This is a genomic window from Streptosporangium sp. H13245, from assembly GCF_055690525.1.
In genome coordinates this window covers 1-57671 of record NZ_JBSZKT010000001.1, presented here as the reverse complement: position 1 = coordinate 57671, position 57671 = coordinate 1, and the positions used below count along the sequence as shown (strand labels likewise).

Here is a 57671-nt window from a genome sequence, read left to right as displayed (position 1 = left end):
CAACACCCTGCTCAACCACTGCGGCATCCGGCCCGACCTGCTCCCCTTCACGGTCGACCGCAACCCGTACAAGCACGGCAGGTTCACCCCGGGCACGCGTGTGCCGATCCTGCCGCCCGAGCGGCTCGCCGAGGAGCGGCCCGACTACGTGCTGGTCCTCCCGTGGAACCTCCGCGAGGAACTCGTCGGCCAGCTGTCCTTCGTACACGCCTGGGGAGGCCGGTTGGTCTTCCCCATCCCCAACCTGGAGATCGTCGAGGTGAACCCGTGAAGGTCGTCCTCTTCTGCGGCGGATACGGCACCAGGATGCGCACCGGCACCCCCGGTGACGCGCCCAAGCCCATGCAGCTCGTGGGCCCCCGGCCGCTCATCTGGCATGTGATGCGCTACTACGCGCACTTCGGGCACACGGAGTTCGTCCTCTGCCTGGGGTACGGCGCGCACCACATCAAGGACTTCTTCCTGAACTACCAGGAGACGACGTCCAACGACTTCGTCCTGCGCGGAGGCCGGGTCGAGCTGCTGTCCACCGACATCTCCGACTGGTCGATCTCGTTCGTGCAGACCGGGATCGCGTCGCCGATCGGCGAGCGGCTGCGCCGGGTCCGCGACCATCTGGACGGCGAGGAGATGTTCCTGGCCAACTACGCCGACGTGCTCACCGACGCGCCGCTGCCGGAGATCGTCGACCGCTTCACCCGGTCGGGCGCGGGCGCGTCGATGATGGTGGTGCCGCCCTCGGACACCTTCCACTGCATCGAGCTGGGGGAGCGCGGCACGGTCGGCGGGATCACGCCGGTCAGCGAGATGCCGCTCTGGGTCAACGGCGGGTACTTCGTGCTCCGTCAGGAGATCTTCGACCACATCCCGGTGGGCGGCGACCTGGTCGCGGACGGCTGCGCCGAGCTGGCCAAGCGCGGCAGGCTGCTCGCCTACCCGCACCGCGGCTACTGGCGGCCCACCGACACGGTCAAGGAGCGGGTCGCCCTCGACGAGGCGTACTCGCGCGGCGACCGCCCCTGGGCGCTGTGGGAGGGCGAGCGGGTGCCGGCGCCCGAGGGTGGGGCGGCGGTGACGGTCCCGTGATCCGGTTCCGGACGGCCGGAACGGGCCGGATCGCGCTGCTCGCCGCGCACTGCGACGACCTCGCCATCGGGGCGGGCGGCAGCCTGCTCACCCTCTGCGCCGCGCGCCCCGGCATCCGGGTGGACGCCCTGGTGCTCTCCGGCGGCGGGACCGAGCGGGAGGACGAGGAACACGCCGCGCTGACCGCCTTCTGCCCCGGCGCCGACCTGCGGCTCACCGTGCTCAAGCTGCCCGACGGGCGGTTGCCCGCGCGCTGGGAGGAGGCGAAGGAGGCGGTGGAGGAGCTGCGGGCGCGTACCGACCCCGACCTGCTGTTCGCGCCGAACCCCGCCGACGCCCACCAGGACCACCGGGGCCTGGCCAGGCTGGTGCCCACGGCCTTCCGCGACCACCAGGTGCTCGGCTACGAGATCGTCAAGTGGGACGGCGACCTGGGACGGCCCACGGCCTACCAGCCGCTCACGCCCGAGGTCGCCGAGGTGAAGGTGGACCTGCTCCACCGCCACTACCCCTCGCAGCGCCACCGCTCCTGGTACGACCGCGAGGCGTTCCTGGGCCTGGCCCGCATCCGCGGGATCGAGTGCCACGCCCGCTACGCCGAGGCTTTCCACGTCAACAAGCTGACCTTCGATCTGGCTGGAGGCTGAACCGGATGCGCGTGCTGCTGACCGGGCACCAGGGCTACCTGGGGAGTGTGATGGCCCCGGTGCTCACCGCCGCGGGCCACGAGGTGACCGGGCTCGACTCCGGGCTCTTCGCCGGATGCCTGCTGGGCCCCGCGCCCGACGACCCGCCAGGACACGCCGTCGACCTGCGGGACGTCACCCCCGGGATGCTGGCGGGGGTGGACGCGGTGGTGCACCTCGCCGCGCTGTCCAACGACCCGCTGGGCGCGCTGGCGCCCGAGCTGACCTACGACATCAACCACCGCGCCGCGGTGCGGCTGGCCAGGCTGGCCCGCGACGCGGGCGTGCGCCGGTTCCTGTACGCCTCCACCTGCTCGGTCTACGGCGCCTCCGGCCCGGACCTGGTCGACGAGGACGCGCCGCTGCGCCCGGTCACCCCGTACGCCGACTCCAAGGTCCGGGTGGAGAACGACCTGCTCACGCTGGCCGACGACGACTTCAGCCCGGTGTTCCTGCGCAACGCCACCGCGTTCGGGTTCTCGCCCAGGCTGCGCGCGGACATCGTGCTGAACAACCTCGTCGGGCACGCGCTGCTGTCCGGGGAGGTCAGGGTGCTGTCCGACGGCACCCCGTGGCGTCCGCTGGTGCACGCCGCCGACATCGCGAACGTCTTCGCCCTGACGCTGACCGCCCCGCGCGAGGCCGTCCACGCGAGGGCGTTCAACGTCGGCGCGGAGGAGAACAACGTGACGGTGGCGGAGATCGCCGCCGAGGTCGCCGAGGCGGTTCCCGGCTCCAAGGTCGTGATCACCGGGGAGGCCGGGGCCGACCCGCGCTCCTACCGGGTCGACTTCTCCCGCATCCGCGACGCGCTCCCCGGCTACCGGGCGCTGTGGACGGTCAGGGCGGGCGCGAGCCAGCTGGTCGAGGCGTACCGGCGGTTCGGCCTGACCGAGGAGGGCTTCCAGCGTCGGTTCACCAGGCTGGCGTGGCTGTCGTCCCGGCGCGAGGCCGGAACCGTCGACGGCGCGCTGCGCCCGCGCGGGCCGGTCCCCCCGGTTCCGGGAGAGGTGAGCGGAGCGGGCGGCGGGGCACCGGTGGGCGCGCGGGGCGGTGAACGGTGACCGCTCCCGGCGACGGCGAGGCGTACGAGCGGAGCGCCGAGGGTGAGAGGAGCGAGGCCGAGGGGCGCGAGATGCGGGACCTCGTGGAGCGGCTCTACCCGCTGTGCAGGAGCATCACCGGCGACGGCGTGCGCCGCACCCTGGAGATCATCGGGGAGTCCATCCGCCTGCGGGTCCGCGAGGTGCCGACGGGCACCCAGGTCCTCGACTGGACGGTGCCCAGGGAGTGGAACATCCGCGACGCCTACGTCAAGGACGCCTCGGGCGCCAGGGTCGTCGACTTCGGCGCGTCGAACCTGCACGTGGTCGGCTACAGCGTCCCGGTGTCGGCCACCATGTCCCTGGACGAGCTGCGCGGGCACCTGCACACGCTCCCCGAGCAGCCCGCCCTGATCCCGTACCGCACGAGCTACTACGCCGAGACCTGGGGCTTCTGCCTGCCCCACGACACCCTGGAGGGTCTCGGGGACGGGCCGTACGAGGTCATGATCGACTCCACGCTCGCCGACGGGCACCTGACCTACGGCGAGCACGTGGTGCCCGGCAGGGTCGCCGAGGAGGTGCTCGTCTCCTGCCACGTGTGCCACCCCTCGCTGGCGAACGACAACCTCGCGGGGATCGCGGTGGCGGTCCGGCTCGCGCGGTGGCTGGCCGGGACCGACCCGTGGTACACCTACCGCTTCCTGTTCGCGCCGGGCACCATCGGCGCGATCACCTGGCTGGCGCGCAACCGGGAGCGCGCCGGGCGGATCAGGCACGGCCTGGTGCTGGCCTGCGCGGGGGACCGAGGCCCGCTGACGTACAAGCGCAGCAGGCGGGGCGACGCCGAGATCGACAGGGCCGTGCGGCACGTCCTGCGCAGCTCGGGACGGCCTCACACCGTCGTGGACTTCTCCCCGTACGGCTACGACGAGCGGCAGTTCTGCTCGCCCGGCTTCGACCTGCCCGTCGGCTCGCTCACCAGGACCCCGTACGCGGGCTACCCCGAGTACCACACCTCCGCCGACAACCCGGACTTCGTCTCGCCCGGGGCGATGGTCGACACCCTGGAGACCTGCTGGGAGGTCACCCGGGTGCTTGAGGGCAACCGCTCCTACCTCAACCTCAGCCCGTACGGGGAACCGCAGCTGGGCAGGCGGGGCCTGTACGGGTCGCTGGGCGGGCGCAGCGACACCAAGGAGGCCCAGATGGCGATGTTGTGGGTGCTGAACCTCTCCGACGGGAGGCACAGCCTCCTGGACATCGCGGAACGATCCGATCTTCCCTTCGGTGCCGTGGCGGAGGCGGCACGGGCCCTTCGCGGCTCGGGACTTCTCAAGGAGTGTTCGCTGTGACGCGGTTCCAGGTCGTGACGGGCTCCCGGGGGAGCGAGGCGCTCAACCTCCGGGTGGGCGAGACGGTGGAGGTGCTGAGCGAGGCCGAGATCATGGCCACGCTGGACGGGAGGGGAGAGCTGGACGAACTGCCCTTCATGCCGGAGATGCTGGCCTTCTGCGGGCGGCGGCTCACCGTGCACAAGGTGGCGCACAAGCTCTGCGACACGATCAGCAGCAGCGGCATGCGGCGGATGGAGCGTGCCGTCCACCTGACCGGGGCCCGCTGCGACGGGCAGGCGCACGGCGGCTGCCAGACGGCCTGCCAGTTCTACTGGAAGGAAGCCTGGCTCAAGCGGGTGGACCCGTCCGCTCCCGCCACGGCGAACGGTCTCGCCAACGGAAGGCCCCTGCTGCCGATCCTGCGGGCCGCGACCAGGAAGGAGCCCGGCCCCGACGGGGAGGAGCGCTTCTCCTGCCAGGCGACCGAGCTGCTGCGCGCCGCGCCCACCTGCCTGCCGTTCAAGGACGTCGGGCAGTACGTCGCCGACGTGCGTACCGGGAACGTGGGCGTGCCCTGGATGCTGCGCTCGTTCCTCGTCGGGCTGTTCAACCGCTTCCAGCAGGCCAGCAAGCGCGTCCTGCCCAGGTGGCTGTTGATCAGGGGTGGGATGCGCTGGGGGTTCGTCAGGGGTGAGGCGGGATCCACCACCCCGACGCTCACCCTGGACCTGCGGCCGGGAGAGCTCGTCCGGGTCAGGTCCAAGGAGGAGATCCTCAAGACGCTCAACGACGGCCTGCTCAACCGCGGCATGGGGTTCGAGGAGGAGATGTCGCGCTACTGCGGCCACGTCGCGCGGGTGAGCGCCCGCGTCGAGAGGTGCCTGGACGAGAAGACCGGCCGGATGCTGCGGATGAAGAACCCCTGCATCATCCTGGAGGGCGTCATCTGCGCGGGCGCGTACAACGTCAGCTGCCCGCGCGAGTTCGTGCCGTTCTGGCGGGAGATCTGGCTCGAACGCGTCGAGGAGCCCCGTTGAGCGGGTCGTCCCCCGAGCCTGGCGCGGTTGACACGGCCGGTGAACCAGGCACGGCCGGTGAGCAGGTCGGGACGATCGGCAGGAAGGCCGGTCGCGGGCTGCGCTGGAGTCTCCTGGGCAACCTGGGGACGAAGGCGACCACCTTCGTCATGGGACTGGTGCTCGCCCGGCTGCTCGTACCGGAGGACTTCGGCCTCTACGCCATCGCGCTCGCCGCGACCACCTTCGTCATGCACGTCAACGACGTCGGCATCATCGCGGCCACCGTGCAGTGGCGGGGCCGGGTCGAGGACATGGCGCCGACGGCGACGGTCATGGCCGTGGCGTTCAGCACCGGGATGTACGGGATCTTCTGGGTGGTGGCCCCGTACTTCGCGGAGCTGGCGGGCAGCGCGGAGGCCACCCCGGTGGTCCGGCTGCTCACCGCGGTCATCCTCATCGACGGCGTCACCGCCGTGCGGGCGGGCTCGCTGATGCGCGGGTTCGGGCACGACAGGCTGACCAAGGCCAACATCGCGGGCTCGCTGGTCAACGCCGGGGTGGCCGTCACGCTCGCCGCGAACGGCGCCGGTGCCTACAGCTTCGCCGTCGGGCAGGTGGCGGCCAACACGGTCACCGGCGCGCTGGTGTTCGCCTGGGCCGGGCTGCCGTTCCGCCTCGGCTTCGACCGGGAGGTGGCGGTCAGGCTCCTGCGGTTTGGGGCGCCGCTGGCCCTGGGACTCGGCATCGAGGCGGTGCTGATGAACGCCGACTACGTCATCGTCGGCGCGGTGCTCGGCCCCGTCGCCCTCGGGTTCTACCTGCTGGCGTTCAACGTCTCCAGCTGGGTGCCCAGCGTGATCGGGACGGCCCTGCGGTACGTCACCGTGCCCAGCTTCTCGCGGCTCGCCGAACAGCGGCCGGAGTCGCTGTCGCTGGGGGTGCAGCGCTCGGTGCCGCTGCTCGTCGCGTTCGTGCTGCCGGTCGCCGTGGTGACGGCCACGCTGGCCCCGGCGATCGTGGCGTTCCTCTACGGCGAGAAGTGGGCTCCGGCCGCCGGGGTCCTGGCGCTGCTGGCGGTCCTGATGGTCGTGCGGATGCTCACCTCCCTCGCCTTCGACATCCTCACCTCGGCGGGCGCCACCAGGGCCACCGTGTGGATGAACCTCGGCTGGGCCGTGGCGCTGGTGCCCGCGCTGTGGGCGGGCACGCACTGGTACGGCATCCGCGGCGCGGCGATCGGGCACGCGCTCGCCGGTGTCCTGGTCGCCCTGCCGGTGGCGGCCCTGGTGCTGAGCCGCGCGGGGGTGCGCCTGGCACCCGTCCTCCCTGCCCTCGTACGCCCGCTGCTGGGCGCCTCGGTCGCGGCGGCCGTCACGGTGACGCTCGCCGGTCTGACGAGCGGGGAGACCGTTGGTTCGGCTTTTGTCCAGCTCTGCGTGGCCGGTGGCGGGGGACTGCTCGCGTACGTCCTGGTCGTCGTGCCCGTGACGCGGCTCAGACGGTTCGGCGCGCGGGTGGTCCCCGCCCGCGCCCGCTGACCATCTACGAGACCTACGAGACCTACGAGACTCACGAGAGGAGAGATCGGATGGAGAACTCCGACACCCTGGTGTCCATCATTCTCCCCGTGCGCAACGGGGCCGGGCGGATCGAGGGCGCGGTCCGCTCGGTGCTCGGCCAGGACCACGAGCACCTCCAGCTGGTGATCTCCGACAACGCGTCCACGGACGGCACCGAGGAGATCTGCCGCGACCTGGCCGCGACCGACCGCCGGATCGTCTACCGCAGGCACCCGGAGAACATGGGCCTGTTCGACAACTTCGTCCGGACGACCGAGCTGGTCGAGGGCACGTTCTTCCGCTGGGTCGGCGACGACGACCGGCTGGAGCCCGCGTGCGTCTCCCGGTCGCTCCAGGCGTTCGCGGAGGACGACCGGCTCGTCCTGGTCACCACGCAGGTCGCCTACACCGGGCCCGACGGGACCGTCACCACCGCCCCCCTCGACCGCTCCGGGCTGGCCTCGGACGACCCGGTCGAGCGGTTCGCCGAGATGCTGCGGCTGCTCAACGAGAGCCACCTGCTCGTCGACCCGCTGTACGGCACGCTGCGGCGCGACCCCCTGGCGAGGATCCCCCGGCGCAACATGCTCCGCGAGGACGAGGTGTTCGCGGCGAAGCTCGCGCTGGCCGGGCCGTGGGGGCACGTCCCCGAGGTCCTCGCCCACCGCAACTGGAAGCACGACACCCTGTCCGCGATCGCCCGCCGCCTCGACGTGCCGCCCTGGCGGGCCCGCTGCTCCACCCTCCTGCAGTGCGGGGAGCTGTTCCGCTGGCTGCGGGAGGCCGGTCTCACCGCCGACCAGCACCGCCGCGCCCGCGCGGCCGTCCTCGGCATGTACGCGCGCCGCCAGCGGCTCACCGCGGCCCGCCGGGGCCGCAGGCTCGCGCTGATCGCCTCGGGGCTCGTCCCCGGCGGGCGGTGAGAGATGTCCCTCCCCAAGGGCCGCGCCGCCGTCCGCCACCGCCGTAATCCGGAACCACAGGACCGGAATTCCTGGACCCCGGGACCGAAACCTCGGACACCGGGAGCGCCGGAATTTCGGTGATCTCCCCCGCTCGACCGACTTCAGAAAGGAAAACCCGGTGACCACCGTCTTCTCCAACAGCGTGGCGGATGACGACACGCGCAGGGAACTGCTCTACCAGGGGCAGGTCTTCGTCTACTCGGCGACGCCCGCCTCCACCCTGCTGGCCGCCTTCGCCAGGGAGTTGATCGCCGAGGCGTTCGGTGAGCGCGACCCGGAGACCGCCCAGTTCGACATGCCGGTCGAGGAGTTCGCCGGCCTGCTCGCCCGGCTCAAGCCCCGGTTCATCCATCACCCCCGGTGCAAGGAACTGCTGCCCGCGGTGCTGGAGGAGCTGGGCTGCGACCTGGACAGCACCTACTTCGACGTGCCCCGGCTGCGCACCTCCACCTCCCACGACTACCTCACCTCCGGCATCTCCTACGCCTTCCACCCCCATCGCGACTGCTGGTACTCGGCCCCGTTCAACCAGCTCAACTGGTGGATCCCCGTCTACGAGGTGGTCCCGGAGAACGTGATGGCCTTCCACCCGCAGTACTTCGGCAGCCCGGTGCGCAACGGCAGCGCGCGCTACGACTACGCGGAGTGGAACAGGACCAGCCGGGTCACCGCCGCCCAGCACGTGCGCGGGGACACCAGGGACCAGCCCCGTCCCGAGGAGACCGTCGTGCTCGACCCGCAGGTGCGGGTGGTGCCGGAGCCGGGCGGCGTCATGGTGTTCTCCGGCGCCCAGCTGCACTCCACGGTGCCCAACACCTCGGGCAGGACCCGCTTCAGCATCGACTTCCGCACGGTGCACATCGACGACGTGCGCACCCGCCGGGGCGCCCGCAACGTGGACGCGGAGTGCACCGGTACCACCCTGCGTGACTTCGTACGCTCCTCCGACCTCGACCCGATGCCGGAGGAGCTGGCGCTGGAGTACGAGGCGGAGGCCCTGACCAGGGTCGGGTGAGCGGCCACACCACCCACACCGCCGCCACACCGTCGTGACGCCCACCGTGACGCCCGTCGCGACACCCGTAGTACGCCCGTAGTGACAAGGAGTTCGTGTGCTGCGACCAATACGCATCGTGTCCTGGGCGTCTGGGGCGCTCGGGGGAGCGGGGACGACGTAGTGGAGTTCTGGAAGACCATCCTCGACCTCGCCAGGAGGAAGCGGGTCGGGTTTCCGCTGGTCGGCCTGGCGCTCCTCGCCGCCGTGGCCGTCTTCTTCCTGGTGCCCCCGCGCTACGTGTCGAGCGCCTCCATGGTGCTGACCACGCCCCCCGCCGGGGGGACGACGGACCCGGCCAAGCCGCTGGGGCGGAGCAACCCGCTGCTGCAGTTCAGCGACGGCCTCAGAACCACGGCGGGCATCCTCATCCTGTCCATGAACACCGAGGCGGTCATGACGGAACTGGGCATCGTGAAGGACGGCCCCGTCACGGTCACGATCAACGACGGGCGCACCAACCCCAACATGCTGGGCATCCTCATGAACGGCCCGTTCGTGTACGTGGAGGTGGAGAGCGACTCCGCCGACGTCACCCGTACCGTCATGGCCAGGACCCAGTTCCGCCTCAGGACCGAGCTGGTCCGCAGGCAGGAGGTGCTCGGCGCCCCCCGCCCCACCTTCATCGGGTTCGTCGAGGTGGTACCGGCCGGTTATCCCGCGATGGACCGGAGCGGCACGTGGCAGGCCGCGGGCGGGGCGGCGTTCGTCGTCGTCCTCCTCGGCCTCGGCGCCGCGTACGCCGTGGAGCGCCGGAGGGTGTTCCGGCGGAGGTCCGACGCCGAGCGGCCCGGCGAGCCCCGCCCTGACCCGGACGCGTCCTCGGACCGGGACGCGGACGCAGCCTCGGACCTGGACCCGGTGGACCAGGTCGATGAGGCGCGTCCCGGTGACCTCCCGGAAGAGGACGGGGAGCCCGAGAACGGCAAGAGCGCTCCCGGACCGCCCGTCACCGTGTACCCGGCGGAGGCGATACCCCACGTGGGCGACAGCGGCAGATAGACGACGGCGCAGACAGACGACGGCGACGAACAGGCGACCGCGACAGGCAGACGAAGGGAAACGCGTGGACTTCTGGGGGACCGTACTCATCGTGTTACGGCGCTGGTACGTCGCCCTACCGGCGTTCCTGCTGTCCATCGGCGCCGCGCTGGGCGTCTACTCGTCGATCCCGACGCTCTACGTCTCGAACGCCGTGCTCGTCCTGACCATCCCGCCCACCGGCGGAAGCCTGCCGAGTGACCCCGAGCGTCCCAACGGGCTCACCAATCCCCTGCTGAACTTCGACTGGGGCCTGAGCATGTCCGCCTCGATCCTCATCCAGGTGATCAGCGCGCCGGAGACGGCGGAGTCGCTCGGCGTGCGGCCCGAGGGCGACACCACCTTCACGGCCACCAACGGCAGCACCAACCCGGAGGCGCTGGACGGCGGGCCGTTCGTGTACATCGAGGGCACGAGCATGTCGCCCGCCGGGGCGCGGGACATCGTGACGCGGGTCAGGGACCGGGCGAGGACCGAGCTGGCCGGTCGCCAGCGGCAGCTCAACGCGCCCCCGGCGACCTACATCACGATGAACGAGATGGTGCCGCCGACGGAGCCGCAACCCCAGCGCGGGGGGAAGACGCGCGGGGCCGCCGCCGCACTGCTGCTCGGGGTGCTCGCCAGCCTCGCCTCGGTGTTCTCCCTGGAGAGCTTCCTCGACGCCCGGAGGCGGAGACGCGGGGTGCCCGTGGCGGCGTCCGTGCCCGCCGAACCCTCCCTCCTGAGGCGGTGAGGGCTCCGGTGGCCCGCACGCTCCCCCCGGCCCCGGCCTCGGCTCCCGCGTCCGTTCCCAGGGCCACGGCCCCGGTCCCGGCCCCCGTGTCCGTCGCCTCCCTCGACCGTCCCGGCCTCCGCAGCGCCGACGGGGCCACCCTGGCCGCCGCGTTCGCGGTGGTCCTGATGCTGTCTCCGGCGCGATTGGTCTTCCGCGGCCTGCCCTTCTCGCTCACACCCGCCGACGCGGTCGGCCTCTTCGCCGCGCTGTGGTGGTTCTGCGCGCACCTCACCACCACGCTCGGCGCGGCCAAGGGCTCCAATCCGGTACGTACCGCGCTGTTCGCGTACACCACGGCGATGCTGGCCACCTACGGGTACGCCAGCGCCGCCTACCTGCCGCCCGACGAGCTCGACATGGCCGACCACAGCATCGTCCTCGTCGTGGCGACCGTGGGCATCGGCCTCGGGGCGTGCGACGGCATCCGGGGCCGGGAACGGCTGGACTTCGTCCTGAGATGTCTCGTGATCTCCGGTGCGGCCGTCGGGGTCATCGCGGCACTCCAGTTCGTCCTCGAATTCGACCTGACGAAGTACCTGGCCTTTCCCGGTTTCCGGTTCACCTCGGAGCTACCGGCGATCCTCGAACGGAACACCCTGCGCCGGGTCGCGGCCACCACGGGACACCCCATCGAGCTCGGTGTCGTCTGCGCGATGATCATCCCTCTCGCGCTGCACTACGCGTTCGGCGCCCGCGACCGGGGTGAGCCCGCCCTGCGCTGGTGGGCCTGCTGCGCGCTGATCGGCACCGGGCTGATGTTCTCCGTGTCGCGGTCGGCGGTCCTCGGGCTCGCCGTCGTCAGCGTGGTGCTGGTCGCCGGGTGGCCCGCGCGCAGGAGGATGTGGGCGGCGATCGGCGGCGCGGGCTTCCTGGTCGCGATGAAGGTGGCGGTGCCCGGGTTGATGAGCGTCTTCCTGGGGCTGTTCACCAGCCTGTCCAGCGATTCGAGCATCCAGTACAGGACGCACGACTACGCGGTGGCGGCCACCGAGATCGGGAACCACTTCTGGGTCGGCAGGGGGCTGGGCACCTGGTACGCGCCCAAGCATCTGATCTTCGACAACCAGTACATCCTGTCGCTGGTGGAGACCGGGGTCATCGGCCTGGCCACCTTCGCCGGGATCTTCCTGACCGGCATCTGGGCGGCGCTGCGCGTCCGCCGCCTCAGCTCCGACCCGGCCGTACGGGATCTGGGGCTGACCCTGGCCGCGTGCCTGGTCGTCCCGCTGGTCGGGGCGGCCACGTTCGACCTGCGCTCGTTCGCGACCGTGACGGGACTGTCATTCCTGATCATCGGGGCGGCCGGCTCGCTGCTGCGCGCCACGCGTCGGCCGAGGGCCCAGGCCGTCCGGCCACCGGAGCGGCCCACCGGAGAAACCGGACGGGGAGCTCGATGAGGCCGCCGAGGTCGCAGAGGTCGCCGGGAGGGCCTGTGAAGGGGTCTTTGGGAGGGCCGGTGAAGGGGGCGTTGGGAAGGTCACCCGGCCAGCCGGTCGCGCAGGTCCGCCCAGGAGCCCGCGGCCAGGTCGCGCTCGCTGATCGCGGTGACCGGCAGCGGCCACCGGATGCCGAGATCGGGGTCGTCGTAGCGGACGGCGAGGTCCTCGGCCGGATCGTGCTCCCGGTCGATCCGGTAGCAGACGTCGGCCTGGTCGGTCAGTGCCTGATAGCCGTGCAACAAGCCAGGAGGAACGTAGAGGTGAACGAACGTCTCATCGTCGAGAACCACCGACATCTGGCGGCCGAAGGTCGGGGAGTCCGGCCTGGCGTCGACGAGCACGTCGTGCACGGCCCCGCGGGCGCACCGGACGAGCTTGGCCTCCCCCCGGCCGCCCCGGCCGTGCAGGGCCCTGATCGTCCCCAGACGGGACCGCGACTGGCTGTCCTGGACGAACGCGTCGGGCCGCAACCCGTGAGCGGCGGCGAGGGCCGCGTCGAAGGTGCGGGTGAACAGCCCGCGGTCGTCCCGGTGCTGGGTGGGAACGAACAGCAGGACACCATCGATATCGGCGCGTTCGACTCTCATGCGCCCATCTTCCCGACTCCCGAACCTCCCGGCCACGAAGAAGCGGAAAACGGTACCGATCGGCGTACGCCGGAGAGGTCCGGGACGGGGTTCGCGCGCGTCCGGGTCGGGGCCGTCGAGGTCATGGCGGTCAGCGAGGCGGAGCTTCTCGACCACGTGGCGGCCGGGTGGCGGCGGGGATGCGGCGGCGCGATCGTCACCGCGAACGTCGACATCGTCCGCGCCGCCACGCGCGACCCCGCCCTGGCGGACCTCGTCACCCGTTCCGAGATCGTGGTCGCCGACGGCATGCCGGTGGTCTGGGCGTCGAGGCTCGCCGGGCTCGCGGTTCCCGGACGGGTCACCGGCGCCTCGCTCGTGCACTCCCTGTCCGGACGGGCCGCGCGCGAGAACCGCTCGGTCTACCTGCTCGGAGGGGAACCGGGCGTGCCGGAGGCCGCGGCGCGGGTCCTCGCCGGACACTGCCCGGGGCTGCGCGTGGCGGGTACCTGCTCGCCTCCCTTCGGGTTCGAGAGCACGCCGGACGGGATGCGCGAGGTGGTCGGGGGAGTGGTCGCCGCCGCACCCGATCTCGTCCTCGTCGGGCTGGGTTTCCCCAAGCAGGAAAGGGTCATCGAGGCCCTCAGGGCGGAACTGCCCGACGCCTGGTACCTCGGCTGCGGGGCGGGGATCCCCATGGCGGCCGGGCGGTTCAGCCGCGCCCCGGGGCCGGTCCAGCGGGTGGGCGCGGAGTGGCTGTACCGGCTCGCCCTGGAACCGCGCCGCCTGGCCCGCCGCTACCTGCGCGACGACGCGCCGTTCGCGATCACCCTCCTCACCGGCGCGCTGCGCACCCGCCTGACATCGGCCCGCCGCCCATGACCAGGGCCCTTTCTCCGAACACCGGACCACCGCACGCAGCCGGTGACCGCTCACAGGGCGCCGGGCCGTCGTACGCGACCGGTGATTCCCCGCAGGGCGTTGAGCCGCCGCCCGCGACCGATGATTCCCCGCAGAGCGCTGGGCCGTCGTACGCAGCCGGTGATTCCCCGCGAGGCGCTGAGCTGCCGCCCGTGACTGGTGATTCCGCGCAGGGCGCTGGGCCGCCGTACGCGACCGGTGATTCCGCGCGAGGCGTTGAGTTGCCGCACGTAGCCGGTGATTCCCCGCAGGGCGCTGGGCCGCCGCACGCGACCGGTGATTCCCCGCGAGGCGCCGGGCCGCTGCCCGTAGCCGGTGGTCCCGTGCCCGAGATCGAGGCGCCCTCCGGCGTGACCACCTTCCCCGTACGGTCCTCTCTCACGAGAAACGGCTCCCCCATGGCTGCTCCAGACTGGCCCCCGCTGGCCATAGTGATCGTCACGTATTCGAGTGGCAAGGTCGTCGAGGGCTGCCTGCGCTCGCTCGACGCGGCACTGGCCGGTGCCGGTCCGGCGCGGGTCGTGGTGGTGGACAACGCCTCCGCCGACGACACCATTGAGCGGGTACGCGAGGTCGCGCCCGAGGCCGAGGTGATCCAGACCGGGCGCAACGCGGGTTTCGCCGCCGGGGTGAACGCGGGCATCGCCGCCTCGGACGGCTGCGACGTACTGGTGCTGAACCCCGACATCCGGCTCGCGCCCGGCTCCGTGCTCCTGCTCCGGCAGACGCTCGCCCTGCCGGGAACCGGGATCGCCGCCCCCCGTCTCACCGACGAGACGGGCAGGCTCCACCTTTCCATGCGCAGGCGTCCCACCGTGCCGAGGGCGTTCGGGGAGGCGCTGCTGGGCGGGCACCGGGCCGGGCGGATCCCGGCGCTCGGCGAGCTGGTCGCGGACCCGGCCGCCTACGACAGGCCGCACGCGGTCGACTGGGTGTCCGGCGCGGCCTGGATGATCTCCCGCGCGTGCCTGGACGCCCTGGACCCCCTCGACGAGCGCTACTTCCTGTACTCGGAGGAGACCGAGTACATGCTCAGGGCGGGGGAGGCGGGGTTCGCCGTACGGTACGAGCCCGGTGCCGTGGCCGTGCATCTCGGTGGAGAGCAGTCCACGTCGAGCCGGTTGTGGGCACTGTCGTCGGCGAACCGGGTCCGGATGCACCGGGAGCGGTACGGCCGCCCGCGCGGGCAGCTGATGCGGCTGGCCGTCGGGCTCAACGAACTGGTCCGCGCGGTCGCCAGGGGCCGCGAGGGCGGGAGGCGGCACCGGGCCGCCCTGCGCCAGCTGGTCCCCCTGCGCGAGTGGCCGCTCCTGCCCGACGAGGAGGGAGCCTCTCCGGCGACCCGGCCCGCGACCGTCTCCCCCGTCCCCAGGCTCCCGGCATCGGAGGCGACACCCCCGCTCCCGGCCCCGGAAACGACGTCCCCGGACCCGGAGGCGGCCTCTCCCGGCTACGTCTGTTTCTCGGCGCAGGACTGGTGGTACCACAACCGGGCGCACTCGGACTTCCAGCTCATGCGCTCGGTCGCCGCCCACAGGAAGGTCCTCGTGGTCAACAGCATCGGGATGCGCATGCCGATGCCGGGCAGGTCCACGCAGGTGCTGCGGCGCGTGGGGCGCAAGCTGCGCAGCGTCGCGATGCTCGTCAGGAGGCCGCTGCGGGAGGAGTTGCCCGGCTTCTACGTGATGTCCCCGCTGCCGCTGCCCTTCTACGGGTCGCCGCTGGCCAGGCGGGTGAACGCGCTGCTGGTCAGGGCCCAGGTGCTGGCCGTCTCGCGGGCACTGGGACTGCGCCACCCCGTGATCATGGTGACCATCCCCACGGCGTGGGACGTGGTCCGGCCGATGCGCAGGCGCGCACTGGTGTTCAACCGCTCCGACCGGCACTCGTCGTTCCCCGAGTCCGACCGGCCGACCATCGAGGCGCTGGAACGCGGCCTGCTCGAACGCTCCGACCACGTGGTCTACGTCAGCACCGCGCTGATGGGCGAGGAGAGCGGCATGACCGGGGACCGCGCGCACTTCCTCGACCACGGCGTGGACACCGACCACTTCCGGCGGCGCCCGGAGAGCGAACAGCCCGCCGACCTCCGCGCGATCCCCGGGCCGAGGGTGGGATTCTTCGGCGCGCTGGACGACTATCTCGTCGACTTCGACCTTCTCGAACGGATCGCCGTCGAACTGCCCGGCGTCTCGCTGGTCCTGATCGGCGACGCGACCGTCCCGATGGAACGGCTCACCCGCCACCCGAACGTCCACTGGCTCGGTTTCAGGCCGTACGAGCAGATCCCCGCGTACGGATCGGGGTTCGATGTCGCGATCATGCCGTGGCTGGACAACCCGTGGATCAGGAACTCGAACCCGATCAAGCTCAAGGAGTATCTCGCGCTGGGCCTGCCGGTGGTCAGCACCGATTTCCAGGAACTCGCGAACTATGCCGATCGCGTCAGGATCGCGGCCGACGGCGGCCTTTTCGTCGACGCTGTTCGTGCGACGTTGCGCGACGGGGGGCTGCAACCGGCGGACACCATGCGGGGGTCCGTGCTCGGCGCCTCCTGGTCCTCGCGCGCCGCGCAGCTGATGGCGCTCGCCGAGCTGTCACCGGGTCCGCGATGAGGAGGACGAGACCATGAGATCCGAGGACCACGGGCGGACGACGGGACGCCGGGCCGGGCGGCGGTTGCCGATGCTGGTCGGGGTGGGGGCCGTCTCGGTGTCGGTGGCGCTGCTCGGGCTCTCCTGGATCGACGTACCCGGCCAGGACCGAGACCCGATCGCCGGTGTGCCGGCCGGTGCGTGGTCGGCCGCCGGTCCTCCCGCGACGGCCGCCCGGGTGCCGTGGGAGGGCGGCCCCGCCTACTACGGGCGGTTCGCCGCACCGGCGGCGGCGGGCTGGACGAACCCGTCGTTCTTCCCCGTGGGCGTCTGGTTCGAGTCCGTGATCACCCAGGCCGACGCGGACAAGGACCGGGCCGCCGGGATCAACACCTACGTGGAGCTGACCGAGACCAGCGACATGGCGCTGGTACGGAAGAACGGCATGTCGGCGCTGACGAGCGCCCCCCTGCCCGGCTACGGCAAAGAGACGGTGGGCTGGCTGCTCAACGACGAGGTCGACATGTGGGCGAAGGCCGGAGACGCGGGATGGACCGGCAACCACCCCGGTGAGGGCCCCCTGTGCGTGCCCGAGGACAAGGGATGCGGTTTCACCGTGCTGCGCACCCGGAAGGAACGGGTCCCCAAGGGCGACGGCAGGATGCACTACGCCAACTACGGCAAGGGCGTGATGATGTGGGAGAGGGACGCGGACGCCGCCGCGTTCGTCAACCGCTTCACCGACGTCGTCTCGTCCGACGTCTACTGGTACACCAGCGCGAGCGTCTGCCTGGACGGGCAGAACTTCCTGTCCCTGCCGGTCTCCCGGTGCCGCAGGGCCGCCAACTACGGTGCCGTCCTCGACCGCCAGCGCGAGCTGGACGCGCTGGACGGCCGCCGCCAGCCGATCTACGGCTTCGTCGAGGTCGGCTGGCCCGCCGAGAACGACACCCAGGCCATCCAGCCGCACCAGGTGACGGGCGCGGTCATGAGCTCGCTGATCCACGAGGCCCGGGGCATCATCTACTTCAACCACAACTTCGGCGGCCCGTGCCACTCCCAGCACGTCCTGCGGGAGGAGTGCGGGCAGAAGGTCAGGCCCGCCGTGGCCGAGGTCAACCGGCGCATCGGGCAGCTGGCCCCCGTGCTGAACACCCAGTCGTACGCGCACCGCTTCGGCACCGGCCTCGACACCATGCTGAAACACCACCGGGGCTCGTACTACGTCTTCGCGATGCCCGGCGCGGACACGGTCCCCGGCATGCGGACGTTCACCCTGCCGCGCGGGATCCGGGCCGCGCGTGCCGAGGTCCTCTTCGAGAACCGGTCGGTCCCCGTCGACGCCGGGGGCAGGTTCACCGACTCCTTCGCCGCCGAGTACTCCCACCACATCTACCGGATCACGCCCTAAATCCTGTACGGAGGATTCGCCCGCGCGGTGGTTCCCAGCGGGCCAGCCAGCCAGCCGGGCGGGGGCTGGGCGCGGGACAGTCGCGGGCCGGAGAACAAAACTTCTGAGCTTTTTGGAAGTTTTCGTTATCCACTCGCGACCTGCGGGTCTCCCATGTAGCGGCGCGTGCGAACGCCGCCAGACGTCCCCTCCGTGACTTCCCAACAGGACAAGGACTCCATTCACTATGAGTACTACCGCCTCGCGCGGCATCCGAGCCGGACGCGCGTCCGTCGTACGCCAGGTCCGCCGCCTGTCGCTGGCCGGTGTTCTCGTCGGCCTCCTGAGCACCTCCGCGGTGAGCGTCGCCTCCTCGGCCGCCGCGGCCGAGGTGCCCCTCTCGCAGGGCCGTACCGCCATCGCCTCCTCGGCGGAGCGCGGTGACCTGTCGGCCGCGGCCGCCGTCGACGGCAAGGCCAGCACCCGCTGGGGCAGCAAGTTCAGTGACCCGCAGTGGCTCGCGGTCGACCTCGGCAAGTCCACCGCCATTGACAAGATCGTCATCAACTGGGAGAACGCCTACGCCACGGCGTTCCAGATCCAGACCGCCGCCGACAGTGACGGCCCCTGGAAGACGGTGCACAGCACCACGGCGGGCAAGGGCGGTGTCCAGACTATCAACCTGTCGGCCACCGGCCGGTTCGTGAGGCTGTACGCGACCAAGCGGTCCAGCCGGTACGGCGTCTCGCTGTGGGAGTTCCAGGTCTTCGGCGCGGGCTCGGGCACCTCGACGCCGACGCCGACCCCGAAACCGACTTCGACCTCGACCGCGACGCCGAAGCCGACGCCCAGCGCCACCCCGACCACCACCGCGCCCGCCGGCGGCTGGGTGCCGGTGGACCAGGTCGCGTGGAAGAAGGCCCTGGACGCGTACAACAAGGTCAAGCCCATCCCGGTCCCCGCGGGAATCGTGAGGGTCCCCGAGTTCCACACCAACTGCACGGTGGCCAACGAGGCCAAGGACGACCCGATCGTGCTGCCCGGCCTGGTCGGCGCCTCGCACCTGCACACCTTCTTCGGCCCGAAGGTTTCGGCGAACACCACGACGCAGGACCTGCTCGACAGCACCACGACCTGTGACGCTCTCGGGGACAACAGCGCCTACTGGGCGCCGACCCTGCTGAAGAACGGCAAGCCGGTCCCGATGGAGAACTTCCGCGTCTACTACGGCTCCCGCCTCAAGGACCCGTCGGAGGTCGTGCCGTTCCCGCCGGGCCTGCGCGTGGTGCAGGGCGACGCGAAGCGGCAGGTGGCGACGCCGAAGGGTGCCTCCGGCCAGTTCTGGTGCGCGGGCAGCGCGGAGACCGGCCGTAGCGCCGACGGCAACTGGCCCGTCTGCGCGAAGGGCGGCAACCTGATCTACCAGCTGACGTTCCAGGACTGCTGGGACGGCAAGCACATCGACTCCCCCGACCACAAGTCGCACATGGGCCCGGCCAAGAACGGCACGTGCACCGGCGACTACCCGGTCGCGGTTCCCAACCTCTCGTTCATGCTCGGCTACAACTCCCTCGGCGGCGACGACCTGGCGCTGTCGTCGGGCATGCCCTCCTCGATCCACGGCGACTTCATGAACGCGTGGACGCCGGAGACGCTCGGCGCGCTCGTGAAGGTCTGCCTCAACGCGAAGGCCAAGTGCGGCACCAAGCCGGGCTGGGGCGGCTGACCAGTCCCCATCACCACCCTCGCATGACACGCCGTGCCGGTGATCCCGCGTCTCGCGGGGCCACCGGCACGGTGCGTGTAACCGGGTCGCGCCACCCGGCACGCCTTTTCTGTGATTCAGCGAGTCTCCGTTTCGAAAGAGCGGAGAAGCTGTGGATCTGAGCGATGAGCTGAAGAGAGCGGCCTGGCGTAAAGCTACCAAGAGCGGGTCCGGCCAGGGCAACTGCCTGGAGGCGGCTCCGTTGTCGGGTGGCCGGGTGGGGCTTCGTGACACCGAGGCTCCCGAGCGGGCGCCTTTCGTGGTGAGCGCGAGTGTCTGGGACGCGTTCGTCGACGGCGCGAAGAAGGGCGAGTTCGACTTCTAGCCCCCACCTCGGAACACGGAAAGGCTCTCGGTCACCGCCAGGGGCTTTCCCGTCCGTACCGCCAACAGCAGAGAGGCTGAACAGCCTGCCCAGGCTTTCGCCATGGCGTTGTCAGGTGCGCGCGGGCTGGAGGTCATGGACCTGGACGATCAACTGTGTGGCCAGCGCCCGGTTAAGCAAGTGGAACTCATCCAGGCCGACAAGGATTTGGTGGCGGGTCTCCAGCACTCGGCCGCCGTCGTCCTCGCCGTACAGGTTGGCCAGAACCGCAACAGGGGAGTAGTCGCCGACCGTGCAGACAACCGCCATCTCTCGGCGCAGGTACGGGCAGGCAGTCAGGGCCTCACTGATGTGCGCCTTGCACGTGGGCGGGTGAGCTGTGGGCCAGGGCGATCGGAAGTCGTCGGCCAGCCTGGCGGGCAGGATCCACCAGACGCGCCCGGTGTCGGTGTCAGTTGCGGGTCCGCCGCACACGCGGCACAGTCTCTGCAGCATGCACCGCCGTTGGCGTTGCGTATGAACCAAGTGCCACTGAATCCTTCCCTCCCGTGCCGTGCCGCAGCGAGCCCACAGAGCCCCGAACATCCACTCCTGCGGGAGCGCGTCACGGTAGGTCAGCCGGGGCACTCCGTCCGCCCACTCGAAGGCCAACGGCAGATCCAAGTTCTCCTCGGCGTACGACGTGATGTAGGGCTTGCGCGGGGCAGTCCCTGCTGCCGCAGGGCGGCCGGTCATCCCGCTTTCCCGTCGGGCCAGATCGACCACGTCACCCGCGCGGCCAGGCATCCCAGCTCAAACTCTCGGAAAGTCGATCCGGTCACGTCAGCGGGGGCGTTCGCGGCACTACCCTGACGGCGTCCCTCAAGAGGGTCATCCGGATTCTTCGTGACGTCGAACTCCGGTATCTCCCGCGTCACGCCGTCTCCTTCGGGAGCGCGGCGAGGATCAGATCCACGACCGCGTGAGGCTGGTCGGCGTTCACCAGCTGGGTCGTGATCCCCACCGAGGGCAGCGAGACCACGAAGCAGCCGGAGCGGTCTCCCACGGTCACGCTCGCCACCTCCCAGCCGTCGCGGCTGTGCGCGATCAGCTCGAAGCGGTCCTCTCGCGGGAACGGAAGCGGCCGATGACTGCGAAGGTGGAGCCCTACATAGTGAATGATCGACGTGCGAACACCTCGCGCATGGACCAGCCGCGCGAGGTTCCGCAACCCCTCGGGAAGCCCTTGCCCATCAGGGCTGGCGGTCTCATCGCCCTCATGCCCCCCGGCGCGGGCCGCTGTCACTATCTGTCCGGATGTCATAACCCAAACGGTAGGAGCGGGTGTTTCCAGAGCGCCATAAGCTTGCGGATACTTGCGGACAGCTACTCCAGAGAGTCCATGGCCGCTTTGATTAGGGTCCGTGCCTCCCGTCCGAAAACGGCTATCTCGTGAAACCGGGTGAACGTCTCGGCGTACATGGTGATCTCTCGCGGCTGCGTGATCGTGAGAAAGCCGGACACCAGTTCCACGTTCGCCTGCACATGATCGAAAATGTAGAAGTTCTCGACGGGCCACCGCCCCGCCCGCTCGACATGAGGCGGGATCACCGCCAGAGAAACAGAGGGAAGCGCCATCGCCTCCAGCAGGTAACCAAGCTGACCGATCATCACTTCAGGGCCGCCACGTCGGTAGGTCAGCGCCGCGGCCTCCAGAATGAACACAAACCGGTGGTCGCCCTCGTACAGGATGTGCTGGCGAGCCATCCGCTCGGCGACGGCTTCGGCAACGTCGTCGACGGGTACCCGCCTGCCGTCGCGAATCGCTGACAGGGTGGCCGTGGTGTACCCGGCCGTCTGAAGAAGGCCGGGAATGACGTCCTGGCAGTAGGAGCGATACACCTTGGTCCGCTCGTATAGTTCCCGGACAGCGGCGTTCAAGTGGGTCAGGCCCGACTTCTCGGCTCGTTGCCAGTCCAACCATGCCGAGTCCACAGCCCGCAGTTCGGCGATCAGATCAGGGAGCAGGCCGGGCACCCCGCATACCTGCACCCACGCCGCTATGTCGCTCTCGGATGGCTGCTTCTTGCCGTGTTCGATCCGTGAGGTCTTGGCCTCATGCCACCCCGCCAAAGCCGCCAGGGCTCGGGAGGTCAGGCGCGCGTCAAGCCGTAGGTCGCGTAGCCGGGAGGCGAGGGCCTGTCTGGCCGCCTGAGCGCTGGAGCTGGAGGAATGCGGGGTGGGCATGAGTGTGTGCGAGACCTGGTCAGGAGGGCGACGAGATCTGATACTCCTCGTGGTCGGTGGCGCGATCCCAGGCAGCCGCGAACGCCGATGAACACAACGTCACGATTGCCGGATCATCGGTCTCATCATTGGAGACCCATGCACCGTCGCCCGCGAAGTGGCAGAACTGCACCATGCTGTCATCGAAGACCCATACGTCGTTTCCCGGAAGGGCCAGATCTGAGGCCAGGCGCCTCGGGAGCCACCTGATCACCTCACCGGCTGCCAGGTTCACCTCCGGGGTTACGGCGTGCTCGAAGGCGATGTAGGTGCTCACCGGCTCGGACACGACGCGGACTCTCCGCATCTGCACTCCCCGCGCGATCGCCGCACGGGCGGTGGCGGTCCACTCTGAGTACAGCCGTACCGCCTCGGCGAGATCTCCGGCCTCCCAGGCAAGGTAGCCGGGATCGCCGGTCATGTACTGGTCGCGAAACTCCAGCTTGAAGGCTGTGCGCTCACACTTCGCCAGCAGGTCGCCGAACTCTGTCACGGCATGCCTCCAGGATGATCTCGATCATGCGCTCGGGGAGTCGCACCACTGACTCCGTGTCCAGGATGGGGCTGTCGGCTGCGACCTTGGCCAGGATCTCCGGGTCGACAACGGTCTCTCCTTGGAAGAAGAAATCGCCTGTCTGCTCGTCTCGGAACACGGCCGGACAGTTGTTGCCCGGATTGGTTGGGTCCTTGCCGTAGAACGTTATCGCCACGGTGGTCTCCTACCTCTGGGGTTTGCGGCTCCTTGCGCACATGCGAGCCTGAACGCAGGTAAGGGAGTAGTCAAGGGGGTCCTTGAGAGCGAGGCCATCATGGGGTCAGCACAACGTCAGCACCGGTACTGACAACAACCCGGAACAACCGATATCACCCAGAGAAGCAAGAAGGCCGCCAAGGCCCTTGAGCTGGGACTTTGGCGGCCGTTTGACCAGGTCAGACCTGATCTGTTGTGGAGCGTGGTGGACGACACAGGGATTGAACCTGTGACCCCTTCCGTTCACCCATTCCTCCGGGCAGGAGGGCCTTCCCGGAGGAATGAGGCGGGGGCGTTCCCGAGGGAACATCAGCGCGGGTTGTTGTAACGACTGAGCACTCCCATGGCGTTCAGTCGACCGACGACCTCGGTTCTGACGGTGGTGTAGGAGATCCCCAGGCCGGTGAGGATCTCGCAGGCGCGGCAGTCGTGAACGGCGAGCAGCGCGAGCAGAATGCGCTGGGATCCGACGCCATAGTGCCCGGTCTTGTTCCCCTGTCGCGGCGCCCCCTTGGCCAGCACGTACGCGGCGTGGTCGCTGAAGGAGACCTTTCGCGGCACGCTGGTCGCACCCTTGGGCATGACGGTGGCGATGGCCGCCTCGACGGCCTCCACGCTACCTGCCAGGTCGTCCAGGATTTCGAAGGCCAGGCCGCCCGCCCCGTCGTCTGCCCGTGTGCGCCATACGCTCTCTGATGGCCTTCTTGCGGCGGAGTCCTCGACCATGGTCTTCGTCCTTTCAGGCAGCGTCCTACGCACTCCGCCGGGAACCGTGTCCGCTGAAAGAAGACTTCCGGGAGGAAAGAAACGCTGATCCGGTGGACCTTGTCCTCTTCGCCGGGTGGCGTAGGCACCTGCGGCTCGGAGCGGGCGGGACGTTCAACCGCCTCTGGCGCGGAGTCTAAACGCTGTCGGCGTTCTCCGCGCGTGGCACGATCTCGGTGCGCCGACTCGCGTTCGGTGGCGCATGGCTCACCGTCGCCGGTGCCGGTCCCGCGCGACCAGGTCTTCGCGGTTCAGGAGAGGCGTCTTCCGTGGAGGCATTACCCTCCGGGATTCCACGACCTTCGGATACGAGGCGCCAGCCCGCGTCTTCTCGCCCGTTTGGGCTGGTGACACGTTTCTTGACGAACCCTCGACAGGGCCGCTCGGTCAGCTCTTCTCGTGGGCGAACCAGTCGACGGTGCGTCGCAGGCCCTCCTCAAGTCCGACGGCGGGTCGCCAGCGAAGGATCTCGGCGGCGGCGGTCGGGTCGGCGATTCTGGCGCTGTCCAGCGGGCGGTCGCCGAGGGCGCCGTAGCGGGGGCGGGCCCGGCCGCCGACGATGCGGGAGAGGAGTTCCACGGTGTCGCGGATGGAGGTGCCCGTCCCCGTACCGATGTCGAAGGCGCGGCCCGCCGCCTCCGGGGTCTCGCCCGCGCTGAGGAAGGCGTCGACCACGTCGTCGACGTACACCCAGTCGAGGTGGCGCGTCCCGCTGCCGAGTTCGGGGGTCCGCCCGCGCAGCAGTGACAGCGCCACGTAGGGGACCAGCTTCCGGGTGTCCTGGCGGCCGGGCCCGTAGACCATGCCGATCCGCAGGTTGCTGACCTGGACGCCCCACAGGTGGTGGAACATCCGCGCGTAGCCGTCGGCGGCCCACTTGGACACCGCGTACGGCGAGGACGGCGCCTTGTCGCCCTCCTCGGGCCGGAGCTCCTCCAGCGAACCCGCCAGCACCACCCTGGTCTCGGGGGTCCCGGAGACCGCCGTCAGCACGTTGACCACGCCGGTGAGGTTGCTGTGCAGCATCGGCAGCACGAGCCGCGGATCCCTGGCCCCGGCGACCTCGCTGGCCAGGTGGAACACGACGGCGGGACGGGTCGAGCCGACGAGCCACTCGACCGCGTCCGCGTCGGCGACGTCCGCGACGTGCCACGTCTCGCCGTTCGAGCCCTCCCTGGGGCGGCGGCTGACCGCGTGCACCCGCGCGCCGAGCGCGCTCAGACGCCGCACCAGGTGGGTCCCGATGAAGCCACCGGCTCCCGTCACCAGCACGGGCCTCGTACACCAGTGGTCTTCCTCCGCCGGGCTCGGCATGGGCGCTCTCCTCGTTCTTGCCGTACGTGACGAGTCTCGCCGGGCGCCCTCACGCGAGGGGCCGGGCGTGCCGGAAGGGCCGCGTCTCCCGCCGGCGGGAGATACGGCACCACACAGAACGTGTGGACTGTGCGGAGTCGTATGGCCAAGGAAATTCATACCCTGCCGTACGGGAAGCCGTGGAGGTGAAGGAGATAATTCCCTGAAAAGGTGATTCGCCGGAAAATGGCTACCACCGGAAACGGCTGTCCCTGGAAACGGCTGTCCCTGGAAATACGGGGAGACCGGAAAGCGGTAGGGCCCGCTCTTCGGAGCGGGCCCTACCGTTTGGTGCTGTTTCGCGCGATCCGGCGGCACCCGGTGGCGATCGGCGTTCTTCGGCCTCGCCCAGCGGTGTCCGCTGGGTCCGGCGTTGTTTCGCGCCGCGCCGTGCCGCGTCAGCCGCGCCGTGCCGTGTCAGCCGATGCGCCAGGTGTCCCCGCCGAGCAGCAGGTCGTTCAGGTCGCCCGGTCCCCGCTCGCCGACGGCCTCCTGGAGCTGCTCGGCCATGAGCTCGTCGTAGGAGGGGCGGTCGACGTTGCGGAAGACACCGATCGGGACGTGCTCGAAGGCGGGCTCGTCCAGCCGGGAGAGCGCGAAGGCCAGCGACGGGTCGGCGCGGTGGGCGTCGTGCACGAGGATCTCGTCCTCGCTCACCGCCGACCTCGGGACGACCTCGATGCCGCCGTCGGCCGCCCTGCGTACCGCCTTGGACGCCGAGGCGATGGGCTGCCCGTGCTCCAGGCGCAGCGTGATGTCGTCGCGCTGCTCCGGGTCCTTCAGCTGCTCGAAGGCGTTGTCGTTGAAGATGTTGCAGTTCTGGTAGATCTCGACCAGCGAGGTGCCCCGGTGCTCGGCGGCCTCGCGCAGCACCGACTGCAGGTGCTTGCGGTCGGAGTCGATGGTCCTGGCCACGAAGGAGGCCTCGGCGCCGATGGCCAGCGAGATCGGGTTGAACGGCTTGTCCAGCGAGCCCATCGGGGTCGACTTCGTGATCTTGCCGATCTCGGAGGTCGGGGAGTACTGGCCCTTGGTCAGCCCGTAGATCCTGTTGTTGAACAGCAGGATGTTCAGGTTGACGTTGCGGCGCAGCGCGTGGATGAGGTGGTTGCCGCCGATGGACAGCGCGTCGCCGTCACCGGTGATCACCCACACCGACAGGTCGGGACGCGAGGCGGCCAGGCCGGTCGCGATCGCCGGGGCGCGGCCGTGGATCGAGTGGAACCCGTAGGTGTCCATGTAGTACGGGAACCGGGAGGAGCAGCCGATGCCCGAGACGAACACCATGTTCTCGCGCTTGAGCCCGAGCTCCGGCACGAACGACTGGACCGCGGCCAGGATGGCGTAGTCACCGCACCCGGGGCACCAGCGGACCTCCTGGTCGGACTTGAAGTCCTTCATGCCGAGTTTCACCTCGGACTTCGGGACCAGCGAAAGCCCTCCGCCCCTCGCGGGGGTGGGCAACTCAGCACTACTCACTGTCGATCACGTCCTGGATCACGCCGGCAAGTTCCTCGGCCTTGAACGGAAGCCCGCGCACTCGGTTGTAGCTGATGATGTCGACCAGGAAGCGGGCGCGGAGCAGCAGCGCGAGCTGGCCGAGGTTGATCTCCGGCAGGAGGACCTTGTCGTACGCGCGCAGGACCTCGCCGGTGTTGACGGGCAGCGGGTTGAGGTGGCGCAGGTGGGCTTGGGCGACCTTGCCCCCGCCCCTCCTGATGCGCCGCACGGCCGCCGCGATCGGCCCGTACGTGGACCCCCAGCCGAGCACCAGCACGCGGGCGTCGCCGTCGGGGTCGTCCACGGTCAGCGGCGGGATGTCGTTCGCGATCCCGTCGATCTTCGCCTGACGGACCCGGACCATCCGGTCGTGGTTGTTGGGGTCGTAGGAGATGTTGCCGGTGTTCTCGGCCTTCTCGATGCCGCCGATCCGGTGCTCCAGGCCCGCGGTGCCGGGAATCGCCCAGGGTCGGGCGAGGGTCTCGGTGTCGCGCTTGAACGGCAGGAAGGTGACGCCGTCCTCGTCGTTCGGCCCCGAGGCGAACTCGGTGGAGATGTCGGGAAGGTCGGCCGCGTCGGGCAGCTTCCACGGCTCGGAGCCGTTGGCGAGGTAGCCGTCGGAGAGCAGCATGACCGGGGTGCGGTACTTCACCGCGATCCTGACCGCCTCCATCGCCGCGTCGAAGCAGTCGGAGGGGGTCGAGGGCGCCACGATCGGCAGCGGCGACTCGCCGTTGCGGCCGAACATGGCCATCAGCAGGTCGGTCTGCTCGGTCTTGGTGGGCATGCCGGTGCTGGGACCCGCGCGCTGCACGTCGACCACGATGAGCGGCAGCTCGGTGGTCACCGCGAGGCCGACGGTCTCGGCCTTCAGCGCGACACCCGGCCCCGAGGTCGTCGTGACGCCGAGCGCCCCGCCGAAGGCGGCGCCGAGCGCCGCCCCGACGCCCGCGATCTCGTCCTCGGCCTGGAAGGTGCGGATGCCGAACCGCTTGTGCCTGGACAGCTCGTGCAGGATGTCGCTGGCCGGGGTGATCGGGTACGACCCGAGGAACAGCGGCAGCCTCGACCGCACCGAGGCGGCGATCAGGCCGTAGGCGAGCGCCTGGTTGCCGGAGATGTTGCGGTACACGCCGGGGGCCAGCTTGGCCGGCTTGATCTCGTATGAGACCGAGAAGGACTCGGTGGTCTCGCCGTAGTTCCAGCCCGCCTGGAAGGCGGCGATGTTGGCCTTGGCGATGTCGGGCTTCTTGGCGAACTTGGTTTCGAGGAACTGGATCGTCGCCTCGGTGGGCCGGTGGTAGAGCCAGCTCAGCAGCCCGAGGGCGAACATGTTCTTCGACCGCTCGGCGTCCTTCTTGGACAGCGCGAAGCCTTCGAGGGACTTGACCGTCAGCGAGGTGAGCGGCACGGCGTGGACCCGCCACTCGGCGAGCGAGTCGTCCTCGAGAGGGTTGGCGGCGTAGCCCACCTTCTGCAGGTTGCGCTTGGTGAACTCGTCGGTGTTGACGATGAGGTCGGCACCGCGCGGCAGGTCGGAGAGGTTGGCCTTCAGCGCGGCGGGGTTCATCGCGACCAGGACGTTGGGGGCGTCGCCCGGCGTGAGGATGTCGTGGTCGGCGAAGTGGAGCTGGAAACTCGACACGCCCGGCAGGGTTCCCGCGGGGGCGCGGATCTCCGCCGGGAAGTTGGGCAGCGTCGACAGGTCGTTGCCGAACTCCGCGGTCCCGGCGGTGAAGCGGTCACCGGTCAGCTGCATGCCGTCGCCGGAGTCTCCGGCGAACCGGATGATCACGCGGTCGAGTTGCTGAACCTGCTTGGTCACAGCTCAGTCCTCCTCGACGCGACAGGGCGCCGTTGCTCGTGGCACATTCTTTTTTCCATGCTAGATCCTCGGGGTCACGCGTAGTCTTTTCGCGTTCCACTCGGCGTAGGAAAGTGACCTTTGTCCCATATCCTTGGTGGCCGCTGAGTCGAATCTGAGTCGAAGCCTGGGGGCGGACGTCGCACGTCGCGGCCGTCGTACGGCCTACGGAGAAGTCACGATCACGGACGGTCGGCCCGACACAGCCCGGCCGCGAGCCGACACAGGTCAACGTGCAGGCGGCCGAAGAGGACAGTTGGGATCACGATGCCCAACTATATGTCTTGCCGCGAAGACGCTCTCATCGCCTCCGGCTATGGCCCCATAGCCACAGGTTATGACATGGACTGCTTTTCCAGCGCCGTCGACACGGTTCCGGAGTCGTAGGTCCGGCCCGGCTCCATCGCGCGCGAGCCGTACAGTTCCGGGACGGTGACAAAGGTATAACCCTTGGCGGCGAGCCCGCGCAGGATCTCGGGGGCCGCGTCCACGGTGGCGCCCTGGAAGTCGCGCATGAGGACGATCGACCCCGGCTTGACCCGGGCGACGGCCCGGCGGGCGATCGCCCCGGCGTCGGGGTCGTTCCGGTCCTCGACGTCCACGCTCCAGCGCACCACGGACATGCCCAGCCGCCGCGCGATGGAGGCCACCTGCACGTCGGTCACACCGTACGGCGGGCGCATCAGCGTGGGGACCTGGCCGATCGCGTGGGTGATCGCGTACTGCGCGCGGGTGAGCTGGTCGGTGAGCATGGTGGGGGGAAGCACGGTGAGATCGCGGTGGGACCAGCTGTGGTTGGCCACCAGGTGGCCCTCGTCACGCATCCGCCGGAGCAGCTCGGGACGCGCTGAGGCGTTGGAACCGAGGACGAAGAAGGTCGCCCTCGCCCGGTACACGCCGAGGATGTTGAGCAGCCGCCCGGTCTCGGGGCCCGGCCCGTCCTCGTAGGTCAGCGCCACGCACTTGACCTTCGCGCAGTTCACGCTGCCCGCCCTGGAGCTGCGCGCCGCGGGCCTGTCCCTGCTCGCCGCGAGCATGTCCTCCTGCGAGGTGAGGGTCGCGGTCCCCACGGCCGCCTGCCGCGCCCGCAGCCCGGTCGCCGACAGCAGCGGCGCCGCGGTCGCGGACGGTACGGCGACCGCCACCCGCCCGGCGACGCCCAGGCCCACCTGCTCGTCGTCGAACTCCACGACGAGGTCGCCGCGCGGGTTGAAGCCGATGGAGTCGAACATCGCCGGGTCCGGCCTGAGCGCGTTGGGATTCACCAGCGGTCCCCGAAGCGCCAGCTCCCTGCCGACGAGCCCGGTCAGCGTGGCCATCGCCGCGTCGTCCCTGAGCAGGTCGGGGGAGTCCAGGGCGCGGCGGCTCACCCGGTCGTACCAGATGGTGGTCCGGGACTCGTTCCAGCCGGAGCCCAGGGACTGGCCGATGCGCAGCCGCACCCCCAGGACCTCGGGGGAGGCGGCGGCGATCTGCCAGTCCACGTTGAACTCGGGGTTGGCCGGGGCGTCCGAGGAGACCTCGTGCCGGGTGAACCGGTGGAGATGCTCGGTCACCGTCTCGCGGAGCTTCTCGCTGAGGAGAGGGGCCTCGGCGACGACGGGGTAGGTGGCGTGCACGCGGCGGCCCGCGGTCTCTCCCGCGTTCAGGGTTCTCGTGCTCAGGCCCTGGACCATGGAGGGGTCCACGTAATTGATCAGCGTCGGTTCCGAGGGGACGGGGGGATCCGTGTGGGGGGAGGCGGTGGCTATGCCGCAACCGGCCAGCATTGCGGCCATCCAAGCGATTCCTCCGGCGAATCGCAGTTTAGGCATAAAATAACGTTATATGGGTCAATGGCGTGTTTGCCCTGATTTGATGTGAAGTGGACGTAGGCTTTAGCCGTTTCGGGGCGGTGGTTCCCCTGCGTGACGGGAAGGGCGGATACTGCTATAGGTAGGGCGGAGAGCCCCTGTCCTGCGGGTCCAGGGCCGTCCGTCCGGCAGGTTCTCCGGGCGTTCGTGCGGCGGTCCCGAGTTCGTGCGGCGGTCCCGAGGAGGAGTGGCCATGAGCGGATATTTCGGCTCTTACGTGGTGGTCCTCGCGCTGTTCGCGATCGGCCTGCTGATCGTCGCCGGGGCACTGCTCGTCAACCGGGGGCTCCGGCCCAACCGCCCCACCCCGGAGAAACTGCTCACCTACGAGTGCGGCGTCGACCCGGTCGGCGACGGCTGGGCGCAGTCCCAGATCCGCTACTACGTGTTCACCTACCTGTACGTGGTCTTCGCGGTGGACGCGGTCTTCCTGTTCCCCTGGGCGACGATCTTCGCCGCGCCCGGCTTCGGGATGACCACCCTGGCCGAGATGTTCGTCTTCCTCGGCTTCATCGCGCTCGGCATCCTTTACGCCTGGCGCAAGCGCGTGCTCACCTGGACCTGAGGGCCCGCGACGCCGGGCGAGCGCGAGCACCGACTCTGAAGGAGAATGCGTGCCATGGCGGATCTCCCGATGCCCACCGTGGGGCCAGTCTCGCGTCTGGCCCCGAAACCCATGCGCCTCATCCTCAACTGGGGGCGCCGTTACTCGCTGTGGGTGTTCAACTTCGGCCTGGCCTGTTGCGCGATCGAGTTCATCGCGACCTCGATGAGCAGGCACGACTTCATCAGGTTCGGGGTCATCCCGTTCGCCAACGGCCCCCGCCAGGCGGACCTGATGATCGTCTCGGGCACGGTGACCGACAAGATGGCACCCGCGGTCAAGCGGCTCTACGAGCAGATGCCCGAGCCGAAGTACGTGATCTCCTTCGGCGCCTGCTCCAACTCCGGCGGCCCGTACTGGGACTCCTACTGCGTGACCAAGGGCGTCGACCAGATCATCCCGGTCGACGTCTACGTTCCCGGCTGCCCTCCCCGGCCCGAGGCGCTGCTTCACGGCATCATGATGCTCCAGGAGAAGATCGCCGCGGAGAATCTGGGTGAGCGATATGCCTGACCTCCCCGAACCCGGTTCCGGTCCCGTGCCCGGTTTCGCGTACGGCGAGGGGGTCCGGGTGTCGGAGTCCTTCGGCCAGACCACGGTCGACGTGGATCCCGGCGGCTGGCTCGGTCTGCTGGAGTCCGCGAGGGCCGGGGGCTACGAGTTCTTCGACTGGCTGACCGCGGTGGACGAGCCGCCGGAGGGGTTCGCGGTCGTCGCCCACCTTTTCGCCCCCGTCTCGCACGCCCACCTGCTGCTGCGTACCCGGGTGCCGCGCGCCGACCCCCGGCTGCCCAGCGCGGTCGGCGTCTTCCGCGGAGCCGACTGGCACGAGCGCGAGACCTTCGAGATGTTCGGCGTCGTCTTCGAGGGCCACCCGAACCTGGTGCCGCTGCTGCTCCCCGACGGCTTCGAGGGCTTCCCGCTGCGCAAGGACTTCGTGCTGGCCGCCCGGGTCGCCAAGGCCTGGCCGGGAGCCAAGGAGCCGGGGGAGTCCGGCCAGGGCTCGCCGAGCCGCCGCAAGACGCTCCCGCCGGGGGTGCCCGCCGACTGGGGGCGCGAGCGTGGCACCTGAGACACTCGGAAAGCCGTCTGGGATCCGTGCTGGCCGGGGAGCTCCTTCGGTGGAGCCGTCTCGCGCCCGTGACCGTGACGCCCGGGGAGCTCCCCCGAGGGACCGGAGGTGCCCGTGATCGCCGAGGTGCTCGACGCCGCGGTACGGCTCGTCGTGATCGTCGCGGTCTTCCTGGTGCTGCCGCTGGTCGCCGGGCAGATGGAGCACAAGGTCATGGCGCACATGCAGTCGCGCCTCGGTCCCATGTACGCCGGGGGCTTCCACGGCTGGGCCCAGCTGATCGCCGACGGCGTCAAGTTCATGCAGAAGGAGCAGGTGATCCCGGCCGCGGCCGACCGCCGGGTCTTCACCCTGGCCCCCGGCGTGGCGCTGGTCCCCTATCTCCTGGTGCTGGTCGTCATCCCGGTCGGACCGGGCCTGGTCGGGGTCGACCTGGACGCCGGGCTGTTCTTCGTCCTGGCCGTGATGGGGGTCGGCGTGCTCGGCTCGATCATGGCCGGGTGGTCCTCGGGCAACAAGTACTCCGTCCTGGGCGGGATGCGCTCGGCGGCTCAGCTCATGGCGTACGAGCTGCCGCTGGTCCTCGCGGCCTCCAGTGTCGCGATGGCGGCGGGCACGCTCTCCCTGCCGGGCATCGTGGAGGCCTGGCAGTGGTGGTGGCTGCCCTGGCAGGCGATCGGCGGCGTGGTCTTCTTCGTCGCCGGGCTCGCCGAGCTCCGCCGCCCGCCGTTCGACATGCCGATCGCCGACTCCGAGCTCATCATGGGCCCGATGACCGAGTACACCGGCATGAGATTCGCCCTGTTCATGCTGGCCGAGTACGCCGGGATCATCGTGGTGTCCGCGCTCACCAGCGTGCTGTTCCTCGGCGGCTGGCAGGGCCCCTTCCTGCCGGGACCGGTGTGGATGCTCCTCAAGGTCTTCCTGCTGGTCTTCGTGATCATCTGGCTCCGGGTGAGCTATCCCCGCCTCCGCGAGGACCAGCTGCAGAAACTCGCCTGGGTCGGCCTGGTGCCGCTGGCGCTGGTCCAGCTCGCGCTGACGGGAGTCGTCGCCGTCGCCATGGGGTGACCCGTTTCGGACAGCCGTTCCCGCGTCGTACGGGACGATCCGACGTTCGAAGCGCCCACGCAGGGCAGGGAGTAAATACACTCTGTGACACCACCTGCCAAGGACGGACCGCATGACCCTCGCGCTTGCCGTGGAAAAGGATGAACTGGTCGTCGATGTGCCGGAACATCCGCCGGTGCGGCTGCCGCTCGCCGGGGAGGGCCGGGCGAGCACGCTGCTGATCTTCGGTTATCCCGGCAGGGGGAGGACGAGATACGGCCTGGCGGTGCTCGACGAGTCCGGCCTGGTCATGCTGGAGGCTCCCGGATCCCGTTCGAAGCGGGCGGTGAAGGCGTTCGCCGCGGACAACGGGCTGGAGTTCGAGTTCCGGGCGTTCGAGACGCCGCAGCGGGCCAGGGTCGCCCTCGCCCGCAGGTCGCCGAGGTGGCGCGCGGTGACCTGGCGCAGGGCTCCCGCGCCCCTGCCGCGCCTGCGCGTGCCCGGCGCGAGAAGCCTCAGACCGCCCCTCAGCTCGCCGAAGGTGTGGTGGCGCGAGCAGCTGCTGTACGTGCTCATGTGGGCGGTGCTCGCCTACGGCGCGGTCTTCGTGGCGCTCGTGCTCCTCAACCTGACCGAGACCCGCGCCGACGTCACCCGGGGGATGGGCCCGCTCGGGATCGCCGCCCTGGTGCTGGCCGCGCTGACGGTCGCCGGGGCCGTCGTCGTGGTCGGGGTCGGCCGCCGCAGGTCCCGCAACCAGACCGCCCAGGGGCGCGTGCTCAGGCGCGAGGGCCAGCCGCACTGTCGTCTGGTGGTCGTCCACGGCCGCCTGCTGCTGGAGACCGCGCGCAGGACCCGCGAGCTGGACGCGTCCGAGCTGCTGCTGTACTCGGCGGAGTCCGGGGTGACCGGCCTGCTGGTGGGCGGGGAGCTGTTCCACCTGCCGGGGCGCTGGGACGCCGCCGAGGTCGAGCGCTTCGCCACCGGGAACGGCCTGGAGCTCACGACCCGCACGCTGACCCGCGACGAGTACCTCGACCTGACGGCGCGGACGAAGGACGCGGTTCCCTAGCCGTCTGTCCCTACTGCACGATCCGCAGCATGATGTCGGCGGCCGTGGGCCGGTTGCCCGGCTCCTTGTCCAGGCAGGCGGCGGCCAGCGGGCGCAGTGACCGGGGCAGGGCCGTCAGGTCCGGATGGTGGTTGATCACCCGGTTCAGGATGGCGGGGATGGTGTCCTCCCCGAAGGCCGCCTTCCCCGAGGCGGCGAAGATCATGGTCGCGGCCCAGCTGAACACGTCGGTCTCCGGGCCGATCGTCCTGCCCGCGAGCTGTTCCGGCGACATGTAGGCGGGGGTGCCCATGATGTTGCCCGACGTCGAGGTGACCTGGTCGAGGGCTCGGGCGATACCGAAGTCGATGACGCGGGGGCCGTCGGCGCCGATCAGCACGTTGGCCGGTTTGAAGTCACGGTGCACCACTCCGGCCCGGTGGATCGCGGCCAGCGCGCCCGCCGTGGCCAGGGCCAGCCGGGTCAGGCCGTCCTCGTCGCGCGGGCCCCTGTCGCGGATCAGCTGCTCCAGGGAGTCGCCCTCCACGTACTCGCTGACGACGTACGCCTGGTCCTCGTTGATGTTCACGTCGAGCACCCGTGCCGTGGAGAACGTCGCCACCCTGCGCGTCGCCTCCACCTCCCGCAGGAACCGCTCCCTGACCACCTGGTTGCCGTTGAAGTGCTCGTGCAGCACCTTGATCGCGACCTTCTGCCCCTGCGGGGTCAGCGCGAGGTGAACCGTTCCCTGGCCGCCCTTCCCCAGGTTGCCGATCAGCCGGTACGGCCCCAGCCAGCCCTGGGGGGTATGGGTGTTCCGGCCCTGGGTGAAGGGGGCAGACGTGTGGGTGGGCTGGCCCTGGGTGTACTGGGGCGGCGCGTACTGCGGTGGCCCGTGCTGATACCCGCCGTGGTGCGGGGGCGGCGGCTGTCGCGCGGGCGGGTGCGTGATCGAGGTCGCGGTGGGGCCCGTCTGGTACGACGGCGTCCGGGGCGGTCCCTGGACGTGGCCGTACCCGGGCGGCGGACCTGGGCGGAACTCCTGGGATGGTCCCTGCCGGAACTCCTGAGGCGGTCCGTGCCGGAACTCCTGGGGCGGTCCCTGCCGGAAAACCGAGCCCCTGAGGATCAGCGCGTGGCCCAGCCCGCCGATCCAGCTGCCGAACAGGCCGATCGTCGCGATGACGTCCAGCACGACCGGGATGCTCTCGGAACTCCCGTAGATCGCGGCGGCGACCATGAAGATGCCGATGCCGATGCCGTAGAGGACGGCGGCGACGGCCAGCAACGGGCTCCGCAGCCGGCGCGCGGCGTGGCCGATGACGAACGGTGTCCCGATACCGCAGGTGAACAGGGGTACCAGCGTCCACACGACGCTCCATGCCGTGTTGGATCGCGCCGGTGGTCGCGACTGCCAGACCGGCCCGTACTGGTGGGACATGTGGCGAACAATACGATTCTTTCAGGATCTCCGCAGTCGCTTCGACGGTGAACCGGTGGTTGGAGGACGGTTATCGAACACACAGTCTGTGGATAACTTCTGTGGATAACTCGGTTCCCTTGGTCCTGAGGGTCTCCGGGGCCCACGCATTCCCGAGTGCCCCGCTGTGCGCCATGATGTTGAGTTGTGGCACGGATACCAGGAGTGGGGCTGGCGAAGGGGCTTTCCGTCACCCTTCGCCACATGCTGAGCAGATCGGTGACCCACCAGTACCCCGAAGTCCGGCCGGAGTTGCCCCCGAGGAGCAGGGGGGTGATCGCGCTGGTCGAGGAGAACTGCACGGTGTGCATGCTCTGTGCCCGCGAGTGCCCCGACTGGTGCATCTACATCGACTCCCACAAGGAGACCCTCCCTGCCCCGGAGGGCGGCCGTCCCCGTGCCCGCAACATGCTCGACCGCTTCGCGATCGACTTCTCCCTGTGCATGTACTGCGGGATCTGCATCGAGGTCTGCCCCTTCGACGCGCTGTTCTGGTCTCCGGAGTTCGAGTACGCCGAAGGTGACATCCGTAATCTCCTTCACGAGAAGGACAAGCTGGCGGCCTGGGCGCAGACCGTCCCGCCGCCTCCGGGCCACGAGCCCAACGCCGATCCGCCGAAGGAACTCGCGGCCACCTCCCGCCCGATCCGCCCCCGCCCCACCCCTTCCGAGCCTGCTCCCGGGGCTGCTTCTGGGCCTGGTCCCGCTCCCGCTCCCGGGGCTGGTCCCGCTCCCGCCTCTGGGCCTGGTTCCGCTTCTGGCTCTGCTTCTGCCTCTGGGCTTGGGCCTGCTCCTGCCTCTGGCTCCACCTCTGCTCCTGGAACTGCTCCCGCTTCTGCTTCCGGGCCCGGCTCCGCTTCTGCCTCTGGGCTTGGGCCTGCCTCTGGCTCTGGGACTGGTCCCGCTTCCGGTACCGCGTCCAGGCCCATCTCTGGCCCGGGGCCCGGAGCCTCCGCGCCCGGTGCGTCGGCTTCCCCGTCAGGCGCACAAGCTTCCACGGCTGGTTCCCCGTCCGGCTCCGCTGCCTCCTCTCCCGGTTCTCCCGATTCTCCGCCCGGTGCCTCGGCAACCCCTGACTCCCCTGCCGATTCCTCGTCCGGATCCGATCTCCCGGCCGGTTCCATCGCCGCTCCGGGCACAGCGGCCTCCGCGCCCGGCACTCCGTCCTCGTCCTCGTCCTTGCCGTCCGGCGTCTCGCCTTCCGCGCCGCCTGGCACCCTGCCCTCCCCGCCCACCGCACCGGCTCCCGGCGACCCCGACGCGCCGCCCGCCCGGCACGGTCCACCGCCGGGTAGATCGTCCAGACCGGCCACCTCGGCCAGCCACGCGAGCGTCCGGGCCATCCGGCCACCGGGTGCCCTTCCGAAGAAGAACGATCCGTCCACAGGCGGGCCGTCCGTCGAGAAGTTATCCACAGGTAGGGGCGACGCGCCTCCGGCGGCGGCCGGGCCGGGGCAGACTCCTCCCACGGATCCGAGTGGAGAGCCCGAGGAGGAGACGTGACCGAGGTGCCGTCCTACCTGTCGCCGACCGGGCAGGAGATCGTTTTTCTTCTGCTGGGCGCGGTGGCCGTCGGGTCGGCGCTGCTCGTCGTGACCACCAGGCAGCTCGTCCACGCAGCGCTGTGGCTGGTCGTCTGCTTCGGCGCGCTGGCCGGGTGCTACCTGGTTCTCACCGCCGAGTTCGTCGCCTGGGTCCAAGTGCTGATCTACGTCGGCGCGATCGTGGTCCTGCTCCTGTTCGGCATCATGCTCACCCGTGCCCCGATCGGCAGGAGCACCGACCTCGACAGCCCGAACCGCCCGACCGCGGCGATCGTGGCGATCGCCACCGCGGCCGTGCTGGTCACCGTCGTCGTCGACGGCTTCCGCATGGCGTACGTCCCGCTTGAGCCGGGTGGTGGCTCGGCCGGTGAGCTCGGTTCCAGCATCTTCCGCAACTGGGTGCTCCCGTTCGAGGCGCTCTCGGTGCTGCTGCTCGCGGCTCTGATCGGTGCCATCGTCCTGTCCCGTACGGACATCCGGGGGAGGGACTGACGTGCACGTCGTCTATCCCCTGGTCGTCTCGGCGCTGCTGTTCTCCATCGGCGTGTACGGGGTGCTCGCCCGCCGCAACACGATCCTCGTGCTGATGTCCGTCGAGCTCATGCTCAACGCCGTCAACCTCAACCTGGTCGTCTTCGACGTGTGGCTGCGCGACCGGCTGCATGGCGGGCAGGTCCTCACGCTGTTCGTCATCGTGATCGCCGCCGCCGAGGTCGGCCTCGGTCTCGCGATCATCCTCGCGCTCTACCGCAACCGCCAGACCGTCGACCTCGACCGCCTCCGCTCCCTGTCCGACTCCACCACCACCGGCTCCCGCGACACCGATCCCGCTCACGCCGACCCGGTAGCCGCCATACCGGCCCCCGGCGACGCCGGTGCCCACTCCTCGTCCAGCTCCCCACCCCGGTCCCAGGCCCGGAACCAGCCCCCGGCCGAGTCCCAAAGCCTGCCCCAGACCCAGACCGGAACCGTTACGCGGCGGCCCGCGCCCGAGGCCGGACCAGAGGCGGACACCAGGCCGGGTGACGCGCCATGATCACCATCGCCTCGCTCGTGATCCTGCTGCCCTTCCTCGCGGCGGCCACCGGCCTGCTCGGCTCCCGCTTCCCACGGCGTCTCCACGGCGCGACGCCCCCGGAGACCGGCGACGGCATCACCCCCAACACCACCGCCTCCAAGGTCGGCACCTCCGAGGTCAGTACCGGCACCGACGCCAACCGCAGGGCCGCCTGGATCGCCGTGGTGCCCACCGCGATCTCCACGGCCCTGGCGATCTGGCTCGCCTACGCCACCTGGGCGGCGGGCGGAGGCGGAGCCGAGCCGTCCGCCCCGGTCGGGTCAGGAGCCCAGGGGGCGATCGACGGTGTCAGCGCGACGTTCACCGTCATCGAGACGGGCTCGGTGCCGATCTCGGTCGGATTGCTGGTCGACGGCCTCGCCGCGTCGATCGCCGTGCTGGTCGCCGTGGTCGCGCTGGCCGTGCAGGTCTACTCCGTCGGTTACATGCGCGGCGACCGGCGCTACCCGTCCTACAGCTCCTTCATCAGCCTGTTCACCAGCGCCATGCTGCTGGTCGTCTACGCGGCCGACCTCATGGTCCTCTACGTGGGCTGGGAGATCATGGGCCTGTGCTCGTACCTGCTGGTCGGGCACTGGTGGGAAGACAGGGCCAACTCGCGAGCGGCGATCAAGGCGTTCCTCGTCACCCGGATCGGCGACGTCGGCTTCCTGTTCGGCATCTTCGTCCTCGGGACGGCGGCGGGCAGCTTCAGGATCGCCGACGTCATCGCCGGGGTCCCCGAGATGTCGTCCGGCACGCTCATCGCCGCCACCATGCTGCTGCTGGCCGGGGTCGCGGGGAAGAGCGCCCAGGTGCCGCTGCACGTCTGGCTCCCCGACGCGATGGCCGGACCGACGCCGATCAGTGCCCTCATCCACGCGGCCACCATGGTCGCCGCGGGCATCTTCGTCGTCGCCCGGCTCTACCCGGCCTTTCTCGGTGCCCGCCCCACCCTGGACGTCCTCGCGGTCCTGGCCGCCCTCGGCATGCTCGGCGCGGCCCTCGCCGCCTTGGCCCAGGACGACCTCAAGCGTGTCCTCGCCTACTCCACGATCAGTCAGCTCGCCTACATGGCCGGTGCCCTGGCCGCCGGGTCCCGGAGCGCCGCGACCTTCCACCTGATCACCCACGGCGCTTTCAAGGCCCTTCTCTTCCTCTGCGCCGGAGCGGTGATCCACGCGGTCGGCTCCAACCTGATGAGCACGATGGGAGGCCTCAGAAAGGAGCTTCCCGTCACCTTCGCCGCGATGACGATCGGCTTCGCCGCGCTGGTGGGCCTGCCCCCGGCCAGCGGTTTCTTCAGCAAGGACGAGGTGCTGGTGGCCATCGAGCGTTCCCTGTCCTCGGGGCCGCTGACAAGCGCGGCGGCCCTGCTGCTCTACGGCTGCGCGCTCGTCACGGTCGCGGTGACCGGTGCCTACGCCACCCGCGCGTGGCTGCGCACCTTCTTCGGGCAGCGTGCCCTCCGGCCGGAGCCCGAGCCCGCGTCCGGTGTGCCTCACACCGCCCACGCCTCCCACGCCGCTTCCCCCACCGCCGTTCACGCCGCCCAGACCGCCGTTCACGAGGCTCCGGCCACCATGCGCTGGCCCATTCTCGTCCTGGCCGTCCCGGCCCTGTTCCTCGGTTTCGCCCGCATCGGTGACGTCCACTGGGGCACTGCCGTCCTCAGTCTCGCGGTGGCGCTGCTGGGCGCGGGGGTGGTCTACGCCGTGTGGCGCTCCGCCCCCCTGGACGACCCGGCCCGCCTGCTCGGCCCCCTCAGGGCCCCCTGCGAGCACGCCTTCCACGTCGACTCCCTCTACACCGGGCTTTTCGTCCGGCCCGTGCTGCTCTTCGCGAGCCTCGTCGCCCGCACCGACAGCCGGGTGGTGGACGGTGCCGTGCGCGGCTCGGGCCGGGCGACCCTGGGCCTGGCGGGCCTGGTCCGCCTGGTGCAGAACGGCAATGCCCAGCTCTACATCACCGGCCTGCTGGCCGGGGTCCTCCTGATCGCGGCCGGGGCGGTGATCTTTAGATGATCTCTCTGCTGTTCTGGGGCATCGTGGCCCTTGTCGTGCTGCTCCTCATCCGTCTGGCGGTGACGCGCCGTTGACCTCCTCTCCGCGACCGGCCCCGATGCCGAGCACGGGACCGGCCCCGACACCGAGCACAGGGCTGACCCCGACAGCGAACACAGGGCCGTGCCCAGGGCCCAGCCCAACACGGAACACGGGATCGACCCCAACACCGGACACAAAACCGGACGCAAGGCCGACACCGGATACAGGGACGAACACGGGGCCCGGCTCCCGTGAGGTTGAGGTGGCCACGCCATGAGCTGGGTGCTGATCGCGCTCCTCGGCGTACCGCTCGCCGGGGCCGCCGCGCTGCTCGTACCACCCGGGGCGGACGTCGCGGCCGGGAAGCGGCTGCTCAGGGTGCACGGCCTGGTCGTCTCCGGGATCACGTTCGCGCTGTCGGTGCTGCTGGCCGCCGCGTTCGACTACGGGGACGTGGCCCGGACGCAGTTCGTGACCGACCTGGCCTGGATTCCCGGTCTCGACCTCAGGTTCCACCTCGGCGTGGACGGGATCTCGCTGCCACTGGTCGTGCTGACCACGCTGCTGACCTTCCTCTGCTTCGTCTACCTGTGCCGGGGCCGCGCCGACGGTCCCGGACAGCTGCTGGGGCCCCGGCCGGGCGGCAACCGGCCACGGGCGTTGGTGTTCACGCTGCTCATCCTCGAAGTGGGCATGATCGGCACGTTCCTCGCGCTCGACCTGCTGCTGTTCTTCGTGTTCTTCGAGGTCGTCCTCATCCCGATGTACTTCGTGATCGCCATCTGGGGCGGGCGTGCCCGCCGGGCGGCGGCGATCAAGTTCATCCTCTACACCCTGCTCGGCTCGGTGGTCCTCCTGCTCGGCCTGCTGCTCATCTGGTCGCAGACCGGCACCCTGGACATGACCGCCCTCGCGCGGGCACGGGGGACGGGCATGTCCCCCTCGGTGCAGACCCTCGCTTTCCTGGCCGTCGGCATCGGTTTCGCGGTCAAGACGCCGATGTGGCCGCTGCACACCTGGCTGCCCGACGCCCACACCGAGGCGCCGACCGTCGGCTCGGTGCTCCTGGCGGGCGTGCTGCTCAAGATGGGCACGTACGGCTTCGTCCGTGTCGCGATCCCGATCCTGCCCGACGGCGCCGCCGCGACGGCCCCCTGGCTCGGAGCCTTCGCGGTGATCGGCATCGTCTACGGCTCGCTGGCCTGTCTCGCCCAGCGCGATCTCAAAAGGATGATCGCCTACTCCTCGGTCGGCCACATGGGGTTCGTGCTCCTGGGCTTCGCCACGCTCACCCCGGCCGGGGTCAACGGTGCCCTGTTCGGCAACATCGCCCACGGCCTGATCACGGCCCTGCTGTTCTTCGTCGCCGGAGCCGTCAAGGAGCGCTACGGCACCTCCGACATACCGGCCCTCGGCGGTGGCATGCTCACCCGCCTTCCCCGTCTCGCGTCCCTGCTCACCTTCGCCTGCGTCGCCTCGCTCGGGCTGCCGGGCCTGGCGGGTTTCTGGGGCGAGATGCTGGCCCTCCTCGGTGCCTTCGAACCGGCCGCGGGTCTGTCCCGCCCCCTCTACCTGGTCTTCATGGCCCTCGGAGGTCTCGGTACGGTGCTGACCGCCGCCTACTTCCTGCTCATGCTCTCCCGCGTCACCCACGGCCGGAGCACCGAGACCGTCCACGTCCCGGTCCTGGCCGGGGTCCCCGCGGGCGGTCTCCCCTCCACGGGCCCGACCGGGGAGGAGGGCGATCACGGGGAGGGCGGCTACGAGGGAGGCGCCCCCACCTCCGAGGCAGGCGGGAAGGACCTCCCCGTGGCGGCCGTCGGCGCGGGAGGCGCGTCCCCACCGGCGTCCCCTCCGGTGCCGACCTCGGGAACGGCGCCCTCGGCGCCCTCGACACCCTTGGCGCTCTCCGCGACGACACCGGCGGTGACCGGGGGGACGACCTCGGGCACGACCGCGCGAGTGCCCTCGGGAGCGACGAGCACCGGCAGGTCGCGCATGCCCGACGTCACGGGCTACGAGCTGGCCGCCTGGGTGCCGCTGGTCGCGCTGATCCTGCTGTTCGGGCTCTGGCCCAAGGCGCTTCTCCTCCTCACCGATCCGGTGGTCCGGACCCTGGTGGGCGCGCCGTGATCCAGTCGATCGACTACTACGCGGTCGCGCCGCCCCTCATCCTCGCCCTCACCGCCGGGCTCGTGCTGATCCTGGACGCCTTCCTGCCCAGCAGGCCGTACGTCCGGACGGCGCTCGGCGCGGTCACGCTGGCCGGGGTGGTCGGTGCCCTGGCGGTGGTGATCTCCCAGGCCGTGCGCGCCGGAGACCCGCTGAGGACCTTCTGCGTACCCGAGGGGCTGCTCGGCTCCCCCCACGCGGCGATCGGTGCCATCGTCCCCCCGGTGACCGGGTCGACGGCACCCGCGACCGCCGTGGCGCCGTGCTCGTTCGTGGTCGACGACTTCACGCTGGTCTTCGCGGGGCTCGCGCTGTTCGCCGGGATCGTCGTGGTGCTGCTGTCGGCGGCCGAGCTCTCCTCCGGGGACATCCCCGTCGGGGAGTGGTACTTCCTGCTGCTCTGCACGCTGGCGGGTGCCGTCGCCCTGCCCGCCTCCCGCGACCTGATCATGCTGGTGGTCGCGCTGGAGCTTGTCTCGCTGCCGGTGTTCGCGCTCACCGCGCTCAAGCGTTACGACGGCCGTAGCTCCGAGGCGGCGGTCAAGCTCTTCCTGGTCTCCGTGGTCTCCACGGCGGTGATGCTCTTCGGGGTCTCCCTGCTGTACGGGACGACCGGCACCGTCTACCTCGACCGGATGGCCCACGTCCTGCGACAGGACGTCCCCGCCGCCACCGGCCTCGGGCCCGGCCAGGGAGGCATCGGAGAAGACAGCGCTTACGAGTCCCTGCTGGAGATCGGCTACGACCTGCCCGCCGTGGTCACCGTGGCCGTGGTCCTGGTCCTCGCCGGGTTCGCCTTCAAGATCGCGGTGGTGCCGTTCCACGCGTGGGCGGGCGACGTCTACCAGGGCGCCCCCGTCCCCGTAGCGGCTCTGCTGTCCGTCATCTCCAAGGCGGCGGGGTTCGCCGGGCTGATCCTCATCCTGGTCGTCGCCCTGGGCGGCCAGGGGGCCACCTGGGTTCCGCTGATCGCGATCCTCGCCGGGCTGACCATGACCGTGGGCAACCTCCTGGCCATGCGCCAGCGTCACGCCGTGCGGCTGCTCGCCTGGTCGTCCGTCGCCCAGTCGGGCTACATCCTCGCCCCCCTCGGCGTCAGGAACGACGAGGCGCTGAACGCCTCGGTCGCCTACCTGGTCTTCTACGCGGCGATGAACCTCGGGGCGTTCGCCGTGGTCACGCTGGTGTCGAGGCGGGCGGGCGGGGGAGAGCTGGACGACTACCGGGGCCTGGCGTTCCGGAGCCCGGCCGCCGGGCTGGCGCTGGCCTTCTCCCTGATCTGCCTGGCGGGCCTGCCACCGGGGCTGGCCGGACTCTTCGCCAAGATCGTGGTGTTCCGGGAGCTCCTCGGCGGAGGCGGTGGCTGGCTGGCCGCCGTCATGGCGGTCAACACGGTCATGGGCCTCTACTACTACGTCGCCTGGGTCGTACGGATCTTCACTCCGGCCCCGGTGACCGCGAGCGCCACGCCCGGAAGCGCCACGCCCGGAAGCCCCATGGCGGGAGGCGTCGCGCTCGGGAGCGCCGTGACCAGGGGTTTCACCCCTGGGAGCGCCACGGCGGGAGGTGCCGCGCCCGGGGGTGACGTGACGGAAGGTGCCGCGCCCGGGAGCGTGCGAACGGACGGCCGCGGTGCCGGATGGATACCCGCGAGTGTGGCCGTCGCGGTGGCGGCGATCGTCGCGATCGCGTTCTCGGTCGCCCCCCAGCTGGTCCTCGACCTCGTCCCCGCGGCACTCATCTCCGCGGGCTGAACCGCCCGGGAACGTTCGACCTGGCCGGAGACGTTGTCACAGGTGAATCAGCATCAACCGAAAGGGGGGTGTAGTGCATCACAACGGTCTGCGTACCGCGGTCCTCCTCGGCGCACTGTCCGCGGTGATCATCGCGGTGGGGGCGTGGCTCGGAGGTGGCGTCGGCGTGCAGATCGCGGTCCTGATCGCGCTGGCGACCAGCGCCGCCGCCTACTTCTTCTCCGACCGCATCGCGCTGTCCGCCATGCGCGCCCGGCCGGTGGGGGAGGTCGAGCAACCGCTCCTCTACCGGATCGTGCGCGAGCTCTCCACCGAGGCCCGCCAGCCCATGCCCCGGCTCTACGTCTCGCCGACCATGCAGCCCAACGCCTTCGCGACGGGGCGCAACCCCCGCAACGCCGCGGTCTGCGTGACCTACGGGATCACCCAGATCCTCGACGAGCGCGAGCTGCGCGGAGTCATCGGGCACGAGCTCTCCCACGTCTACAACCGCGACATCCTGATCTCCTCGGTGGCCGGGGCGCTCGCCACCATGATCACCTACCTCGGCTACGTCGGCCTGTTCTTCGGCGGCGGGGACGACGACGAGGGCCCGGGGTTCATCGGCGTGCTCCTCATGATCGTGCTCGGCCCGGTCGCGGCCGGAATGATCCAGATGGCCATCTCCCGCTCCCGCGAATACCAGGCGGACGAGTCCGGTGCCCGGTTGACGGGTGACCCGCTGGCCCTCGCCTCGGCGCTGAGAAAGATCGAGATGGGCGCCCGTCAGCTGCCTCTCCCGGAGAACGGCAGGATCGCCTCCGCCTCCCACCTGATGATCGCCAACCCGTTCCGCGGCGCCGGGATCGGCAGGATGTTCTCCACCCACCCGCCCACCGCCGAGCGCGTCGCCCGCCTGGAGCGCATGGCCGGTTACCGCCGCTGACCCCGCGCTCCCATGCTTCATGAGCCTCTCCGGCCCGCGTACGGGTCAGGGGGTCAGCCCGGTGACGATCGGGTTGTAGACGGATCCGGGCACGACGAAGCCCCCCACGCGTTCCGTCCCGCCCGACTCCCGATCGACCCGATACCAGGTGTAGCGGGTGCCGCCCCCCTTCCTGATCCTGCGCGGGATGACCGTCTGCAGGTCGAGGCGGCCCTCGCTGTTCCAGCGCATCCGGGTCGGGGTCCTGTCGGCGGGCACCGCGATGGGGACGCCCCTGGGGATGCCGCCGGTGGGTACGCTCCACAGCCGGATCCCCGCGTCACGCGCCGTGAAGTGGGCGACGGTCTCGCCGTCCGGGCCGAGCGCGCCTCCCACCGGGACGCGTCCCCGCTCGCTGAAGGGCGACATCGAGTAGATCCCCGCCTGGAACGTGTCATCCACCACGAGCACGAACTTCGCGTCAGGGCTGAAACTCCACGGCCGCAGCCCGGGCGGCACCTGGACACCCTCCCCGCTGTACGTGTCCAGGATCCGATACTCCCCGCCGATGCCCAGCACCGCGTACCGTCCCCCCGGGGAGAGTTCGACCCGTGCCGCGCGCATGGCGTTCGACCACATCACCCCCGGCACCGCGCGCACCTCGCCGGTGGCCATCTCCCGTACCACCAGCGCCCCGTCCTCCAGCTGGAAGTACGCGACATACCTGCCGTTCGGTGCCAGTGCCAGTGGTGCCCGTTGCCTGCCCGCGGAGAACACTCGGGCGGCGGGGAGCGCGACCACCCTGCCGCCGCGTACCCAGAGCTTCCAGGGAGCGCAGACGCACCCGTCAAGTCCGGCGTACCGGACCGGAGGTCTCGCGCTCACGGCCGCCGCGGGGAAGCCCGCCCCCATGACCACGGCGACCGCGCCGACGCAAACGCTCAAGCGGCAGAACAACCCCACCGAGGCCCCCCGAATCTCCCGGACACGCGGGGGGCGCGGGCTTACTGTACGCCTCGGGGAAGGCCGTCCGGCGGTGTCGCCGCGAGTGTCACCCGGCCGAGGTGGAAGCGGAAACCCTTCCGTAGCGGGACGAACGGACCGGCCCCACGAGGACCTGCCTCCGCGAGGACCGGCCCCTGCGCGCACCGGTCCCTGCGAGGACCTGCCTCCGCGAGGACCGGTCCCGTCCGGGACGGCCCTGGCCGTCTCAGGAGTGCTGCGTGACCGGGTCGGTCTCCTCCGCGGAGAGGCCGGGGATGCCGTCGATGCTCTCGCGGTTCTCCCGCGCCCGGTGGGTGCGCCGCTGCTGGACGTCCTTGCGCCCCGCCCACTCGTCCAGCAGCGTCCGGTCCCTGTCGAAGGACATGAACGGCACCGAGAAGCCGCAGGAGTCGGAGATCCGGTCGCAGTCGACGACGATGATCGACCGCACGCCCGGATGCGGGCCGAAACTCTTGAGCAGAGTCGCGAAGTCGGGGCTCTCCGGTACGACGACCCGGCCGGTGCCGTACAGGCGGAGGATGTTGGGAGGGCCGGAGAAGGCGCAGAACATGACCGTGATGCGGCCGTTCTGGCGAAGGTGGGCGATCGTCTCCACCCCGCTGCCCTCCAGGTCCAGGTAGGCGACGGTGGTGTCGTCGAGAACGGCGAAGGTGTCGGCGTATCCCTTGGGGGACATGTTGACGTGGCCGCCCTCCTCGGGGGCCGTGGCCACGAAATAGACCTGCTGCGCTCCGATGAACTCACGCAGCCGGTCGTTGATCCTGTCGTGAATTTTCCCCATGAACAGCACGATAGTTCTTTGGTGTTCGCCGGTCGGCACCGCGTCCGGTGGTCGCCCTCGGCTTGGTAGCCGCAGGCCGGTCGATGACGCGTCACAGGCCCCGGACACCCGCGCCCGCGCCGTCGGTGAACGCGCCGGAACGGGAGCCCTTCGAAGCCGTTAACGCCCGGAGCCGCTACCGCCCATTTTCGGCAATGACCCCGGGAAAACGTCGCGGCGATCGCGTTCTCTCACCGATGGGCGCGCCCTTTCTTCCGTACTTCTCGCCCGGGTCGCCGGTGGCCCGCCTCCCCATCCGTCAAATGATCGTTTCGACGCGCCCCGCACCTCGAAACGGAGCCGCTCTGACAGGGGCGTTCGACAGAACTTCACCTCGCGGCACGTACGGGTCACGACGCTTTCCCGATGACCTGGGACTTTGTCGCGACACGACTCCGGCCTCCACTATGGGGACGGTCCCCATCGGAATAGAACGCCGCCCGAAACTCATATTTCTTAAGTTAACTATAGATGGCGACAATCGAACCGGGTGAAAGGTGATTTTTCTCCGGTGGCCCAGGATCAACATTGTCGCCACTGGTTTTCGGCGAACCGTGCTAAACAAAATTATTGCTATTTCAATGGGATGGCTCATAAGGTGACGCCAGTAGACGGCGCCGCGGCCCGATCGCTGCCGCCAGGCCGTATTCCTTGTGCGCCCGGCGAGCGCGGAAACGAGGTGGCGAATGGCCCGCAGAAGAATCCGGGAACCGCTCACCCAGGCCGTCCAGGACCTGGAACGCCACGATCTCGGTGTGGAATCCCCGCACACGCTGGATCTCGTCGCGCGGCTGAGGGACGTTCTCCAGCAGATCGTCCAGGTGCGCGCCGGGGAGATCCGGATCGTCGCGCTCGGCGCGGCGGCGTCGATGAAGTCCACCGTGCTGCGGCTCCTGCTCGGCCGTTCCGACGCCCTGGAGGTGGGGCCGGGCGCGGTGACCGTGGCGGCCACCGAGCTGCGGCTGCGGCAGTCCTCCGACCCGGAGGCCACTCCCCGGGTCCGCATCCTGACCCTCACCGAGGAGGCCGCGCGCCGCCGGGCCCGCGCCCTGCTCGACGTCGGCGAGGACGACCCCCGCCCGCTCGCCGACCTCGCCCGGCAGCCGCACAAGAACCAGCTCCTCGTCGAGGACATGGCGAGGGCGGCGGGAGTCCTCGGTTACGGGGCCGTCTACGACGAGACGTCCTTCAGGGCCAAGGGCGGCTCGCTCACCTTCGACGGCGACGGCGTCGGTGTCGCCCTGATCGCCCGCGTGATCGTGGAGCTGCCGGTGAGCCCCGGGGCGTGGAACCTGTCGTGGACGGGCGGTCGCAGCGTCGTCGTGGTGGACACCCCCGGCACCCGCATGGGCGGCGCCCTGGAAAATGTGATCATCAAGGAGATGGAGTCGCGCGCCCACATCGCCCTGCTCACCATGACCTGCAGCCCAGGCTCCTCCCACATCATCCCGGTGGCGCCGCCGGGGGCGCACGGAGTCCTGGTGGCGACGAAGCTGGACAGCGTCGAGAATCCCGGCGAGTCCCACGAGGTCCGTACGCTCGAAGCGGTCATCACCGCTCACCTCCAGGAGCTGGGGCGGGGCGGGCGGCAGGCCGCGCTCGTCGCCGTCAGCGGACCCTGGGCCATGGGCGACGAGGGAGCCTGGAACGCCTTCGATCCCAAGAACGGCATCATCTGGCAGGGCGCCATGGCCAAGCGCGAGCTGTGGCGGGAGGGGCTGGCCGCGCCCGCCGCGCAGGAGGGCCCGTTCCGGGAGGCGGTGCTGGCCGCGCTCGACGACGGAGGCGTGGGGCGGCTCCAGCGGACGATCAGGACGCTCGCCGACAGCGACCCCGGACGGCTGGACGACGAGGAGCTCGACCGGCTTCTCGCCCTGGGCACCGACCTGACCAGGCAGGCCCTGGACGCGCTGCCGAACCCCGGCGACCTGGAAAGGGCCGTGGCCGACCTGCGGGACCGGGCCAGGACCGACCCGACGCCGATCACCGAGCTACGCGAGATCGCCGCCGAGCTCTCCGCGGGTCTCGTGTACGGCTCCACCGCGTGGATAACGGTCCGCCAGGTGTTCCAGCGGCGGCAGGAGCGCTGGCTGGGGCCGACCAAGGACGTCCACGAGGCGCTGGCCGGGGTCGACTTCACCGCGCTCGCCCTGGAGGCCGTCGAGGAGACGAGGGAGGAGCTGGCCAAGTCCCTGGCCGAGTGGCGGAACGGCTACTCCGTCCCCGGTTTGAAGGGCTCGGTCACCGCGGCGGCGGAGGACGACACCGACGACGCCGCGGATGCCACGGACGCCGAGATGGCACGGCAGTTCTCCGCGCTGGTCAGGCGCCTGCTCGCACAGCTCACCGGCTACGGCCGTACGGACGACGACGTCCCGGTACGGGCCCGTCACGAGGACGCCCACGCGGGCTGGCTCACCTACCGGGTGGTGGCGAGGACCAGGGACGAGATCGCCAGACTCCTGGAGCGCATGCTCATCGCCCTGTTCGAGGACACCGCCAGGCGGGCCAGGGAGGACTTGATCGGATATCTCTCCCAGCCGGTCAGCTCCGACGGCACGCCACTCCTCACCGAGGTGCTCGACTCCGTCCACAGCGGCCTGATGCAGCTTTCGGCCACCAGGTCCGGCAGTGAGGAGTGACGAGCCGCGTCTGTGGCTGGGGCGACGGCCCGGTGAGGCCCTGCTCAGTCTCGGCGCGGGCACCGTTCCCGGCGAGATCGAGCGGGTGGACGTGCTGGACGGCGCCGCGGTGGTCACCACCACCCACCTCTCCCCGGCGCGCGACGGCGCGGCGCTGGACCTGGACCTGCCCCTCGTACCGTGGCGCGGCGATCTCGCCCAGCCGACCGTCGTCGTCTTCTACCGGCGTCCCCAGCCCGCCAGCCGGGTCCCCCCACCTCTGGCACGGAGCGGCTTCCGCCTCCACCCGTCACAGATCAAGGACCTCACCATGACAGAGCCCCAGTCCTCCGACGACGAGCGGGACCTCATCTCCGCGACGTTCGACTTCGGGACCAGCCGCGCCGTGTGCGCCATCGCCGACAACCGGGCCGTCTACATGGACGACGGCGCCCTGCCCGCGGAAGGCGTGAGGCGGGCGGTCAAGATCGTGCACATCGACCTGCGCCCGGACGCCGACCCGGGGCTGGAGATCGACCGCAGGACCTCCCGGAGCCCGCTCGACTGCGCCCTGGCCTGGCAGCAGGTGCTGAGCAGCCCGCCCCTGGACATCAACCACCTGCACACCACCAAGCTGCGCAGCAGCGACCTGATCGTCGCCGGGGGGAAGGTCGACTTCGCGGACGAGAGCGTCGGTGAGCAGGGCCTCCGGCTGCGCGGCGTCAAGCGCCACCTTGTGGATCTCGGCGAGGAGATCCCGTCCACGGGACTGAGGGGGGACGAGGTCTTCCGCCAGGTCTACGAACGCTTCGCGCAGCTCGTCCAGCACGAACTCGGCCTCGGGGACGGTGTGCGGATCAGCCGCGTCAACGTGACGTACCCCACCAAGCTGCCGCCCGACCGGCGTGACGACCTGCTGGCCGTGGTGAGAAAGCTGGCGCCCCGGGTGGAGATGACCATCGACGAGGCCGCGGCGGCGGCCGGTTTCTTCCTGCTCAAACGGTTCGGCGCGGACGCCCTGCTCGGCGTCGAGGCGTTCAAGCTGCACGCCCGCTGCCCCGAGGGCCCGCGCTCCTGGGAGGCCCCGGACACGTGGGCGGCGGCCAGGGAGTGGCACGAGAACCTGCTCGTCATCGACGTCGGCGGCGGCACGACCGACTGCACGCTGGTGAAGGCCGCGGTGGCCGACGTCACCGCGCCCGCCGCCGGGCAGTCTCCCGGCCGCTTCTACCTGCTGCAGCCGCAGGTGCTCGCCTCCGGGGGACGGATGCACCTGGGCGGGGACATGCTCACGCTGAGCATCTTCAAGGAGCTGAAGAAGCGGCTGGAGGTGGCCGAGGAGCGTACGAAGTTCCAGGGGGCGTCCTCGGCGATCGCCGAGGAGCGGCGCGAGGCGTTCGACGTGCTCTGGCAGGCGGCCGAGCAGGTCAAGCACCGGGGGCTGAGCGGTGACCGGGCGCGTGACGTCACGGTCCGCGTCGTCACCGAGGAACGCGGCAAGGAGGGCGCCGACGTCGTCCACCTGGTCTGGGCCGACCCCGCGGACGCCGACGAGCGACGGGAGCCGCTGGCCCGCGTCGCCGAGACGACCGTCACCGCCGCCGAGATGGCCGCGCTGGTGGAGCCCGCGGCCCGCCGGATCGCGGCGCTGGCCGCGGGGATCGCCCACGGCGGGCTGGCGTCCGCTCCGCACCGGGACGCCGTCTCGCGCCGCCAGTCCGTGGACCACGTGCTGCTCTCCGGCGGGTCCATGCTCTCGGGATACCTGCGGCGGCGGGTGGAGGAGCTGCTGCGGACCCTGTTCGACGAGGACGGGATGGACGCCACGTTCGAGGTGGTGTTCGACGCCCAGCACTGCAAGACCGGCACGGCCCTGGGCGGCATGTACCTCAACGCGGTCGCGGACTTCGGCGTCTCCCCCGAAGACCCGAGGGTGGTCGAACGGCTGCGCGAGGGGCGCTCCTACTTCAACATCGACCCCTCCCTGCTGCACGTGAACCTGGCGGCCGACTTCCACCTGCGGACCAGCCACAGCAGTGACTTCACCCTGGTGTTCCGCCGGGGGCAGGCCCTCAGCACCGACGGCGGAAGCACCGCCTACGCGGAGAGCGCCGGTGAGTACCCCGTCGCCTCCAAGATCGAGATCCACCGGTACGACGTGTCGCTGAACCGGGCCAAGCAGTCTGACAGCAGCGAGACCCAGTGGGCCGCCTACACCGGCATCCCCAGGGAGGAGGCCGACCAGCTGTCGCGGGCGGGGGTGCACCTGCGCCTGGAGATCGACCAGGAGGAGCGGATCACCATGCTGCTCTGCAAGGGCGTTCCCGGCTGGGAGCTGACCGGCCCGTACCACGAGCTGCCCGCCCCGCTGTCCCGGCTGGCGCACGTCCCCGAGCCGCAGAGCAGGGACGCGGCCGGTGCCGAACCGACGCCGGTCGTCTCCCACGACCTGTACGTCGACGTCTACAGCCCCGGCCTCGGGGTGCAGTCGCCCGAGCTGCTGCTGCGGGCCGGGACACCGGTCCCGTGGGGCGGCCTCGTCCTGCCGGTCCGTGGCAGGACCCTCTACTGGCGTCCCACCACCGGCTCGGCGGGCCACGCGGAAGGGGAGAAACAGCGCCAGAGCTTCAGGGACCGGTTCTCCGGGCGCTCCCCGAACAGGGACGACCACGGCGCGGCCGGGGAGAACGGCGACGACTCCCGGCAGCCGGACTTCGTACCGATCACGGAGCTGGCCCGCAGGTCCCGGTGGCTGTCCATCGACAGGGAGGGCCTGCTGCGCCTGCACGACCAGCGCCCGGAACGGCTCACCGTGGACGCGCACACGGACCTGTACGACGCCCCCCAGGGAAAGGTCTTCCGCCGGGTCCTGGGATCCGGCGCCCAGTACGACGAGACGAAGGACCCCTTCAGTGGAATTCACTGAGCCCGCCCCCGCCGGTGACGACCTGGCCGGTCAGCTCGCGGCCGACCTCACCGAGGTTCTCGGCCGCCCGCTGAGCCCCGGTGACTTCGTCCCGCGACGGGACGGCGCCGCCGCCCCGGTCGTCGGCACGCTCACCACCACCTCCCCGCGCCGCAGGCAGACCGCCTGCCGCCTGCTCACCGAGTACGTCCGGGCGGGATCCGCCGAGCAGGGCACGAGCCCGGAGGCCCCGGGGCCGGTGAGCCTCGACATCGCGACCCTCCTGGTGGGCGAACACCCGCTGCTGCCCGGCCTGCGGCTCACCGCCCTGCCCTCCGGGCTGTCCCCGCAGGAGACACTGAACCGGCTGGTCCCCACGGCGGCGATCCTCGTGGGCGCGATGGGGCAGGTCGTCTGGGTCGAGCCGGGCCGGGGCGCCGAACGCGTCCCGGGATGGGTGGCCAGGTTGCGGACGCTGGCCAGGCTGGAGGAGATCGGCACCGCCGGGGACGACCCCGGCGGCCGGGTGGTGGCGCTGCACGAGGCCGCGTCGTCGGTGTACGTACCCGGCGCCGAGCCGGGGAGCGCGTGGACGGTCCTGATCGAGACGCTGCGCAACCAGGCGCTGGCGGCGCTGAACGACCTCGGCGAGGGCGTCAGGGGCGACCTGTACCGCCGCGAGGACGACGGGTTCGCGCAGGTGGTGGACCTCAAGCTCAGCGCGGTCCTGGACGGCCACCCGGCGGGTTCCGGCACCGTGCTCCAGGTCGTCAGGCTGCCACGGCGCCGGGCCGACCGGACGACGCGCGGCTCGGTCCTGTTCGCCGCGGGGGTGTCGTCATGACGCTCTTCCCCATCTACGTACTGGCGGACCGGTCGGCGTCGATGGCCGCGAGGGCCGGGGAGGTCACGGCCATCGAGACCGTGAACACCGTCATCCGCGAGCTGATCGAGGACCTGTCACGGGACCCGACGATCTGCGCGACGGTCCGCCTGGGGGTGATCTCCTTCGCCGAGGAGTCCTCGGTGGACCTCCCCCTGACCCGCCTCTCCTCGGCCACGAGGTGCCGTACGCTCCTCGCCGGGGGCGGCACGTCGTTCGCCTCGGCCTTCGAGACGGCGGCGCGGGCCGTCACCGCCGACCTCGCGGCGCTGGAGTCGCCGCAGAACCCGATGGTCTTCATGCTCACCGACGGCAGGCCCAACTCCAGCCGGGACGCCCGCCGGGGCTGGGTCTCGGAACGGCAGGCGCTGCTGTCGGCGGCCGGGGACGGACGCCGGGTGCAGCTCGTCCCCTACGGGTTCGGCTCGGTGGACGTCGGCGCGCTGGCCTCGATCGCCTCCGACCCGACGGCCGCCTACCTCGCGGGGCAGAGCGACACCCCCGCGCAGGCCCTCCGGAGGTTCTCAGAGCTGATCTTCGGCTCGGTCACCTCCAGCATCGCCCACGGCGAACCCCGGACCGTGGCACCGCCGGGCAGCCGCGTGCTCTCCTACGAAGAGAACTGACATGTCCGATTTCCCGGCGATGGACTCCATGAACCGCCCCTGGCTGGAACCGGGCGTCTACCGGGGCAGGTCGGAGACCGTGCCCCCACTGCTGGCCTACGACGGCGGGCAGGTGGGGACCCTCACCGTCCGCGCCGGGTGGGTGGCCGCGGAGAAACGCCGCCCCTGGCACAACTGCAACGACTCGGTGACGGTGTGGACGGACCCGGAGGAGACGGTCTGCCTGCTCGCCGTCGCGGACGGCGTCGGGGACGGCGACGGCGCGGGAAGAGCCGCCAGGGCGGCGACGGCACTGGGGGTACGGGCCTTCCGCGAGCGCTGGGAGAGCGCGGGCTGGGAGCGGCGCTCCTCGCTGGAGACGATGCTGCGCCAGACGGTGGCGGACCTCGACGCCACGCTCGCCGACCGCGCGTCCCGCGCGCTGGAGGCGTCCGGCGGCTACCGGACCACCGTGGTGCTCGCGGCGACCCCGGCGACCGTGCCCCCGGGGGGAAGCGTCCGCGCCGTGGTGGCCAGGGTCGGCGACTCCACCGCCTGGCGGATCGGTCCGGGCACCTCGGAACCGGTCTTCGACCCGGCGCCCCCCGGTCTCCCCAGGACGAACGTCACCCACGCGCTCCCCGGCCACCACAACAAGCTTGAGACGCGCACCGTCCTGATGTCCGACGGCGAGGTTCTCGCGTTGACCACGGACGGCCTGGCGGCGGGTACCCGCGACGAGCGCGCCCTGGGCTACCTCGCCTCCATGTGGGCCTCCCCACCCACCCCCCTGGAGTTCCTCGGCACGCTCGCCGTCCGGCGCGACGACCGCGACGACGACCGGGCCGCCGCCGTCGTCTGGTTCGGCCACTACGAGACCAGGTCCGCGCGGGATGGCTGACGGGGTTCCCCGATGACGGAGACGATCGACGACCTGCTCTCCCGGCTGGACCACGCGGCGCTCGGCTGGTGGCTGGTGGCCGTCGTCGTCGCCGCCCACCTGCTGGCCGAGCTGCCGCGCCGCAGGGTGACCCGGGAGCTGACCCGGGCACGCCGGGAGTCGCGAACCGCGGCGGAACTGCGCCTGCGGCTGCGGAACCCGGCCGGTACGGCCACGTCGGGCACGTCGGGCACGTCGGGCACGTCGGGCACGTCCACCGTACTGACCCCGACCCGCCGGGCCGAACTGTCGGCCGAGGCGGCGGGCGCCCGGCGGCGCGCCCGGCTGGCCCGCAGGCGCGCCGCCACGACATGGGCCGCGCTCGTGGTCGTATGGCTCGCGGCGCAGGCCGCTGTGCTGCGCTGGCACGTCAACGCGTACTGGTTCGGGTCCCTGGAGATGACCGACCTGTCGCGTGCCGTCCTGGTGGCGATCGCCGCCTGCTGGCTGGGCCTGTGGTGGGCGTCGCACCGCTCGGGGGACCCCGCCGCCTTCGACCGGGCGTCCGCGTGGGTGACGTACGTGGTGCTGGCGAACGTCGCACTGATCCTGCTGGCCGACACGGAACGAACGGCCTCCACCTTCGCCGCCGTGGAGGTGATCGCGTTCTCCCCACTGGTACGGCGGATCATCGTCACCGCCACCCGCAGGCCCGCGCAGGTGGGCGGCACGCAGGTAGGCGGTGTGCATGGCGCGCAGACGGGCGGTGTGCAGACAGGTGGCGTGCAAACGGACACCGCGCGGGCAGGCACCGCGAGGGGGAGCGCCGCACAGGTGGGTGCCACACGAGTGAGTGCCACGAGGGAAAGCACCACGCGGGAAAGTGCCACGCGTACCGCCACGCACCACTCACCGGCGGCCACCGCCCCCACCGTGGAGGACTCACCGGCGGCCACCGCCTTCACCGTGGAGGCCACGAAACCGTTCCCGGTCCGCCGCTCCGGCCGGCCGCTGCCCGCCATCCCGCTCGGCGAGGTCACGGTCGAGGACGCGGTGGGACGGATGGGACACATCCGGCGGGCACGTGTGGCCTCCTCCGACGAGGAGATGATCCTCAAACAGTTCACGCCGCCGGAATCCGGTACCGAACGCAACCCGACCAGGCCGTACGCCGCCTACGGTGAGCTGCTGTCCCGCGCGAACTCGCTCGCCCCGGCCGAACGGGCACTCCTGGACCGCGTCGCGCTGTGGCCGCACGCCGTGGTGACCAACGGCTCCCAGGCCGTCGGCGTGCTCTACCGGAAGATCGGCCCGCCGTTCCTGCTCAGCCGGGGAGACGCCCAGACCGGCGACTACCTGTGGGCCGGGGAACCGGCGCACAGCGGCTGCCAGACCGCCAGCCACGTCCAGCGAGGGCAGGTGCTGCTCGACGTCGTCCGCGCCCACGAACTGCTCCACGGCCTCGGCCTGGCACACGGGGACACCGCCTGGAAGAACTTCGTGTACGGCGTGGAGGGCGGGGCCGGGCGGGGCCTTCTCATCGACGTGGACGGAGTGACCGCACTCGACGACACCCAGCCCATCCTGCTACGCCAGCTCGGCTGGGAGGTGGACGACGCGCTCTCCCCCGTCGAGCGGGACCGGGTGCGGGTAGCCCTGCTCGTAGCGCGCCTGGCCTCCCCCGAACCACAGTGGAACAGCCGATCCGTACCGGAGAACGGCGTGTCCTGGTTCACCCCGGCTCTGCGCCGTCTCACCCGAATGACCATGAAAAAGCCGGTGGCGGGAATGACCACCCGCCTGCGTACCGCCCTCGAAGAGGCACTGTCCTGAAAGCACCTCGAAGCGGCACCGCCTTGAGAAGTCCTCAAAGCGGCGCTGCCCCGAATGAAGTCCTCGAAGGGCGCTGCCCTGAAAGGACCTCGAAACGGCACTCTCTTGAGAGGAACAGCGGCACCGAGTCTTGAAACGGGCAGCGGCGCCGGGCCTTGAGGTGAGTCAGAGACGCCGAGCCTTGAAAGGAGCAAAAGCGCAGAGGCGCCGAGCCTTGAGAGGGACAGAGGAGCCGGGCCCTGGGGAGTCAGAGGTGTCGGGCTTTGAGGGGCAGCGACGCCGAGCCCTGAAAGGGATAGCGGAGCCGGGCCTTGGGGAGTCAGAGGTGTCGGGTCTTGGTGGGTAGCGACGCCGAGCCCTGAATAGGGACAGCGGCGCCGGATCTTGAGAGGGACAGAGGTACTGGGCCCTGGGGAGTCGAGGTGTGGGGCCTTGGCAGGCAGCGACGCCAAGCTCTGAAAGGGGCAGCGGAGCCGGATCTTGAGGAGAGTCAGAGGCGCCGGGGAACTCTCGGACGGCCAACTCAGGCTGATCTCCAGCGATCGGTCACCCCTCATCGCCTGAAACAGGTGAGCGGCCAGGGGGAGCGGCCGGGGCGCAAGAGAGCCCCTTGCCCCGGCCGTGTGCCCTGGATATGTCCTCCCGGAGCAGCGAAGTTCCGAAACCGCAGGTCAGAGCCCTGGGTTCCCCTCCGTTAGCGGTAGTTCGAGAACTGAAGGGCGATCTCCAGATCTTTGCCCTTGAGCAGGGCGATGACCTCCTGCAGCTCATCCCTCTTCTTCGAGCTCACCCGCAGTTCCTCGCCCTGGATCTGGGCCTTGACACCCTTGGGGCCCTCGTCGCGAATGATCTTCGAGATCTTCTTGGCGTGCTCCTGGTCGATGCCCTCCTTGAGGGTCACCAGAAGCCGGTACTCCTTGCCGGACAGCCTGGGCTCGTCCGCGTCCAGGATCTTGAGGGAGAGCCCCCGCTTGATCAGCTTGTCCTTGAAGACGTCGAGGACCGCGTTGGCGCGCTCCTCGCTGTTGGCCTTGATCTCAACGGCCTTCTGGCCCCCCGACCAGGCGATGGTCGCGCCGGTGCCCTTGAAGTCGAATCGGTGCCCGACCTCCTTGACCGTCTGGTTCAGCGCGTTGTCGGCCTCCTGGTGGTCGATCTTGCTAACGATGTCGAACGATGAATCCGCCAAAGCACAATCCCCTCTGACCTGCTAGAACTATGAATCGCTGCCCGGCCCCCGGAAGCTGCGGACCTTGAATCGCGGCGGCGCCCGCGAGCCGGTTCGGTAGACGCGTACGTAACGGATCAGCCTAGCCAGCATCTCCCACCGATGCCGAGGCGGCAGCGTGTCCCCATCCCGCTTCCAGCAGACCTCGCCCCGCCCCGGCGTGTCTCACTCCACCTCGGTACCGGATCCGGAGGGGCCGGGCCCGAAACCGACCGTCACGGTGAAACCCAGGATGTGCACGG

51 protein-coding genes and 1 pseudogene (1 of these 52 running past the window's edge) are annotated in these 57671 nt (G+C 70.5%); 35 read left to right on the top strand and 17 right to left on the bottom strand.

Annotated elements, in window-relative coordinates; all coding sequences use genetic code 11:
• The 12 genes from ACW9TB_RS00260 to ACW9TB_RS00205 form a co-directional block, all read left to right on the top strand.
• Window positions 1-271, top strand: partial view of a methyltransferase domain-containing protein gene (locus tag ACW9TB_RS00260; protein WP_472745849.1) — the 3' portion only. The gene continues 974 nt to the left of window position 1, outside the view; 271 of the gene's 1245 nt are visible here — the last part of the coding sequence; its start codon lies off the left edge, out of view; the stop codon is at window positions 269-271.
• The gene (locus tag ACW9TB_RS00255) at window positions 268-1086 is read left to right on the top strand and encodes a sugar phosphate nucleotidyltransferase (RefSeq protein WP_472745848.1); all 819 of its coding nucleotides are present in this window, start codon (window positions 268-270) and stop codon (window positions 1084-1086) included. Before ACW9TB_RS00260 ends, ACW9TB_RS00255 begins: the two co-directional genes overlap by 4 nt.
• Window positions 1083-1733 carry a PIG-L deacetylase family protein gene (locus ACW9TB_RS00250; protein WP_472745847.1) on the top strand — a complete coding sequence of 217 codons (651 nt, stop codon included), beginning with the start codon at window positions 1083-1085 and terminating at the stop codon, window positions 1731-1733. The genes ACW9TB_RS00255 and ACW9TB_RS00250 overlap by 4 nt, the downstream gene beginning before the upstream one ends.
• A gap of 5 nt (window positions 1734-1738) precedes the next feature.
• The gene (locus ACW9TB_RS00245) at window positions 1739-2836 is read left to right on the top strand and encodes an NAD-dependent epimerase/dehydratase family protein (protein ID WP_472745846.1); all 1098 of its coding nucleotides are present in this window, start codon (window positions 1739-1741) and stop codon (window positions 2834-2836) included.
• The gene (locus ACW9TB_RS00240; RefSeq protein WP_472745845.1) at window positions 2833-4170 is read left to right on the top strand and encodes a DUF4910 domain-containing protein; all 1338 of its coding nucleotides are present in this window, start codon (window positions 2833-2835) and stop codon (window positions 4168-4170) included. Before ACW9TB_RS00245 ends, ACW9TB_RS00240 begins: the two co-directional genes overlap by 4 nt.
• Window positions 4167-5189: a hypothetical protein gene (locus ACW9TB_RS00235; protein WP_472745844.1), complete on the top strand. Its 1023-nt coding sequence runs from the start codon at window positions 4167-4169 to the stop codon at window positions 5187-5189. Before ACW9TB_RS00240 ends, ACW9TB_RS00235 begins: the two co-directional genes overlap by 4 nt.
• Window positions 5186-6709 carry a lipopolysaccharide biosynthesis protein gene (locus ACW9TB_RS00230; RefSeq protein ID WP_472745843.1) on the top strand — a complete coding sequence of 508 codons (1524 nt, stop codon included), beginning with the start codon at window positions 5186-5188 and terminating at the stop codon, window positions 6707-6709. Before ACW9TB_RS00235 ends, ACW9TB_RS00230 begins: the two co-directional genes overlap by 4 nt.
• A gap of 50 nt (window positions 6710-6759) precedes the next feature.
• On the top strand, window positions 6760-7653 hold the full coding sequence (locus ACW9TB_RS00225; protein WP_472745842.1) for a glycosyltransferase family 2 protein: 894 nt from the start codon (window positions 6760-6762) through the stop codon (window positions 7651-7653).
• A gap of 160 nt (window positions 7654-7813) precedes the next feature.
• Window positions 7814-8710 carry a phytanoyl-CoA dioxygenase family protein gene (locus ACW9TB_RS00220; RefSeq protein WP_472745841.1) on the top strand — a complete coding sequence of 299 codons (897 nt, stop codon included), beginning with the start codon at window positions 7814-7816 and terminating at the stop codon, window positions 8708-8710.
• A gap of 162 nt (window positions 8711-8872) precedes the next feature.
• Window positions 8873-9751 (top strand): hypothetical protein, encoded by an 879-nt coding sequence (locus tag ACW9TB_RS00215; RefSeq protein WP_472745840.1) that lies wholly within the window; start codon window positions 8873-8875, stop codon window positions 9749-9751.
• A 64-nt stretch (window positions 9752-9815) separates the two neighbouring features.
• Window positions 9816-10523 (top strand): hypothetical protein, encoded by a 708-nt coding sequence (locus ACW9TB_RS00210; RefSeq protein ID WP_472745839.1) that lies wholly within the window; start codon window positions 9816-9818, stop codon window positions 10521-10523.
• An 8-nt stretch (window positions 10524-10531) separates the two neighbouring features.
• A complete protein-coding gene (locus tag ACW9TB_RS00205) occupies window positions 10532-11962 on the top strand; it encodes an O-antigen ligase family protein (RefSeq protein ID WP_472745838.1) in 1431 nt (476 codons plus the stop codon).
• Window positions 11963-12042: 80 nt separating this feature from the next.
• Here the strand turns inward: ACW9TB_RS00205 and ACW9TB_RS00200 are convergent, their stop codons facing one another.
• Window positions 12043-12591 (bottom strand): dTDP-4-dehydrorhamnose 3,5-epimerase family protein, encoded by a 549-nt coding sequence (locus ACW9TB_RS00200; protein WP_472745837.1) that lies wholly within the window; start codon window positions 12589-12591, stop codon window positions 12043-12045.
• Window positions 12592-12714: 123 nt separating this feature from the next.
• Here ACW9TB_RS00200 and ACW9TB_RS00195 point away from each other — a divergent pair, with 123 nt between their 5' ends.
• Window positions 12715-13452 (top strand): WecB/TagA/CpsF family glycosyltransferase, encoded by a 738-nt coding sequence (locus ACW9TB_RS00195; RefSeq protein ID WP_472745836.1) that lies wholly within the window; start codon window positions 12715-12717, stop codon window positions 13450-13452.
• Window positions 13453-13502: 50 nt separating this feature from the next.
• Here ACW9TB_RS00195 and ACW9TB_RS00190 read toward each other — a convergent pair whose 3' ends face one another.
• The gene (locus ACW9TB_RS00190) at window positions 13503-13760 is read right to left on the bottom strand and encodes a hypothetical protein (RefSeq protein ID WP_472745835.1); all 258 of its coding nucleotides are present in this window, start codon (window positions 13758-13760) and stop codon (window positions 13503-13505) included.
• Between the two features lie 129 nt (window positions 13761-13889).
• Between ACW9TB_RS00190 and ACW9TB_RS00185 the strand changes: the two genes are divergently transcribed.
• The 4 genes from ACW9TB_RS00185 to ACW9TB_RS00170 all read left to right on the top strand — a co-directional run bounded on the left by ACW9TB_RS00185 (window position 13890) and on the right by ACW9TB_RS00170 (window position 19565).
• Window positions 13890-16106 (top strand): glycosyltransferase, encoded by a 2217-nt coding sequence (locus tag ACW9TB_RS00185; RefSeq protein ID WP_472745834.1) that lies wholly within the window; start codon window positions 13890-13892, stop codon window positions 16104-16106.
• 13 nt (window positions 16107-16119) lie between these two features.
• Window positions 16120-17496 carry a hypothetical protein gene (locus ACW9TB_RS00180; RefSeq protein WP_472745833.1) on the top strand — a complete coding sequence of 459 codons (1377 nt, stop codon included), beginning with the start codon at window positions 16120-16122 and terminating at the stop codon, window positions 17494-17496.
• A gap of 226 nt (window positions 17497-17722) precedes the next feature.
• Window positions 17723-19201 (top strand): DUF1996 domain-containing protein, encoded by a 1479-nt coding sequence (locus ACW9TB_RS00175; RefSeq protein WP_472745832.1) that lies wholly within the window; start codon window positions 17723-17725, stop codon window positions 19199-19201.
• Window positions 19202-19352: 151 nt separating this feature from the next.
• Window positions 19353-19565: a DUF397 domain-containing protein gene (locus ACW9TB_RS00170; protein ID WP_472745831.1), complete on the top strand. Its 213-nt coding sequence runs from the start codon at window positions 19353-19355 to the stop codon at window positions 19563-19565.
• A gap of 111 nt (window positions 19566-19676) precedes the next feature.
• Here the strand turns inward: ACW9TB_RS00170 and ACW9TB_RS00165 are convergent, their stop codons facing one another.
• From ACW9TB_RS00165 to ACW9TB_RS00115, 11 genes are all read right to left on the bottom strand, one after another.
• Entirely contained in the window at window positions 19677-20060 is a 384-nt protein-coding gene (locus tag ACW9TB_RS00165; protein ID WP_472745830.1) for a hypothetical protein, read from the bottom strand.
• Window positions 20061-20478: 418 nt separating this feature from the next.
• Window positions 20479-20616 carry a hypothetical protein gene (locus ACW9TB_RS00160; protein ID WP_472745829.1) on the bottom strand — a complete coding sequence of 46 codons (138 nt, stop codon included), beginning with the start codon at window positions 20614-20616 and terminating at the stop codon, window positions 20479-20481.
• A gap of 314 nt (window positions 20617-20930) precedes the next feature.
• Window positions 20931-21791, bottom strand: coding sequence for a helix-turn-helix domain-containing protein (locus ACW9TB_RS00155; RefSeq protein WP_472745828.1), 861 nt, complete (start codon window positions 21789-21791; stop codon window positions 20931-20933).
• A gap of 19 nt (window positions 21792-21810) precedes the next feature.
• Entirely contained in the window at window positions 21811-22323 is a 513-nt protein-coding gene (locus ACW9TB_RS00150) for a DUF6879 family protein (RefSeq protein ID WP_472745827.1), read from the bottom strand.
• A complete protein-coding gene (locus ACW9TB_RS00145; RefSeq protein WP_472745826.1) occupies window positions 22289-22540 on the bottom strand; it encodes a hypothetical protein in 252 nt (83 codons plus the stop codon). The genes ACW9TB_RS00150 and ACW9TB_RS00145 overlap by 35 nt, the downstream gene beginning before the upstream one ends.
• 350 nt (window positions 22541-22890) lie before the next feature.
• A complete protein-coding gene (locus ACW9TB_RS00140; RefSeq protein WP_472745825.1) occupies window positions 22891-23307 on the bottom strand; it encodes a hypothetical protein in 417 nt (138 codons plus the stop codon).
• 426 nt (window positions 23308-23733) lie between these two features.
• Window positions 23734-24660: an NAD-dependent epimerase/dehydratase family protein gene (locus tag ACW9TB_RS00135; protein WP_472745824.1), complete on the bottom strand. Its 927-nt coding sequence runs from the start codon at window positions 24658-24660 to the stop codon at window positions 23734-23736.
• Between the two features lie 456 nt (window positions 24661-25116).
• Window positions 25117-26100 carry a 2-oxoacid:ferredoxin oxidoreductase subunit beta gene (locus ACW9TB_RS00130; RefSeq protein ID WP_472745823.1) on the bottom strand — a complete coding sequence of 328 codons (984 nt, stop codon included), beginning with the start codon at window positions 26098-26100 and terminating at the stop codon, window positions 25117-25119.
• A gap of 70 nt (window positions 26101-26170) precedes the next feature.
• The gene (locus tag ACW9TB_RS00125) at window positions 26171-28024 is read right to left on the bottom strand and encodes a 2-oxoacid:acceptor oxidoreductase subunit alpha (protein WP_472745822.1); all 1854 of its coding nucleotides are present in this window, start codon (window positions 28022-28024) and stop codon (window positions 26171-26173) included.
• Window positions 28025-28245: 221 nt separating this feature from the next.
• A complete protein-coding gene (locus ACW9TB_RS00120) occupies window positions 28246-28329 on the bottom strand; it encodes a putative leader peptide (protein ID WP_472746514.1) in 84 nt (27 codons plus the stop codon).
• A gap of 69 nt (window positions 28330-28398) precedes the next feature.
• Window positions 28399-29841 carry a polysaccharide deacetylase family protein gene (locus tag ACW9TB_RS00115; protein WP_472745821.1) on the bottom strand — a complete coding sequence of 481 codons (1443 nt, stop codon included), beginning with the start codon at window positions 29839-29841 and terminating at the stop codon, window positions 28399-28401.
• A 268-nt stretch (window positions 29842-30109) separates the two neighbouring features.
• Between ACW9TB_RS00115 and ACW9TB_RS00110 the strand changes: the two genes are divergently transcribed.
• The 5 genes from ACW9TB_RS00110 to ACW9TB_RS00090 all read left to right on the top strand — a co-directional run bounded on the left by ACW9TB_RS00110 (window position 30110) and on the right by ACW9TB_RS00090 (window position 33714).
• Window positions 30110-30481 carry an NADH-quinone oxidoreductase subunit A gene (locus ACW9TB_RS00110; protein WP_435293921.1) on the top strand — a complete coding sequence of 124 codons (372 nt, stop codon included), beginning with the start codon at window positions 30110-30112 and terminating at the stop codon, window positions 30479-30481.
• A 54-nt stretch (window positions 30482-30535) separates the two neighbouring features.
• Entirely contained in the window at window positions 30536-31033 is a 498-nt protein-coding gene (locus ACW9TB_RS00105) for an NADH-quinone oxidoreductase subunit B (protein ID WP_472745820.1), read from the top strand.
• Entirely contained in the window at window positions 31026-31592 is a 567-nt protein-coding gene (locus ACW9TB_RS00100; protein WP_472746513.1) for an NADH-quinone oxidoreductase subunit C, read from the top strand. The genes ACW9TB_RS00105 and ACW9TB_RS00100 overlap by 8 nt, the downstream gene beginning before the upstream one ends.
• Before the next feature lie 117 nt (window positions 31593-31709).
• Window positions 31710-32663, top strand: a complete 954-nt coding sequence (gene nuoH, locus ACW9TB_RS00095) for an NADH-quinone oxidoreductase subunit NuoH (RefSeq protein ID WP_472746512.1) — start codon at window positions 31710-31712, stop codon at window positions 32661-32663.
• Between the two features lie 112 nt (window positions 32664-32775).
• The gene (locus tag ACW9TB_RS00090) at window positions 32776-33714 is read left to right on the top strand and encodes a hypothetical protein (protein ID WP_472745819.1); all 939 of its coding nucleotides are present in this window, start codon (window positions 32776-32778) and stop codon (window positions 33712-33714) included.
• A gap of 10 nt (window positions 33715-33724) precedes the next feature.
• Here the strand turns inward: ACW9TB_RS00090 and ACW9TB_RS00085 are convergent, their stop codons facing one another.
• Complete coding sequence (locus ACW9TB_RS00085) at window positions 33725-35134, bottom strand: protein kinase domain-containing protein (protein WP_472745818.1); 1410 nt, start codon at window positions 35132-35134, stop codon at window positions 33725-33727.
• 243 nt (window positions 35135-35377) lie between these two features.
• On the opposite strand from ACW9TB_RS00085, the gene ACW9TB_RS00080 reads away from it, so the two are divergent.
• From ACW9TB_RS00080 to htpX, 7 genes and pseudogenes are all read left to right on the top strand, one after another.
• Complete coding sequence (locus ACW9TB_RS00080; RefSeq protein WP_472745817.1) at window positions 35378-36676, top strand: NuoI/complex I 23 kDa subunit family protein; 1299 nt, start codon at window positions 35378-35380, stop codon at window positions 36674-36676.
• Entirely contained in the window at window positions 36673-37209 is a 537-nt protein-coding gene (locus tag ACW9TB_RS00075) for an NADH-quinone oxidoreductase subunit J family protein (RefSeq protein ID WP_472745816.1), read from the top strand. Before ACW9TB_RS00080 ends, ACW9TB_RS00075 begins: the two co-directional genes overlap by 4 nt.
• Window position 37210: 1 nt before the next feature.
• Window positions 37211-37492: pseudogene (gene nuoK / locus ACW9TB_RS00070) on the top strand (NADH-quinone oxidoreductase subunit NuoK); the annotation flags it as partial.
• A gap of 257 nt (window positions 37493-37749) precedes the next feature.
• Window positions 37750-39798, top strand: coding sequence for an NADH-quinone oxidoreductase subunit 5 family protein (locus tag ACW9TB_RS00065; protein WP_472745815.1), 2049 nt, complete (start codon window positions 37750-37752; stop codon window positions 39796-39798).
• A gap of 294 nt (window positions 39799-40092) precedes the next feature.
• A complete protein-coding gene (locus tag ACW9TB_RS00060; protein WP_472745814.1) occupies window positions 40093-41952 on the top strand; it encodes a complex I subunit 4 family protein in 1860 nt (619 codons plus the stop codon).
• The gene (locus tag ACW9TB_RS00055; RefSeq protein ID WP_472745813.1) at window positions 41949-43745 is read left to right on the top strand and encodes an NADH-quinone oxidoreductase subunit N; all 1797 of its coding nucleotides are present in this window, start codon (window positions 41949-41951) and stop codon (window positions 43743-43745) included. The genes ACW9TB_RS00060 and ACW9TB_RS00055 overlap by 4 nt, the downstream gene beginning before the upstream one ends.
• Window positions 43746-43818: 73 nt before the next feature.
• Complete coding sequence (htpX, locus tag ACW9TB_RS00050; RefSeq protein ID WP_472745812.1) at window positions 43819-44670, top strand: zinc metalloprotease HtpX; 852 nt, start codon at window positions 43819-43821, stop codon at window positions 44668-44670.
• A 45-nt stretch (window positions 44671-44715) separates the two neighbouring features.
• Here htpX and ACW9TB_RS00045 read toward each other — a convergent pair whose 3' ends face one another.
• Together ACW9TB_RS00045 and ACW9TB_RS00040 are read right to left on the bottom strand one after the other, a co-directional pair.
• The gene (locus ACW9TB_RS00045) at window positions 44716-45594 is read right to left on the bottom strand and encodes a WD40 repeat domain-containing protein (protein ID WP_472745811.1); all 879 of its coding nucleotides are present in this window, start codon (window positions 45592-45594) and stop codon (window positions 44716-44718) included.
• A 265-nt stretch (window positions 45595-45859) separates the two neighbouring features.
• Window positions 45860-46435, bottom strand: a complete 576-nt coding sequence (locus tag ACW9TB_RS00040) for a pyridoxamine 5'-phosphate oxidase family protein (protein ID WP_472745810.1) — start codon at window positions 46433-46435, stop codon at window positions 45860-45862.
• A gap of 725 nt (window positions 46436-47160) precedes the next feature.
• Between ACW9TB_RS00040 and ACW9TB_RS00035 the strand changes: the two genes are divergently transcribed.
• The 6 genes from ACW9TB_RS00035 to ACW9TB_RS00010 are packed head-to-tail and all read left to right on the top strand — an operon-like array spanning window position 47161 to window position 56201.
• Entirely contained in the window at window positions 47161-49116 is a 1956-nt protein-coding gene (locus ACW9TB_RS00035) for a hypothetical protein (RefSeq protein WP_472745809.1), read from the top strand.
• Complete coding sequence (locus tag ACW9TB_RS00030) at window positions 49106-52021, top strand: hypothetical protein (RefSeq protein WP_472745808.1); 2916 nt, start codon at window positions 49106-49108, stop codon at window positions 52019-52021. The genes ACW9TB_RS00035 and ACW9TB_RS00030 overlap by 11 nt, the downstream gene beginning before the upstream one ends.
• On the top strand, window positions 52008-52844 hold the full coding sequence (locus ACW9TB_RS00025; RefSeq protein ID WP_472745807.1) for a hypothetical protein: 837 nt from the start codon (window positions 52008-52010) through the stop codon (window positions 52842-52844). The genes ACW9TB_RS00030 and ACW9TB_RS00025 overlap by 14 nt, the downstream gene beginning before the upstream one ends.
• Window positions 52841-53509, top strand: coding sequence for a vWA domain-containing protein (locus tag ACW9TB_RS00020; RefSeq protein WP_472745806.1), 669 nt, complete (start codon window positions 52841-52843; stop codon window positions 53507-53509). The genes ACW9TB_RS00025 and ACW9TB_RS00020 overlap by 4 nt, the downstream gene beginning before the upstream one ends.
• Window position 53510: 1 nt before the next feature.
• Window positions 53511-54389: a protein phosphatase 2C domain-containing protein gene (locus tag ACW9TB_RS00015; protein WP_472745805.1), complete on the top strand. Its 879-nt coding sequence runs from the start codon at window positions 53511-53513 to the stop codon at window positions 54387-54389.
• A 12-nt stretch (window positions 54390-54401) separates the two neighbouring features.
• A complete protein-coding gene (locus ACW9TB_RS00010) occupies window positions 54402-56201 on the top strand; it encodes a hypothetical protein (protein WP_472745804.1) in 1800 nt (599 codons plus the stop codon).
• Between the two features lie 694 nt (window positions 56202-56895).
• Here the strand turns inward: ACW9TB_RS00010 and ACW9TB_RS00005 are convergent.
• Complete coding sequence (locus ACW9TB_RS00005) at window positions 56896-57390, bottom strand: YajQ family cyclic di-GMP-binding protein (protein ID WP_350969089.1); 495 nt, start codon at window positions 57388-57390, stop codon at window positions 56896-56898.
• Between the last annotated feature and the right edge of the window lie 281 nt (window positions 57391-57671).

Coding starts and splice junctions, on each gene's coding strand:
- ACW9TB_RS00225 (WP_472745842.1), top strand. CDS start 6,760: ATGGAGAACTCCGACACCCTGGTGTCCATCATTCTCCCCGTGCGCAAC.
- ACW9TB_RS00105 (WP_472745820.1), top strand. CDS start 30,536: ATGGCGGATCTCCCGATGCCCACCGTGGGGCCAGTCTCGCGTCTGGCC.
- ACW9TB_RS00165 (WP_472745830.1), bottom strand. CDS start 20,060: ATGCTGCAGAGACTGTGCCGCGTGTGCGGCGGACCCGCAACTGACACC.
- ACW9TB_RS00135 (WP_472745824.1), bottom strand. CDS start 24,660: ATGCCGAGCCCGGCGGAGGAAGACCACTGGTGTACGAGGCCCGTGCTG.
- ACW9TB_RS00020 (WP_472745806.1), top strand. CDS start 52,841: ATGACGCTCTTCCCCATCTACGTACTGGCGGACCGGTCGGCGTCGATG.
- ACW9TB_RS00015 (WP_472745805.1), top strand. CDS start 53,511: ATGTCCGATTTCCCGGCGATGGACTCCATGAACCGCCCCTGGCTGGAA.
- ACW9TB_RS00130 (WP_472745823.1), bottom strand. CDS start 26,100: ATGAAGGACTTCAAGTCCGACCAGGAGGTCCGCTGGTGCCCCGGGTGC.
- ACW9TB_RS00035 (WP_472745809.1), top strand. CDS start 47,161: ATGGCCCGCAGAAGAATCCGGGAACCGCTCACCCAGGCCGTCCAGGAC.
- ACW9TB_RS00100 (WP_472746513.1), top strand. CDS start 31,026: ATGCCTGACCTCCCCGAACCCGGTTCCGGTCCCGTGCCCGGTTTCGCG.
- ACW9TB_RS00065 (WP_472745815.1), top strand. CDS start 37,750: ATGATCACCATCGCCTCGCTCGTGATCCTGCTGCCCTTCCTCGCGGCG.
- ACW9TB_RS00200 (WP_472745837.1), bottom strand. CDS start 12,591: ATGAGAGTCGAACGCGCCGATATCGATGGTGTCCTGCTGTTCGTTCCC.
- ACW9TB_RS00060 (WP_472745814.1), top strand. CDS start 40,093: ATGAGCTGGGTGCTGATCGCGCTCCTCGGCGTACCGCTCGCCGGGGCC.
- ACW9TB_RS00195 (WP_472745836.1), top strand. CDS start 12,715: ATGGCGGTCAGCGAGGCGGAGCTTCTCGACCACGTGGCGGCCGGGTGG.
- ACW9TB_RS00085 (WP_472745818.1), bottom strand. CDS start 35,134: ATGTCCCACCAGTACGGGCCGGTCTGGCAGTCGCGACCACCGGCGCGA.
- ACW9TB_RS00110 (WP_435293921.1), top strand. CDS start 30,110: ATGAGCGGATATTTCGGCTCTTACGTGGTGGTCCTCGCGCTGTTCGCG.
- ACW9TB_RS00010 (WP_472745804.1), top strand. CDS start 54,402: ATGACGGAGACGATCGACGACCTGCTCTCCCGGCTGGACCACGCGGCG.
- ACW9TB_RS00185 (WP_472745834.1), top strand. CDS start 13,890: ATGGCTGCTCCAGACTGGCCCCCGCTGGCCATAGTGATCGTCACGTAT.
- ACW9TB_RS00040 (WP_472745810.1), bottom strand. CDS start 46,435: ATGGGGAAAATTCACGACAGGATCAACGACCGGCTGCGTGAGTTCATC.
- ACW9TB_RS00180 (WP_472745833.1), top strand. CDS start 16,120: ATGAGATCCGAGGACCACGGGCGGACGACGGGACGCCGGGCCGGGCGG.
- ACW9TB_RS00140 (WP_472745825.1), bottom strand. CDS start 23,307: ATGGTCGAGGACTCCGCCGCAAGAAGGCCATCAGAGAGCGTATGGCGC.
- ACW9TB_RS00080 (WP_472745817.1), top strand. CDS start 35,378: ATGCTGAGCAGATCGGTGACCCACCAGTACCCCGAAGTCCGGCCGGAG.
- ACW9TB_RS00245 (WP_472745846.1), top strand. CDS start 1,739: ATGCGCGTGCTGCTGACCGGGCACCAGGGCTACCTGGGGAGTGTGATG.
- ACW9TB_RS00155 (WP_472745828.1), bottom strand. CDS start 21,791: ATGCCCACCCCGCATTCCTCCAGCTCCAGCGCTCAGGCGGCCAGACAG.
- ACW9TB_RS00115 (WP_472745821.1), bottom strand. CDS start 29,841: ATGGCCGCAATGCTGGCCGGTTGCGGCATAGCCACCGCCTCCCCCCAC.
- ACW9TB_RS00090 (WP_472745819.1), top strand. CDS start 32,776: ATGACCCTCGCGCTTGCCGTGGAAAAGGATGAACTGGTCGTCGATGTG.
- ACW9TB_RS00175 (WP_472745832.1), top strand. CDS start 17,723: ATGAGTACTACCGCCTCGCGCGGCATCCGAGCCGGACGCGCGTCCGTC.